This window comes from Azonexus fungiphilus (assembly GCF_003634965.1).
Lineage (GTDB): Bacteria > Pseudomonadota > Gammaproteobacteria > Burkholderiales > Rhodocyclaceae > Azonexus > Azonexus fungiphilus.
Genome location: NZ_RBXP01000011.1, coordinates 167,629 through 222,798, shown reverse-complemented (window position 1 = coordinate 222,798; position 55,170 = coordinate 167,629). Strand labels below are relative to the sequence as shown.

At 67.0% G+C, this 55,170-nt stretch carries 54 protein-coding genes (2 of these 54 cut by a window edge); 33 read left to right on the top strand and 21 right to left on the bottom strand.

All coding sequences use genetic code 11. The features are described 5' to 3' along the window. The 3 genes from DFR40_RS03890 to DFR40_RS03880 all read right to left on the bottom strand — a co-directional run. On the bottom strand, window positions 1-893 hold the 5' portion of the coding sequence (locus DFR40_RS03890) for an MBL fold metallo-hydrolase (protein ID WP_211329718.1). It extends 187 nt beyond the left edge of the window; 893 of the gene's 1,080 nt are visible here — the first part of the coding sequence; it begins with the start codon at window positions 891-893; its stop codon lies beyond the left edge, outside the window. 4 nt (window positions 894-897) lie between these two features. Beyond that, a complete protein-coding gene (locus DFR40_RS03885; RefSeq protein ID WP_121457161.1) occupies window positions 898-1,857 on the bottom strand; it encodes a DUF533 domain-containing protein in 960 nt (319 codons plus the stop codon). Window positions 1,858-1,947: 90 nt separating this feature from the next. Next, a complete protein-coding gene (locus DFR40_RS03880) occupies window positions 1,948-2,409 on the bottom strand; it encodes a PaaI family thioesterase (protein ID WP_121457160.1) in 462 nt (153 codons plus the stop codon). 186 nt (window positions 2,410-2,595) lie between these two features. Between DFR40_RS03880 and DFR40_RS03875 the strand changes: the two genes are divergently transcribed. Beyond that, entirely contained in the window at window positions 2,596-3,255 is a 660-nt protein-coding gene (locus DFR40_RS03875) for a c-type cytochrome (protein ID WP_121457159.1), read from the top strand. Between the two features lie 64 nt (window positions 3,256-3,319). Further along, window positions 3,320-4,648, top strand: a complete 1,329-nt coding sequence (locus tag DFR40_RS03870; protein ID WP_121457158.1) for a malonyl-CoA decarboxylase — start codon at window positions 3,320-3,322, stop codon at window positions 4,646-4,648. A gap of 13 nt (window positions 4,649-4,661) precedes the next feature. On the opposite strand, the gene DFR40_RS03865 is transcribed toward DFR40_RS03870, so the two are convergent. Then, entirely contained in the window at window positions 4,662-4,880 is a 219-nt protein-coding gene (locus DFR40_RS03865) for a Nif11-like leader peptide family natural product precursor (protein ID WP_121457157.1), read from the bottom strand. Between the two features lie 145 nt (window positions 4,881-5,025). On the opposite strand from DFR40_RS03865, the gene DFR40_RS03860 reads away from it, so the two are divergent. Further along, entirely contained in the window at window positions 5,026-5,634 is a 609-nt protein-coding gene (locus DFR40_RS03860) for a YitT family protein (protein WP_245985593.1), read from the top strand. Between the two features lie 7 nt (window positions 5,635-5,641). On the opposite strand, the gene DFR40_RS03855 is transcribed toward DFR40_RS03860, so the two are convergent. Next, a complete protein-coding gene (locus DFR40_RS03855; RefSeq protein WP_121457156.1) occupies window positions 5,642-5,971 on the bottom strand; it encodes a DUF2917 domain-containing protein in 330 nt (109 codons plus the stop codon). Between the two features lie 146 nt (window positions 5,972-6,117). Between DFR40_RS03855 and DFR40_RS03850 the strand changes: the two genes are divergently transcribed. Continuing rightward, window positions 6,118-7,566: an aminotransferase-like domain-containing protein gene (locus DFR40_RS03850; protein ID WP_121457155.1), complete on the top strand. Its 1,449-nt coding sequence runs from the start codon at window positions 6,118-6,120 to the stop codon at window positions 7,564-7,566. Window positions 7,567-7,643: 77 nt separating this feature from the next. Further along, a complete protein-coding gene (locus DFR40_RS03845) occupies window positions 7,644-9,521 on the top strand; it encodes a SurA N-terminal domain-containing protein (RefSeq protein ID WP_121457154.1) in 1,878 nt (625 codons plus the stop codon). A 52-nt stretch (window positions 9,522-9,573) separates the two neighbouring features. Here the strand turns inward: DFR40_RS03845 and DFR40_RS03840 are convergent, their stop codons facing one another. From DFR40_RS03840 to DFR40_RS03830, 3 genes are all read right to left on the bottom strand, one after another. After that, window positions 9,574-11,262 carry a SulP family inorganic anion transporter gene (locus DFR40_RS03840; protein ID WP_121457153.1) on the bottom strand — a complete coding sequence of 563 codons (1,689 nt, stop codon included), beginning with the start codon at window positions 11,260-11,262 and terminating at the stop codon, window positions 9,574-9,576. 91 nt (window positions 11,263-11,353) lie between these two features. Further along, on the bottom strand, window positions 11,354-12,151 hold the full coding sequence (gene fabI, locus DFR40_RS03835; protein ID WP_121457152.1) for an enoyl-ACP reductase FabI: 798 nt from the start codon (window positions 12,149-12,151) through the stop codon (window positions 11,354-11,356). 90 nt (window positions 12,152-12,241) lie between these two features. Then, window positions 12,242-13,885 carry an electron transfer flavoprotein-ubiquinone oxidoreductase gene (locus DFR40_RS03830; protein WP_121457151.1) on the bottom strand — a complete coding sequence of 548 codons (1,644 nt, stop codon included), beginning with the start codon at window positions 13,883-13,885 and terminating at the stop codon, window positions 12,242-12,244. Window positions 13,886-13,972: 87 nt separating this feature from the next. Between DFR40_RS03830 and DFR40_RS03825 the strand changes: the two genes are divergently transcribed. Next, on the top strand, window positions 13,973-14,377 hold the full coding sequence (locus DFR40_RS03825) for an acyl-CoA thioesterase (protein ID WP_121457150.1): 405 nt from the start codon (window positions 13,973-13,975) through the stop codon (window positions 14,375-14,377). Between the two features lie 37 nt (window positions 14,378-14,414). After that, entirely contained in the window at window positions 14,415-15,767 is a 1,353-nt protein-coding gene (dgt, locus tag DFR40_RS03820) for a dGTP triphosphohydrolase (RefSeq protein ID WP_121457149.1), read from the top strand. Here the strand turns inward: dgt and DFR40_RS03815 are convergent, their stop codons facing one another. Next, window positions 15,768-16,073 (bottom strand): hypothetical protein, encoded by a 306-nt coding sequence (locus DFR40_RS03815; protein ID WP_121457148.1) that lies wholly within the window; start codon window positions 16,071-16,073, stop codon window positions 15,768-15,770. Window positions 16,074-16,189: 116 nt separating this feature from the next. On the opposite strand from DFR40_RS03815, the gene DFR40_RS17455 reads away from it, so the two are divergent. The 8 genes from DFR40_RS17455 to DFR40_RS03775 all read left to right on the top strand — a co-directional run bounded on the left by DFR40_RS17455 (window position 16,190) and on the right by DFR40_RS03775 (window position 26,217). Next, on the top strand, window positions 16,190-17,506 hold the full coding sequence (locus DFR40_RS17455) for a methyl-accepting chemotaxis protein (RefSeq protein WP_121457147.1): 1,317 nt from the start codon (window positions 16,190-16,192) through the stop codon (window positions 17,504-17,506). A gap of 71 nt (window positions 17,507-17,577) precedes the next feature. Further along, window positions 17,578-18,183 carry a transcriptional repressor LexA gene (gene lexA / locus DFR40_RS03805; protein ID WP_028995681.1) on the top strand — a complete coding sequence of 202 codons (606 nt, stop codon included), beginning with the start codon at window positions 17,578-17,580 and terminating at the stop codon, window positions 18,181-18,183. Beyond that, entirely contained in the window at window positions 18,180-18,893 is a 714-nt protein-coding gene (gene imuA, locus DFR40_RS03800; RefSeq protein ID WP_121457146.1) for a translesion DNA synthesis-associated protein ImuA, read from the top strand. Before lexA ends, imuA begins: the two co-directional genes overlap by 4 nt. Then, entirely contained in the window at window positions 18,826-20,265 is a 1,440-nt protein-coding gene (locus DFR40_RS03795) for a Y-family DNA polymerase (protein WP_121457145.1), read from the top strand. Before imuA ends, DFR40_RS03795 begins: the two co-directional genes overlap by 68 nt. Window positions 20,266-20,406: 141 nt before the next feature. Then, a complete protein-coding gene (locus DFR40_RS03790) occupies window positions 20,407-21,126 on the top strand; it encodes a DUF4136 domain-containing protein (RefSeq protein WP_147431280.1) in 720 nt (239 codons plus the stop codon). Further along, window positions 21,123-22,274: a M48 family metallopeptidase gene (locus tag DFR40_RS03785; protein ID WP_121457143.1), complete on the top strand. Its 1,152-nt coding sequence runs from the start codon at window positions 21,123-21,125 to the stop codon at window positions 22,272-22,274. The genes DFR40_RS03790 and DFR40_RS03785 overlap by 4 nt, the downstream gene beginning before the upstream one ends. Continuing rightward, on the top strand, window positions 22,271-22,972 hold the full coding sequence (locus DFR40_RS03780) for a hypothetical protein (protein WP_121457142.1): 702 nt from the start codon (window positions 22,271-22,273) through the stop codon (window positions 22,970-22,972). The genes DFR40_RS03785 and DFR40_RS03780 overlap by 4 nt, the downstream gene beginning before the upstream one ends. A 95-nt stretch (window positions 22,973-23,067) precedes the next feature. Then, window positions 23,068-26,217 carry an error-prone DNA polymerase gene (locus DFR40_RS03775; RefSeq protein WP_211329717.1) on the top strand — a complete coding sequence of 1,050 codons (3,150 nt, stop codon included), beginning with the start codon at window positions 23,068-23,070 and terminating at the stop codon, window positions 26,215-26,217. On the opposite strand, the gene DFR40_RS03770 is transcribed toward DFR40_RS03775, so the two are convergent. Both DFR40_RS03770 and DFR40_RS03765 read right to left on the bottom strand, forming a co-directional pair. Further along, window positions 26,214-26,666 carry a MaoC family dehydratase gene (locus DFR40_RS03770; RefSeq protein ID WP_121457141.1) on the bottom strand — a complete coding sequence of 151 codons (453 nt, stop codon included), beginning with the start codon at window positions 26,664-26,666 and terminating at the stop codon, window positions 26,214-26,216. The genes DFR40_RS03775 and DFR40_RS03770 overlap by 4 nt on opposite strands. Before the next feature lie 41 nt (window positions 26,667-26,707). Next, entirely contained in the window at window positions 26,708-27,367 is a 660-nt protein-coding gene (locus DFR40_RS03765) for a DsbA family oxidoreductase (RefSeq protein WP_121457140.1), read from the bottom strand. A gap of 229 nt (window positions 27,368-27,596) precedes the next feature. On the opposite strand from DFR40_RS03765, the gene DFR40_RS03760 reads away from it, so the two are divergent. Then, the gene (locus DFR40_RS03760; RefSeq protein WP_121457139.1) at window positions 27,597-27,758 is read left to right on the top strand and encodes a DUF3149 domain-containing protein; all 162 of its coding nucleotides are present in this window, start codon (window positions 27,597-27,599) and stop codon (window positions 27,756-27,758) included. A gap of 50 nt (window positions 27,759-27,808) precedes the next feature. On the opposite strand, the gene DFR40_RS03755 is transcribed toward DFR40_RS03760, so the two are convergent. Continuing rightward, the gene (locus tag DFR40_RS03755; protein WP_170160150.1) at window positions 27,809-28,456 is read right to left on the bottom strand and encodes a pyridoxamine 5'-phosphate oxidase family protein; all 648 of its coding nucleotides are present in this window, start codon (window positions 28,454-28,456) and stop codon (window positions 27,809-27,811) included. An 85-nt stretch (window positions 28,457-28,541) separates the two neighbouring features. Between DFR40_RS03755 and pdxR the strand changes: the two genes are divergently transcribed. From pdxR to iscX, 13 genes are read left to right on the top strand one after another with little or no spacing between them, the layout of a single operon-like run. Continuing rightward, window positions 28,542-29,966, top strand: a complete 1,425-nt coding sequence (gene pdxR, locus DFR40_RS03750; RefSeq protein WP_121457137.1) for a MocR-like pyridoxine biosynthesis transcription factor PdxR — start codon at window positions 28,542-28,544, stop codon at window positions 29,964-29,966. Between the two features lie 46 nt (window positions 29,967-30,012). After that, complete coding sequence (locus tag DFR40_RS03745; RefSeq protein WP_147431279.1) at window positions 30,013-30,729, top strand: hypothetical protein; 717 nt, start codon at window positions 30,013-30,015, stop codon at window positions 30,727-30,729. A gap of 20 nt (window positions 30,730-30,749) precedes the next feature. Further along, on the top strand, window positions 30,750-31,622 hold the full coding sequence (bla, locus tag DFR40_RS03740) for a class A beta-lactamase (protein ID WP_121457135.1): 873 nt from the start codon (window positions 30,750-30,752) through the stop codon (window positions 31,620-31,622). Between the two features lie 56 nt (window positions 31,623-31,678). Further along, on the top strand, window positions 31,679-32,428 hold the full coding sequence (gene cysE, locus DFR40_RS03735; protein WP_121457134.1) for a serine O-acetyltransferase: 750 nt from the start codon (window positions 31,679-31,681) through the stop codon (window positions 32,426-32,428). Between the two features lie 57 nt (window positions 32,429-32,485). Further along, complete coding sequence (locus tag DFR40_RS03730) at window positions 32,486-32,989, top strand: Rrf2 family transcriptional regulator (protein ID WP_121457133.1); 504 nt, start codon at window positions 32,486-32,488, stop codon at window positions 32,987-32,989. An 11-nt stretch (window positions 32,990-33,000) separates the two neighbouring features. Next, window positions 33,001-34,158: a cysteine desulfurase family protein gene (locus tag DFR40_RS03725; protein ID WP_121457132.1), complete on the top strand. Its 1,158-nt coding sequence runs from the start codon at window positions 33,001-33,003 to the stop codon at window positions 34,156-34,158. Window positions 34,159-34,187: 29 nt separating this feature from the next. Beyond that, window positions 34,188-35,399, top strand: a complete 1,212-nt coding sequence (locus DFR40_RS03720; protein ID WP_121457465.1) for an IscS subfamily cysteine desulfurase — start codon at window positions 34,188-34,190, stop codon at window positions 35,397-35,399. A gap of 20 nt (window positions 35,400-35,419) precedes the next feature. Beyond that, a complete protein-coding gene (gene iscU, locus DFR40_RS03715) occupies window positions 35,420-35,803 on the top strand; it encodes a Fe-S cluster assembly scaffold IscU (protein ID WP_121457131.1) in 384 nt (127 codons plus the stop codon). A gap of 2 nt (window positions 35,804-35,805) precedes the next feature. Then, a complete protein-coding gene (gene iscA, locus DFR40_RS03710; protein ID WP_121457130.1) occupies window positions 35,806-36,129 on the top strand; it encodes an iron-sulfur cluster assembly protein IscA in 324 nt (107 codons plus the stop codon). Then, complete coding sequence (gene hscB / locus DFR40_RS03705) at window positions 36,129-36,656, top strand: Fe-S protein assembly co-chaperone HscB (RefSeq protein ID WP_121457129.1); 528 nt, start codon at window positions 36,129-36,131, stop codon at window positions 36,654-36,656. The genes iscA and hscB overlap by 1 nt, the downstream gene beginning before the upstream one ends. Before the next feature lie 11 nt (window positions 36,657-36,667). Beyond that, a complete protein-coding gene (hscA, locus tag DFR40_RS03700) occupies window positions 36,668-38,548 on the top strand; it encodes a Fe-S protein assembly chaperone HscA (RefSeq protein ID WP_121457128.1) in 1,881 nt (626 codons plus the stop codon). After that, window positions 38,545-38,889, top strand: a complete 345-nt coding sequence (fdx, locus tag DFR40_RS03695) for an ISC system 2Fe-2S type ferredoxin (RefSeq protein WP_121457127.1) — start codon at window positions 38,545-38,547, stop codon at window positions 38,887-38,889. Before hscA ends, fdx begins: the two co-directional genes overlap by 4 nt. Then, on the top strand, window positions 38,886-39,080 hold the full coding sequence (gene iscX / locus DFR40_RS03690) for a Fe-S cluster assembly protein IscX (RefSeq protein ID WP_121457126.1): 195 nt from the start codon (window positions 38,886-38,888) through the stop codon (window positions 39,078-39,080). The genes fdx and iscX overlap by 4 nt, the downstream gene beginning before the upstream one ends. Here iscX and DFR40_RS03685 read toward each other — a convergent pair whose 3' ends face one another. Beyond that, on the bottom strand, window positions 39,081-41,642 hold the full coding sequence (locus DFR40_RS03685) for a chemotaxis protein CheW (RefSeq protein ID WP_121457125.1): 2,562 nt from the start codon (window positions 41,640-41,642) through the stop codon (window positions 39,081-39,083). A 194-nt stretch (window positions 41,643-41,836) separates the two neighbouring features. Between DFR40_RS03685 and DFR40_RS03680 the strand changes: the two genes are divergently transcribed. Beyond that, window positions 41,837-43,111 (top strand): threonine/serine exporter family protein, encoded by a 1,275-nt coding sequence (locus DFR40_RS03680; RefSeq protein ID WP_121457124.1) that lies wholly within the window; start codon window positions 41,837-41,839, stop codon window positions 43,109-43,111. Here the strand turns inward: DFR40_RS03680 and serB are convergent. The 5 genes from serB to DFR40_RS03655 form a co-directional block, all read right to left on the bottom strand. Then, window positions 43,092-43,934 (bottom strand): phosphoserine phosphatase SerB, encoded by an 843-nt coding sequence (gene serB / locus DFR40_RS03675; protein ID WP_121457464.1) that lies wholly within the window; start codon window positions 43,932-43,934, stop codon window positions 43,092-43,094. The two genes, DFR40_RS03680 and serB, sit on opposite strands and share 20 nt — an antisense overlap. Before the next feature lie 10 nt (window positions 43,935-43,944). Continuing rightward, a complete protein-coding gene (locus DFR40_RS03670) occupies window positions 43,945-44,472 on the bottom strand; it encodes a 2-thiouracil desulfurase family protein (RefSeq protein WP_121457123.1) in 528 nt (175 codons plus the stop codon). 10 nt (window positions 44,473-44,482) lie between these two features. Further along, a complete protein-coding gene (locus tag DFR40_RS03665; protein WP_121457122.1) occupies window positions 44,483-45,550 on the bottom strand; it encodes a 3-deoxy-7-phosphoheptulonate synthase in 1,068 nt (355 codons plus the stop codon). Next, on the bottom strand, window positions 45,547-48,984 hold the full coding sequence (mfd, locus tag DFR40_RS03660) for a transcription-repair coupling factor (protein ID WP_121457121.1): 3,438 nt from the start codon (window positions 48,982-48,984) through the stop codon (window positions 45,547-45,549). The genes DFR40_RS03665 and mfd overlap by 4 nt, the downstream gene beginning before the upstream one ends. A gap of 63 nt (window positions 48,985-49,047) precedes the next feature. Beyond that, window positions 49,048-49,815 (bottom strand): hypothetical protein, encoded by a 768-nt coding sequence (locus DFR40_RS03655; RefSeq protein ID WP_121457120.1) that lies wholly within the window; start codon window positions 49,813-49,815, stop codon window positions 49,048-49,050. Between the two features lie 122 nt (window positions 49,816-49,937). On the opposite strand from DFR40_RS03655, the gene DFR40_RS03650 reads away from it, so the two are divergent. After that, window positions 49,938-50,120: a hypothetical protein gene (locus DFR40_RS03650; protein WP_121457119.1), complete on the top strand. Its 183-nt coding sequence runs from the start codon at window positions 49,938-49,940 to the stop codon at window positions 50,118-50,120. Here the strand turns inward: DFR40_RS03650 and DFR40_RS03645 are convergent. Beyond that, window positions 50,113-50,715 (bottom strand): hypothetical protein, encoded by a 603-nt coding sequence (locus tag DFR40_RS03645; protein ID WP_121457118.1) that lies wholly within the window; start codon window positions 50,713-50,715, stop codon window positions 50,113-50,115. The genes DFR40_RS03650 and DFR40_RS03645 overlap by 8 nt on opposite strands. 10 nt (window positions 50,716-50,725) lie before the next feature. Continuing rightward, window positions 50,726-51,982 carry an MgtC/SapB family protein gene (locus DFR40_RS03640; protein ID WP_121457117.1) on the bottom strand — a complete coding sequence of 419 codons (1,257 nt, stop codon included), beginning with the start codon at window positions 51,980-51,982 and terminating at the stop codon, window positions 50,726-50,728. A gap of 41 nt (window positions 51,983-52,023) precedes the next feature. Here DFR40_RS03640 and ispD point away from each other — a divergent pair, with 41 nt between their 5' ends. Continuing rightward, window positions 52,024-52,710 (top strand): 2-C-methyl-D-erythritol 4-phosphate cytidylyltransferase, encoded by a 687-nt coding sequence (gene ispD / locus DFR40_RS03635; protein ID WP_121457116.1) that lies wholly within the window; start codon window positions 52,024-52,026, stop codon window positions 52,708-52,710. Continuing rightward, entirely contained in the window at window positions 52,707-53,189 is a 483-nt protein-coding gene (ispF, locus tag DFR40_RS03630; protein WP_121457115.1) for a 2-C-methyl-D-erythritol 2,4-cyclodiphosphate synthase, read from the top strand. The genes ispD and ispF overlap by 4 nt, the downstream gene beginning before the upstream one ends. Window positions 53,190-53,246: 57 nt before the next feature. On the opposite strand, the gene DFR40_RS03625 is transcribed toward ispF, so the two are convergent. Continuing rightward, on the bottom strand, window positions 53,247-55,170 hold the 3' portion of the coding sequence (locus DFR40_RS03625) for a CHASE2 domain-containing protein (RefSeq protein WP_121457114.1). 224 nt of this gene lie beyond the right edge of the window; only the last 1,924 of its 2,148 coding nucleotides appear in the window; its start codon lies beyond the right edge, outside the window; its stop codon occupies window positions 53,247-53,249.

Here is a 55,170-nt window from a genome sequence, read left to right as displayed (position 1 = left end):
ACGGCTTCGTCCGGGTTGTTGTGCTGGCGGCGCATGAACTCGCGCGGCTCGTAGGCGCCGATCGGTACCGCCAGCAGGTCGACCGGGCCGAGCCGGCGACGGATCTCGCGGAAGTCCGACGAGTAGCCGGTGTCGCCGGTGTACAAAAATGTGCTTTTTTGACGGTCGACCGTGAAATCGAGGAAAAAACCGCCCCACAGCGTCGCGTTGGCGTCGAACAGGGTGCGTTTGCTCCAGTGCTGGGCCGGCGTCAGGTGCAGGCTGAGGCCGTCGAAATCGATCCGCTGCCACCAGTCGAGTTCGCGCACCCGGCCGATGCCGGCGGCGTCGAACCAGGCCTTGACGCCGAGCGGAACGATGAACTCCGGCGTGTCGCCGCGCGCGAGCAGGGCCCGCAGCGTCGGCTCGTCGAGGTGGTCGTAGTGGTTGTGCGAGATCAGCACCAGGTCGATGCGCGGCAGCCCGGCGACCTCGAGCGGCGGCGGCACCTTGCGTTCGGCGGCCAGCCACGGCGACGGGCCGGCGAAGGACGAGAGGTTGGGGTCGATCAGGATGTTGCGCCCGCCGGCCTGCAGCAGCAGGCTGGCGTGGCCGAGCCAGGTCAGCCGCGGCGGCCCCGCCGGATCGTCGAGGCGGGCGCGGTCGGGGACTGCCCGCCAGCGTTCGGCGAAGGCGGCGTAGCCGCCGGCCGGTTCGGCGGCGGGGCGGAAATCGCCGCGCCAGCGCCGGTAGATCACTTCGTACCAGGGCGCGCCCTCGACCCGGGCGGCCGGATCGCTGTTGACGAAGCCATCCGGCCGGTGATGTGCCTTGCCGGCGTCGTAATACGGATTGACCGTGCCGCAGCCGGCCAGCGCGCAAGCCAGCAGCAGGCCGGGGAGGCGGGCGCGCACCGGCTTACAGGCCGCCGCCGCGGACCAGGTTCATGACCTGGCCGGCGTCCAGCGTCTGCGCCCGCTGCTCGATCTGCGGCAGATACTGGCTTTGCAGTTGCTTGGCCGGCCCGAGCAGGCCCTGGAAGCTGTCCTGCAGGAGTTGCGTGCTCATCTGCCGGCCGCCGGCGTAATAGCGTTTGGCGACCTGGCCGAGGGCATAGGTGGTGGCGAACGAGAAGGCCATGCCGGTGGCGGCGCGGCCGATCTTGCCCGCGGTCTTGCCGGCCATCTTGCCGAGCAGGCCGCCGAGCAGCTTGCGGCCGAACTGTTCGAGGTACTGCGAGGTCAGGCCGACGCCGACGGTGGCGAGGAATTCCTTGATGTGGCCCTGGTCGAGATCGACCCCGTAAGCCTTGCCGATGCGCCAGACCATCTTCACCTGCAGCGGGATGATCGCCACCGAGGCCCAGGATTGCGGCAGCAGTTCGAGGGCACCGTTGAGGATCGCGTAGTTGAGGATGGTTTTGTCGAGTTCAGCCGCGTTGACCGTCACATTCGCCGCGGCCGCCGCCGGCATGGCTGCCGCGGCCGCCGCCGGCATGGCTGCCGCGGCGCTGGCCGCCAGCGTATCGGCCTGGGCGGCGAAGGCGCTGGCTTCGGCGTCGCCGTCGAGGCCGAGGCGGGTCTTGAGGTCGGCGAGGAAGCGTTGTTCGGCAGCGCTCTGGACGCCATCGGCGTCGCAGACGCAGACCGCCATCTCGTAGGCGAACTGGCGCTGGCCGAGTTCGCCCAGCGCCTGCACGGCGCCGTCCAGCGTCACCCGCTTGAACAGCACGTCCTGGTAGAGCTTCGGCAGTTCGGGCGCGGTCTCGCCGATCGAGTCGGCGAAGCGGCGGATGTGCTCGCGCTCGCGGTCGTCGTTGCTGCCGTCGGCGAAGGCGGCGAACAGGCTGATCGTCAGGATGGCGTTTTCCGGGGTCATGGCGATGTCTCGGTTGGTGGCAATCGCGCCATTCTGCCGATGGCCCCGGGGTTTTGACAGTAGCCGTCTGTAACGATCTGTTGCCGGTGTTCAGGCGGTGAAGCTGGGGGGCATCTGGGCGGCGACGATCTCGCCGCGCGCGGTGGCGACGCCTTCGGCATAGACGGTGGCTTCGACGATCACCTTGCGGCCGCGGATTTCCTTGACCTTGCCGCGGATCTCGAGTTCCGGGCCGAGCGGCGTCGGCTTCAGGTAATCGACATGCAGCGAGGCGGTGACGAAGCGGAACGGCGGTTCGCTGTCCATCGCCCGGTTTTCCTGGCGATACATCGCCGCCGCCGCGGTGCCGGTACCGTGGCAGTCGATCAGCGAGGCGAGCAGGCCGCCATAGACGAAGCCGGGGATCGCCGTATGTTCCGGGCGCGGGGTGAAGCGGGTGACGGTCTCGTCGCCGTCCCAGTCGGTCTTGATCTGGTGGCCGTGCGCGTTGAGCTTGCCGCAGCCGTAGCAATGGGCGACGTTTTCGGGGTAGTAATCCTGGAAGGCGGGCATCTGCGGTTCTCCGGTTGAAAATCAGCGGACGATGATAGGCCGCCGCCTTGCCGGCGGCGATTGCAGGGCCCGACAGGAAGCGTGCAAATCCCGCCAGGACGGCGAATCCGCCGTTTTGATCGAGATCAATCACGGCTGCGGGAGCGGCTGGCTATAATCCGCGCCTCCTGTCCGGAGTTCTGTTTAATGAATAAAATCAGTTGCTTGCTTGTGGTTATTGCCGGTTTTTCCGGGGCGCTGCGGGCCGAGATCGACGTCGATAAGGCCAAGGAAATCTACGGCCCCTGCGCTGCCTGCCACGGGCAGTTCGGCGCCGGCGGCAAGAAGGGCGAATACCCGCGCATTGCCGGCCAGCATGCGCGCTATACCTACGAGCAGCTGAAGAACTTCCAGAGCCAGCATCGCCTCAATCTGCCGATGTTCCCCTACACCAAGGAGCGCGAGTTGCCCGAGGAGGACATGAAGCTGGTCGCCGCCTGGCTGGAAACGGTCGAACTGCCGACCAGGATGCCGACCTTCAACGGCGACGAGGACGCGCTGACCCGGCTGAACATGGTCGAGAAGGTGATGATCGTGCCCCGGGCCGAGGGCGACGTCGCTGCCGGCGGCAAGGTCTACCAGGAACACTGCGGCGGCTGCCATGGCCGCCAGGGCAAGGGGCGGGGGATGTTCCCGATGCTGGTCGGCCAGTACACCAATTACCTGAAGAAGCAGATCGACGCCTATCGCCGCGGCGAGCGCCCGCACGAGGACGAGACGGCCAGCGAAGGCATCCTCTACCAGGTTTCCGAGGACGAGATCCGCAATGTCCTTGCCTACCTGACGACCCTGCAGAACGCCGATTGAACGGCCGCCGGGACTGACGCCGCAGACCTTCTCGGGCAGAATGCCGGAGAAGGAGGATGTGCCCATGACCAACGACAGCCTGGTCGGCAAGCTGCGTTCGCTGATTGCCACCGACAAGCCGCGCAGCAGCTTGTCCGCGCGCGGTCTCGAGCGTCTGCGCGGACAGTTGCGCGAATGCGCCGATGGAATCGGCGGCGACGTTTCGGCGCGCACGCGGGCGGCAAAGCTGGCGGAAACCTATCTCGGGCTCGACGACGGCGGTCGCCTGCAGTTCCTCAAGCTGATCGCCCTCGAGTTCGGCCCCGATCCGGCCCGTGTCGCCGCTGCCCATGCCGAGTACCAGGCCGCCGTCGGCACGCCCGGGCAGTGGAAGGCGGAAGCAGCCTTGCGCGGGGCGATGCGCTCGGCACGCATCCGCATCATGACGCAGTTCAACGCCATCCCGCAGGGCGTCAAGTTCCTCGTCGACCTGCGCGCCGACCTCCTGCGCTATCTCCAGGAAGACCGCGAACTGGCGGTCCTCGACCGTGAGCTGGAGTCGCGCCTGAATGCCTGGTTCGATGTCGGCTTCCTCGAGTTGCAGCGGCTGACCTGGAACTCGCCGGCGGCGCTGCTCGAAAAGCTGATCGAGTACGAGGCAGTGCATGAGATCCAGTCATGGACCGACCTCAAGAATCGCCTCGATTCCGACCGCCGGCTCTACGCCTTCTTCCATCCGCGCATGCCGGCGGAGCCGCTGATCTTCGTCGAAGTCGCGCTGACCGATCACCTGGCCGACAATGTCCAGGAGCTGCTCGACGTGCATGCGCCGCTGTTCGACCACCGCAAGGCCGACACCGCGATCTTCTATTCGATCTCGAGCACCCAGGTCGGCCTGCGCGGCGTTTCCTTCGGCAACTTCCTGCTCAAGCGCGTCATCGACGATCTCCGGCGCGATTTTCCCAAGCTCGACAAGTTTGCGACGCTGTCGCCGATTCCGGCATTGGCCAGCTGGCTGCGCCATCATCCGCAGGCCCTGGGCGAGGCCGGCATCGATTTTTCGCTGGCCCAGCTGGCCGACGGCACCTGGGCGCAGGACCGCGAGATTGCCCGCCAGCTGCGCGAGCCGCTGACGCGGCTGGCCGCACGCTACCTGGCGACGGCCAAGCGCGGCAATCAGGATGGCGGGCCGCCTTACGATCCGGTGGCGCGCTTCCATCTCGGCAACGGCGCCCGCATCGAGCGCCTGAACTATCTGGCCGACAATTCGGCCAAGGGTTTTGCCCAGTCGTTCGGCCTGATGGTCAATTACCGCTACGAACTCGACGACCTCGAAGGCAATCTCGAAGCCTTTGCCGGAAGTGGCCGGATCGCGATGTCGTCGGCGATCCGGCGGCAGGCCCGGCACGAATGAGCCGGATCGGCGCTCAGACGCGCAGCAGCGCCTTGATCAGCCGTTCGGACAACTGCTCCTCGGTGAACTGTGGTTCGTTGGGCGGGTAGAGCGAGTTTTCCTCGATCGTGAAACCGTGCTCCTGCGCCAGCGCGCGCAGTTCCTTGATTTTCTGGCAGGCGCGCAGTTGCTCGGCGAGCGCTGCGTCGTTGCGGGCTTTGTCGGAAAAGGCCTTGATCGGGACGATCGACATCGTGGTGACTCCTGGTCGGGTTGGGAAAATGTGGACGCCCGCCGGCTTGTCGGAGAGCTGACAAAGAAGCGCGGTGAACGGGCAGATTTCTGCCAGGAAGCAATTCCGGGGCCAAATCGGCCACAATGGCGGCCTGGAGGATGCCGTGAAGCAGGAACAAGTAACCCGACACAGTTTGTTTGAAGACGCCCAGGCGCTGCTGGTGGCGCCGATGTTCGTCGCCTTCGCGGTGTTGCTGTTCCAGCACGCCGGCCTGCTGACCGGCGGCACCGTCGGCCTGGCCTTCCTGGTTCATTACCTGCAGGGCTGGCCGATGGCCTGGGTGGTCTTCCTGGTCAACCTGCCGTTCTACGTTTTTTCCTGGCGGGCGATGGGCATGGTGTTCACGGTCAAGACCTTCATCTGTGTCGGTCTGCTCTCGCTATACACCGCCCTGTTGCCGGAAGTGATCGCGCTGCAGGCCGTCGACCGGCTGTTCGCGGCTGTGATGGGCGGTTTCCTGATCGGCGTCGGACTGCTGATGATCGTCCGCCACAAGGCCAGCCTCGGCGGTCTCGGGGTGCTCGCGCTGTACCTGCAGAACACCCGCGGCTGGTCGGCGGGCAAGGTGCAGATGGCGGCGGACGCGCTGATCCTGCTCGCCGGGCTGGTCATCCGCGATCCGCTGACGGTGGTGCTGTCTATCGTCGGCGCCTTGGCCCTGAATCTGGTGCTCGCGGCCAACCACAAGGCTGGCCGCTACCTCGCCACCTGAGTCCGGCTCAGGCGGTCAGGCGGCCGTTGGCAACCAGCTTGCCGGCCTGCGCCCGCAGCTTGTCAGCCAGCCAGGCCAGGGCACGCAGCAGGCGTTCGCTGGCGCTGCGCTCGAAGCGCAGGCGGGCGTCGCCGCCGACGCTTTCGATGACGATACGACCGTTGCCGCGGATGCGGTGGGTTTCGCCGCTGGCCAGAATGATGTCGCCGGCATCGCCGGTGACCGTCAGCCAGAGCACGCCCTTGGTACAGCGCACCGAAATTCCCGGTGCGTCCGACAGGCGCAACGGGCAGTGTTCCCGCAAGTAGAGTTCCCTGTTGCCCAGATCGATCTTCATCGCTGCATCTCCTTTCACAATGCAGGCACAGTTTAGGCGCGGCACGATCAATGATACAGTCACACAAAAACAAAATTGTGATCAACACAGTCCTGCCAATTTCTAACTGTGCTGCTTGAATTCGACGACCACTGTATCGGTGTGAAATGTCCGTAGAACCGCTTCGTTACGAGAAACTCGCCGGCGAACTGGCGACCATGATCAGCGGCGGCGTGCTCGCCCAGGGCGATCGCCTGCCGTCGGTACGGCAATTGGCCCAGGAGCGCCGGCTGTCGGTATCCACGGTGGTGCAGGCGCTGCGCCAGCTGGAGGGGCGTGGCCTGGTCGAGGCGCGGCCGCAGTCCGGCTATTTCGTCCGTCCGGCGGCGACCGTGCGCAGCGAGCCGCAGGCGCGCTCGACCCCGGATGCGCCGATGCCGGTGGATATTTCCGAGCGTCTGGTGCATGTCCTGCAGGCCGGCGCTCAGCCCGGTGTCGCGCCCTTGTCGGCGGCGTTGCCGGCCAACGAGCTGCTGCCGATCGCGGCTCTGCACCGGCTCTACAGCGGTGTCGCCCGGCGCCACCCGCAGCTGCTCGAAACCGGCAGCCATGTGCACATGGACCTGCCGCCGCTGGTCCGCCAACTGGTCCGGCGCTCGCTGTCCTGGGGGGCGCCCCTGCCGGCCGAGGAATTCGTCATTACCAACTCCTGCACCGAGGCGCTCAATCTCTGCCTGCGCGCAGTAACCCGGCCGGGCGATACGGTTGCCGTCGAGTCGCCGGCCTACTACCTGATGCTCCAGCTGCTCGAGACGCTCGGCCTGAAAGCGCTGGAGATTCCCTGCGATCCTCGCACCGGGATGTCGATCGAAGCGCTCGAACTGGCAACCCGCAACGGTGGTGTCGCGGCCTGCCTGCTCGTCGCCAACGGCAGCAATCCGCTCGGCAGCCTGATGCCCGACGACAAAAAACGCCGCCTGGCGGCGTTGACCGCCAGTCGCGGCATCCCGGTGATCGAGGATGACATCTACGGCGATCTCTATTTCGGCGATAGCCGCCCGTGGCCGGTCAAGGCCTTCGACAGCGCCGGCAACGTCATGCTCTGCGCCTCTTTCTCGAAGTGCCTGTCGCCTTCACTGCGCATCGGCTTCGTCGCCGCCGGCCGCCATCGCGCCGCCGTCGCGTTGCAGAAGACGATCACCAGCGGCGGTACCAATCCGCTGACCCAGATGGTGCTGGCCGAATACCTCGAATCCGGCGCCATCGACCGCCACCTGCGGCATTTGCGGCGGACCTACCGCAACCAGGTCGATGCGATGCGGGCCGCGGTGTCGCGCTATTTTCCGGCGTCGACCCGGATTGCCCAGCCGCAGGCCGGTTATGTGCTGTGGATCGAGCTGCCGGAGCACATCGACACCACCCAGATGCACGCCCGGGCGCTGCGTGAGGGGCTTTCCTACGTGCCGGGCGAGCTGTTTTCGCCGAGCGGGATGTACCGCAACTGTCTGCGCCTCAACTGCGGCAATCCGCACACGCCGGAAATCGACGACGCAATCCGCCGCCTCGGCCGCATTTTCGGCGGTGGCGAAGGCACGCCGCAGGCGGGCAGGGGATGAGCAACTACGGTATCATTGCCCCTTTTTGGGCAAGCCCCGGCTTGCCGTTCTGAACGCATCCGAAGGATTTTCTGCTCATGTTCGACGCAGTCCGCAACAACAAGAAGATCGTCCAGGTATTCCTGGTGCTGATCGCGCTTCCTTTCGCCTTCTTCGGCCTCGATTCCTACGTCAATGGCGGCGGCGCCGGTGCCGACGTCGCCAAGGTCGGCAACATCAAGATCAGTCAGCAGGAATTCCAGCAGTCGCTGCGCGAGCAGCAGGAGCGCCTGCGCGCCCAGCTCGGCCAGGTCGATCCGAAGATGCTCGACAATCCCGAGTTCCGCAAGGCCATCCTCAACGACCTGGTCGACCAGCGCCTGCTCGTGCTCGAAGCCGGCAAGCGCCGCCTGTTCGCCGGCAACGACGCGGTGGTCAATGCGATCGCCTCGATCGAGGCCTTCCAGCAGGATGGCAAGTTCTCGCAGGAGCGCTATGAAGCCGTGCTGCGTTCCCAGGGCATGTCGCCCGCCGGTTTCGAGGCGCAGGTGCGCCAGGACCTGACGCTGCAGCAGCTGGCCGGCACCATCGCCCGCACCGGCACGCTGTCGACCACCGTCAGCGAGCGCATCCTGGCTCTGCAGACCGAGCAGCGCGAAGTCCAGGAAGTCCTGCTGGCAACTGCCGATTACCTGGGCAAGGTCAAGCTTGCCGACGGTGCCGCCCGCAAGTTCTACGACGACAACAGCAAGCAGTTCGAAACCCCCGACCAGGCCCGCGTCGAATACGTGGTCCTGGCGCAGAATTCGGTCGAGGTCAAGGTCGCCGACAGCGAAATCAAGGCCTGGTACGACGGCCACAAGGATCGCTACCAGCAGCCGGAAGAGCGGCGCGCCAGCCACATCCTGATCGCCTCGGAAAAGCTCGGCAAGGACAAGGCCCGGGCCAAGGCCGAGGAAGTGCTGGCAGAAGTGCAGAAGAAGCCGGCCGCGTTCGGCGAGCTGGCCAGGAAGTATTCCGATGACCCGGGTTCGGCGGCGCAGGGCGGTGATCTCGGTTTCTTCGGCCGCGGCATGATGGTCAAGCCGTTCGAGGACGCCGCCTTCGGCATGAAGGAAGGCGAGACCTCGGGCATCGTCGAGTCCGATTTCGGCTTCCACATCATCCGCCTGGCAACCGTCCGTGCTGCCAAGGAAAAGCCGCTGGCCGAGGTGCGCGGCGAGATCGAGAGCGAACTCAAGGCAGCGGCGGCCGCGCGCAAGTTTGCCGAAGCTGCCGAAGCCTTCAGCAACCTGGTCTATGAGCAGTCCGACAGCCTCCAGCCGGCTGCCGACCAGTTCAAGCTGAAGATCGAGCAGAGCGGCTGGCTCGGCCGCCAGGCCAACCCGGCCAATGGTCCGCTCGGCAATGCCAAGCTGATCGAGGCGCTGTTCTCGGAAGAGTCAGTCAAGAGCAAGCGCAACACCGAGGCCGTCGAGATCGCCCCGAATACCCTGGTCTCGGCCCGCATCGTCGAGTACAAGCCGGCTGCACTGCAGCCTTTCGAGTCGCTGCAGCCGACGATCGAGAAGATGCTCGCCAGCCAGGAAGCCCAGAAACTGGCCAAGGCCGATGGCGAAGCCCGTCTGGCCGCGCTCAAGAGTGGTGACGACAAGCTTGCCTGGGGTGGCGTCAAGCGCGTCTCGCGGATGGATGCCCGCCAGCTGCCGCCGGCCGCGCTGCAGCCGGTGTTCCGGATGAATGCCGGCAAGCTGCCTGCCTATACCGGCGTCGAACTGCCGGGCAGCGGCTACGCGCTGTACCGCCTGAACAAGGTCGGTGCCGGCGACAAGCTCGACGACGTCCGCCGCCAGGGCCTGATCGGCCAGCTGCGCTCGCTGGCTGCCCAGGAGGAGCTGGAAATCTACCTGAGTGCCCTGCGTGCCCGCTACAAGGTTGAAATCAACGAGAAGGCGCTGACCGCCAGCGAACGCTAAGGCTGATGCATAGGCTTGAAAAGGGCGGGGTTGCGACCTCGCCTTTTTTTCGTCAACGGACCAGTGCGCGGTAGGCGTCGTTGACCGAGAGGAAGACTTCGCCGGACAGTTCGGCGAGCAGCGGGGTGCGCCCGAGGCGGTCGTGCACCGGTCCCTTGATCTCGGCCAGGTGCAGGCGGATGGCGCGGGCGCCGAGGTCGCGGTTGAGGTCGCCGAGGACTTCGGCGGCGGTTGCGTCGATGCGGTTTACTGCGCTCATGATCAGGACCACGTCACGGGTGGCCGGGGCTTTCTCGAGTTCGCCGGCGAGGCGTGCCTCGACAGCGCCGAGGTTGCCGAAGAACAGGCTTTCGTCGATGCGCAGGAAGAGGGCTTCGGGCAGGGTTTCGACGGCGTGGCGGTCGACGTTGCGGAAATGCTCGCTGCCCGGAATCCGGCCGATGACCGCGATGTGCGGCGTGCTCGCGCGATAGAGCAGGGTCGCCAGCGAGAACAGGATCCCCAGGCCGATGCCGGCCTCGATGCCGAGCAGGAAGACGCCGACGGCGGTACCGAGGGCGGCGATGCCGTCGGCACGGTCGTAATCCCAGGCCTGGCGCAGGGCGCGCAGGTCGATCATGCTCAACGCGGCAACGATGATGCTGGCCGCCAGCACGGCCAGCGGCAGGCGGGCGAACAGCGGCGCGGCACCGGCGACCACGGCGAGCATGGCGCAGGCCGAGACGATGCCGGCGAGCGGCGTTTGTGCGCCGGCGGCAACGTTGACCGCGGAGCGCGAGACACCGCCACCGACCGGCATGCCGCCGCTGCAGGCCGCGACCAGGTTGGCAGCGCCGAGGCCGACCAACTCGGCGTTGGCGTTAATCCTTTCGCGCCGCCGGATGGCCAGTGCCTGCGCCATCGAAATGTTCTGAACCATGCCGATCAGTGCCATCAGCACGATAGGCAAGGCCAGCTGGCGCCACTGGCCGGCATCGGGCAGCGGCAGCGCCAGCCCGGGCAGGCCGGCGGCGACCTGGCCGACGACGGCAACGCCGTGGCGCAGGTCGAGGTCCTGGGCGACGACCAGCGCAGTACCGGCAAGGACGACGAAAAGCGGCGCCAGGCGGACGATGAATGCCGTCGACGCCGGCTTCAGGCCGGTTTTCCCGAGCAGGCCGGTCAATCCCAGGCGGGCGAAGGCGAGTACGGCAATTGCCGCCACCCCGATCGCCGTGTCGACGCCGAGACGTCCGCCGGCGAGCAACGCGGCGATCACGCGCCAGGCGTCGCTGCCGGCCGGGTGCACGGCAAACAGGTACTTCAGCTGGCTGAGCACGATCAGCACTGCCGAACCGGCGATGAAGCCGGCGATCACCGGCCGGCTCAGCAATTGTGCCAGGAAGCCGAGGCGGAGCAGGCCGCAGGCCAGCAGCAGCAAGCCCGAACCGAGTGCCAGCGCGGCCGCCAGTGCCAGGTATTCGGGCGAGCCGGGTGCAGCGATCGGGGTCAGTACCGACCAGGTCATGATCGAGGTGATCGCCACCGGGCCGACTGCCTGAACCATGCTGCTGCCGAACAGCGCGTAGGCGATCGCCGGCAGGATGGCGACATACAGCCCGGCCTGCGGCGGCAATCCGGCGAGCAGCGCGTAGGCCAGGCTCTGCGGGATGACCAGGATGGTGACGATGATTCCGGCGAGCAGGTCGCTGGTCAGGTGGTGGCGCGGGTAGGGCGAGGCCCAGGATGGCAGCAGGCGCATCTCAGGGCGCCGCCGGGGCAATGAAAAACGCCGACCGGGCAAGGCCGGGTCGGCGTTTTGGGGTGTTTTTGCGGGTTGACCGCAAGATCGTTCAGGCCGGCAGCGGTTCGGCGTTGCCCAGGGCGACGGTGTTCATGCCGCCATCGACGTAGGTGATTTCGCCGGTGATGCCGCTGGCCAGGTCGGAGAGCATGAAGGCGGCGGCATTGCCGACTTCCTCTATGGTCACGTTACGGCGCAGCGGCGCGTTGTGCGAGTTGTAGGCGAGCAGCTTGCCGAAGTTGCCGATGCCGGAAGCGGCCAGGGTCTTGATCGGACCGGCCGAGATGGCGTTGGCGCGGATGCCTTCGGGGCCGAGGCAGAAAGCCAGGTAACGCGTGGCGGCCTCGAGGCTGGCCTTGGCCAGGCCCATGGTGTTGTAGTTCGGCATGGTCCGTTCGGCGCCCAGATAGGACAGCGCCAGCGCCGAGCTCTTGCGGCCGCGCATCATCGGCCGGGCGGCCTTGACCAGCGCCGGGTAGCTGTACGAGGAAATCTCGTGGGCGATGCGGAAGGCGTCGCGGGTGATGCCTTCGAGGAAGTCACCCTCGATCGCCTCGGTCGGCGCGTAGGCGATCGAATGCACCAGCCCGTCGAGGCCGTCCCAGCGCTTGCCGAGTTCGACGAAGAGGTTGGTGATCTGCTCGTCGCTGGTGACGTCGAGCGGAATGGTGATGTCGCTGTCGAATTCGGCGGCGAATTTCTTGATGCGGTCTTCGAAACGTTCGTTCTGATAGGTGAAAGCCAGCTGCGCACCTTCGCGATGGCAGGCCTTGGCGATGCCGTAAGCGATGGAATGCTTGGAGAGCAGACCGGTGATCAGAATCTTCTTGTCGGCGAGAAAGCCCATGTGTTTATTCTCCCTTAGGGGTTCAGGCGCGAGATTATAAACCGGTAAACCGCCGTTCGTGACGTCACCGCCGGCGGTTTACGGTGTTCGCTACATGTTCGGATAGGTCGGGCCTTCGCCGCCCTGCGGCGTCACCCAGGTGATGTTCTGCGTCGGGTCCTTGATGTCGCAGGTCTTGCAGTGCAAGCAGTTCTGCGCATTGATCTGCAGGCGCGGCTCACCGCCGGCGTCGTGCAGGATTTCGTAGACGCCGGCCGGGCAGTAGCGCTGCTCGGGCGCGTCGTAGGTCGCCAGGTTGATGGCGACGGGCACCGACGCATCCTTGAGCTGCAGGTGGCAGGGCTGGTCTTCCTCGTGATTGGTGCTGGACAGGAAGACCGAGGACAGGCGGTCGAAGCTGAGCACGCCGTCGGGCTTCGGGTAGTCGATGCGCGGGCAGTCGGCGGCCGGCTTCAGCTTGGCGTGGTCGGGGCTGCCGTGGCGCAGCGTCCATGGGGCCTTGCCGCGCAGCAGCACCTGGTCGATACCGAACATCAGCGAGCCGAGCCACAGGCCCTTGCTCATCCACGGCTTGAAATTGCGGGCGCGGTGCAGTTCGTCGTACAGCCAGCTCTCCCTGAAAGCTTGCGGATAAGCCGTCAGGCTGTCGCGCTGGCGACCGGCGCCGAGCGCCGCAAAGCAGGCTTCGGCGGCCAGCGACCCGGTCTTGATCGCGCAGTGCGAACCCTTGATGCGCGCGGCGTTGAGGAAGCCGGCATCGTCGCCGACCAGGACGCCGCCGGGAAACACCGTTTCCGGCAGCGACTGCAGGCCGCCGGCGGTGAGCGCGCGGGCGCCGTAGGCGATGCGCTTGCCGCCTTCGAGGAACTTGCGGATTTCCGGATGCGTCTTGTAGCGCTGGAATTCCTCGTAGGGCGAAAGATGCGGGTTGGCGTAGCCGAGACCGACAACGAAGCCGACCGCGATCTGGTTGTTCTCCAGGTGATAGAGGAAACCGCCGCCATAAGTGTCGGGCTGCATCGGCCAGCCGCCGCTGTGGACGACCAGTCCCGGCTGGTGCCTGGCCGGGTCGATTTCCCAGAGTTCCTTGAGGCCGATGCCGTAGGTTTGCGGGTCGGCATCGCGGTCGAGCGCGAAATGCGCGATCAGCTGCTTGCCGAGGTGGCCGCGGCAGCCTTCGGCAAAGAAGGTGTATTTGCCATGCAGTTCCATGCCCGGCTGGAAGTTCGGGCCTTCCGAACCGTCGTGCAGGCGGCCCATGTCACCGGTGGCGACACCTTTGACCGCGCCGTTCTCGTCGAACAGCACTTCGCTGCCGGCAAAGCCGGGATAGATCTCGACGCCGAGCGCCTCAGCCTGTTCGCCCAGCCAGCGGCAGACGTTGCCGAGCGAGATGACGTAATTGCCCTCGTTGTGGAAACAGCCGGGGAGCAGGGCGTTCGGTACCCGCGTCGCGCCGGTTTCCGAGAGGATAAGGAAGCGATCCTCGCTGACCGGGGCGTTGAGCGGCGCACCGGTCGTTTTCCAGTCGGGCAGCAGTTCGTCGAGGGCGCGTGGGTCCATCACCGCGCCGGAGAGGATGTGCGCGCCGATCTCGGCGCCTTTCTCGATCAGGCAGACGGCGATTTCCTGATTGCTTGCCGCCGCCAGTTGCTTCAGGCGAATGGCGGCGGCCAGGCCGGCGGGACCACCGCCGACGACGACCGCATCGAATTCCATGGCTTCGCGTTCCATGATGTCTCCTCCGTTTGTTGTTGCCGTTTTCTTCAATACGTTACAGTATGGTAAACCGTCACCAACCCTTTTTCAAACGATCGTTTGATGGACCATCGAAAAAAACTGCTGCACACCGCCCGCATGCCGATCCGCTGGGGCGACATGGATGCTTACGGGCACGTCAACAACACCGTCTATTTCCGCTACATGGAACAGGCACGCGTCGAGTGGCTGGAACAGGAGCAGGTCGTCGTCCGCCCCGGCGGCGACGGGCCGGTGATCATCAACACCGCATGCACCTTCCTGCGGCCGATGACCTATCCGGGAACCGTCGAGGTCCGCACCTACGTTGGTGCGGTCGGCCGCTCCAGCTGCCAGACCTACGTCGACCTGCTGGTCGATGGTGAGCTGTACGCCGAAGGTTCGGCCAAGGTTGTCTGGATGGACACCCGCACCGGCAAGTCGGTGCCTTTGCCGGATCACGTGCGGGCAGCGCTGGAAGCGGAGTAAACTCGGCGCCCATTGCAAAAGCACCGGCGGAACGCACATGGGCAAGAAGAAGATCTGGGAAAAACTGCTGTCGAGCGAGCGCCTGGGCGCCGGCAAGGCGCCGGGCACGGCCGAGCGCACGGCTTTCCAGCAGGATTACGACCGTATCGTGTTCACCTCGGCCTTTCGCCGGCTGAAGGACAAGACCCAGGTTTTCCCGCTGTCGAAGAGCGATTACGTGCGTACCCGCCTGACGCACAGTCTGGAGGCCAGCTGCGTCGGCCGCTCGCTGGGCGCCGTCGTCGGTCGCGAGATCATCGCCCGGCACGGGTTGAAGGACGTCGAGTCGGGCGACTTCGGGGCGATCGTCGCCGCCGCCTGCCTGGCCCACGACATCGGCAACCCGCCCTTCGGCCACGCCGGCGAGGATGCGATCCGCGAATGGTTCCGCAGCTCCGGGTTGCTCGAACGTCATGCCTTCAGCCCGGCGCAGCGCGCCGACTTCGAGAAATACGAGGGCAACGCCCAGGGCTTCCGCATCGTCTCGCGGCTGCAGAGCCCGGCCAACCCGGGCGGCCTGCAGCTGACCAGCGCGGTCCTGGCGACTTTCACCAAGTATCCGCGACCGTCCACGGTCGACGTCGATTTACCGGGAAAAAGCGGCAAGAAGTTCGGCTTCTTCCAGCACGATGCCGACAACTTCGCCCGCGTCGCCCGCTCGACCGGACTGGTCGAACGCCTTCCCGGCCAGGCCTGGCGCCGCCATCCACTGGCTTTCCTGGTCGAGGTCGCCGACGACACCTGCTACCTGATCGTCGACATGGAGGACGCTGCCCGGCTCGGTTTCGTGCCTTACCGCGATGCCGAGTGCCTGCTTGCCGATCTCGCCGGCAACACCATCAACGGCGGCCGCCTGGAGCGCCTGCACGATCCCAAGGAGCGCCTCGAGTATCTGCGCGCCAAGGCGATCGGCCGGCTGCTCGAAAGTGCCGCCGGGGTTTTCCTGGAGAACGAGGCGGCCATCCTCGACGGCAGTTTCGACGACGAGCTGCTCGCCGCCTCGCCGGTCGGCGTGCCGTTGCAGGCGGTGCTGAAGATGGCCAAGGAAACGATCTACACGGCGCGCCCGGCGCTCGAGATCGAGACCGCCGGCTTCGAGGTCCTCGGTGCCTTGCTCGGCTTGTTCACCAATGCCGTCGAGGCCGCCGCGCGGGTTCCCGGGACGCGGGTGACGACGCGCGAGCGGATGCTGCTCAAGTTGCTGCCGACGCAATTTCTTGGTCACGGCGGCCAGCCCGATGCCGATCCTTACGTGCGCCTGCTTCAGGTGGCCGATTTCGTTGCCGGGATGACCGACTCCTACGCCGTCGACATGTATCGCAAGCTCAAAGGCTACGACCTGCCGACCTGATCAGTCGAAGAGGGCGATGAATTCGCTGCGCGCACGCGCCAGTTCGGCGTGGCCGGCGGCGTCGCACAGCCGTTCGCTGGTCCGGTAGAAACGGTCGAAGGCGGCCAGCACGGCGGCCTTGTTCACCTTGTCGCGGGTGCTGGCCCGGCTTTCCGGCAGCGGTTGGTCGAGCGGCTTGAGCACGGCGTAACGGGGAATGACCTGCTGGCCGCCCTGGTCCGAGGAAGCGGTGAGCGGGCCGGTCTTGACGAAGATTTTCCCTGCGTATTCGAAGCGGTCGCCGATGGCGAGGTGCTGGAGTTTCATGGGCGGTCCTGTTGCGGTCGACGGTGGATGGTAGCCGATTTTCAGGACGACAAAAAACGCCGTTTGCTTATTAATTTTGGTAGTATTTCGCAAATTAATTAATTCGAGGATTTGGCATGTTCGGCAGCAAGTATCGGCAGCAGGTCAGCGAACTGGAAGCCGCTCTGAGCGAGTGCCGGGCGGTGCAGGCTGCGCTCGGGCAGTCGATGGCGGTGATCGAGTTGACGCCCGAGGGGATCGTCATCGACGCCAACGAGAATTTCTGCCGGACGATGGGCTACACGCTGGCCGAGCTCAAGGGGCAGCACCATCGCAGTCTGTGCGCTCCGGCATATGCCGCCGGACCTGAGTACGCGGCTTTCTGGGCGGCGTTGCGGCGCGGCGAATTCTCGCGCGGGACGATCAGCCGGCGTCACCGCGACGGCCGCGAGATCTGGCTGGAGGCGACCTACAACCCGGTCCGCGATGCCGCCGGGCAGGTGACCAGGGTGATCAAGTTCGCCACCGATGTCAGCCAGCAGGTGCTCGAAGCCGCCAGCCAGCGGGCGCTGGTCGAGGCGATCGAGCGTTCGATGGCGGTCATCGAGTTCCGCACCGACGGCACGATCCTGCGCGCCAACGACAATTTCTGCCGGACCATGGGCTACGCGGCGAGCGAAGTCGTCGGCCGGCATCACCGCATCTTCTGCGCCGACAGCCTGGCGCGCAGCCCGGAATATGCCCAGTTCTGGGCCCGCCTGGCGCGCGGCGAATTCTGTACCGGCCAGTACGCGCGGCTCGATCGCCAGGGGCGCGAGATCTGGCTCGAAGCCAGCTACAACCCGGTATTCGGGCCGGATGGCCAGGTTGTCAAGGTGGTCAAGTTCGCCACCGACATCAGCGAGCGCGTGCGCCGCAACCTGGCCGAGCGCGAAGGCGCCGAGACCGCCTACCAGGTGGCGCTGGCAACCCGCGAAATCTCGCAGTCCGGCGAAGGCATCATTCTCGATACCGTGGACAAGATGCAGCGCATCGCCGGCATCGTCGACGAATCGGCGGCGCTGGTCGCGGTCCTCGGCGAGCAGACGGCAGGCATTTCGTCGATCGTCGATACGATTCGCGAGATTGCCGACCAGACCAACCTGCTGGCCCTCAACGCGGCGATCGAGGCGGCGCGCGCCGGCGAGTCCGGGCGCGGCTTTGCCGTCGTCGCCGACGAGGTGCGCAAGCTGGCCGAGCGCACCGGCAAGTCGACCGGCGAGATCGGCACGATGATCCGCACCATCCAGCAGGAAACCGGCTCGGTGACGGCGAGCATGAACAACGGCCTGGCCGAGGTGCGCGCCGGCGTCGAACTGGCCAACAGCGCCGGCGCGGCGATCAAGCAGATGCGCGACGGGGCGACCCGGGTGGTCGACGTCGTCCAGGCGTTTTCCAGCACGATCCAGGATTGACCGACGCCGGGCTTGCCAATTTCCGGTAACTGTACAAAAATACAGGCATCGGAAACTGCCGGAGCCCCGTCATGAAACTCACCCCGCGTCAGCAGGAAATCCTCGATTTCATCAAGAACACCGTCGAGGTGCTCGGGGCGCCGCCGACCCGCGCCGAAATCGCCACCGCTTTCGGCTTCGCCTCGGCCAACGCTGCCGAAGACCACCTCAAGGCACTGGCCAAGAAGGGCGCGATCAACCTCGAACCCGGCTCGGCGCGCGGCATCCGCCTGGTCGAGCAACTCGGCCTGCCGCTGATCGGCAGCGTCGCCGCCGGCTCGCCCATCCTCGCCGTCGAGAACGTGCAGGGGCGTTACAACTTCGACGCCGGCCTGTTCAATCCGCGCGCCGATTTTCTGCTCAAGGTGCGCGGCCTGTCGATGATCGACGCCGGCATCTTCGACGGCGACCTGATCGCCGTGCATAAGACGAATCAGGCGCGCGACGGCGAGATCGTCGTCGCCCGCATCGACGAGGAAGTCACCGTCAAGCGCCTGGAACGCGGCAAGAACCAGATCCGCCTGATCGCCGAAAACCCGGATTTCGAGCCCATCGTGATCAACCCGGGCGAAGTTGAATTCGCCATCGAGGGTGTCGCTGTCGGGCTGATCCGCGGAGCCATTTCGAAACTCTCATGAGCGCGCAGCCGTCGCCGGTGAGTTTGGCGGCGGTCCTGGCGCGCGGCGACATCTGGCGCGGCGATGCCTTGCCCGGCCTGGCGGCCGGCACCATCGCCAGCGGTTACGCCGAACTCGACGCCGAACTGCCGGGCGGCGGCTGGCCGCGCGGCAATCTCACCGAAATCCTGGTTGACCGTGGCGGCATCGGCGAAATCAGCCTGCTGCTGCCGGCGCTGGCCCGCTTGTCGGGCGAGGGCGGTTGCCTGGCCCTGGTTGCACCGCCCTGGCTGCCGCATGCGCCGGCCTGGGCCGCGGCCGGCGTGGCGCCGGAGCGCCTGCTGGTGATCCGGCCGGGCAAGCAGTTGGCCTGGTGTGTCGAGCAATTGCTCAGATGCGGCGGCTTCGCCGGGCTGCTCGCCTGGCCGGACGCCAGCATCGATGCCCGGGCGCTGCGCCGCCTGCAGGTGGCGGCCGAAGGGCAGTCGGTTTTTGCCGTTTTGTGGCGGTCGACCGTGGACGCTGCAACCCCGTCGCCGGCACCTTTGCGTCTGACGCTGGCCGCCGGTGCCGACCGGCTGGCGCTGCGCATCCTCAAGCGGCGCGGCCGGCCGGCGTCGCGTCTGTTGCAGGTCGAGATCCCCCGACCGGGAAGGAAAACACGTGTTGTGGCTGGCCCTGCATTTTCCGCAGCTGACGCTGGAAGCACTGCCGCTGCGGCAGTCGCCTAGCGTCGTCACGGCGCGCGGCCGGGTTCTGGCCGCCGATCCTGTTGCCGCAGCGGCCGGCATTTTGCCCGGCCACAAGCTGTCGACCGCACTCGGCCTGCTGCCCGGGCTGCGCGCCTGCGAGCGCGATCCGGCACGCGAAGCCCGGGCGCTCGCCGATCTTGCCTGCTGGTCCGGGCGTTTCACGCCGACCGTCAGCCTGGCGCCGCCGGCCGGGCTGTTGCTCGAAATCGGCGGCTGTCGCCGGCTGTTCGGCGGTATCGAAGCGATTGTCGCGGCCGTGCTTGATGGCTGCCGGATACAGGGTTGGAGTGTGGACTGGGCGGTCGCACCGACGCCGCTCGGCGCCCGCTGGCTGGCGCGTGCCGGCGCGGCGGCCTGCTACGAGAGCCTGGCCGCGCTGCAGGCGGCGCTGGCCGATTTACCGTGTGCCGTACCCGACTGGCCGGCCGAGGTCGTCGCCCGGCTCGACGCTTTCGGCCTGCGTCGTCTCGGCGAACTGAGCGCACAGCCGGCCGGCGGCTTGCGCCGGCGGATCGGCAACGGCCCGGTCGACGACCTGCTGCGCGCCTGCGGCGAACTGCCCGATCCGCAGCGCGCCTTCGTCTTTCCCGAGCGTTTCGCCGCCGGGCTGGAACTGCCGTCGCGCGTCGAATTCGCCGAAGGTCTGGCCTTCGCCGCGCAGCGTCTGTTTGCCGCGCTGGCCGGCTGGCTGCAGGTGCGCCAGTCGCTGCTGCGCGTCGGCACGCTGCAGCTGACTCACGACGACGGCTCGAGCAGCGCGCTGCCGCTGCGTTTCGGCGAACCCTGCGCCGACGAAGGCCGCTTCATGCGCCTGTTGCGCGAGCATCTGAGTCGCCTGCAGTTGGTGGCGCCGGTCGAGGCACTCAGCCTGATGGCCGACGAGCTCGTCGCCCGGCCCGACGCCAGCGCTGGCCTGTTCGAGCAGGCGGTGCAGGGCGAGGGTGCGGCCGCCTGCATCGAACGCCTGCGCGCCCGGCTCGGCGACGACGCCGTGCGCAGCCTGGCGCTGCATGCCGACCACCGGCCGGAATGCGCCAGCCGTAGCGACGACCCGGCCGGCATTTTTGCCGCCAAAACCGCGTCGACCGCAACATTCGGCAAGCCGCGCCCGCTCTGGCTGCTGCCGGCACCGCAGCCGCTGGCCGAACGTGTCGACGGCCCGCACTGGCACGGTCCGCTGCAACTCGTCACCCGCGGCGAACGGCTGGAAAGCGGCTGGTGGGACAGCGGTGAGCAGTCTGCCGTCGGCGACCTGCGCCGCGACTACTTCGTCGCCCGTACCGGCGAAGGGCAGTGGGCGTGGATCTTTCGCGACGCGCAGGGCTGGTTCCTGCACGGCCTGTTCGCCTGAGTCCTGGATGTAACCTGCGCTCGATACTGTTTGTCATTTTGCTGAAAACCCTTGTGGCAGTGCTTTGTTGCACCGAGGCGTTGTTCTTTTGGAAATCTCAAGGGCATAATTATGACGTGGAACAATATTTCTGGAGTCGTAATGTCCCTTCTGATCCGGCGTTACCTTGTTGTCTTTTTTTTGTTTTCAGCCTTGCCCGCAGTGCTATCGCCCGCATTAGCGCAATCGAAAAATCGTGCTCCAGGGTTTTCCGATTTGGCCAAGGAGGCCAGCATTCTAGTGATGACGCCCGATGTTGAGCTTTATTCAATATCGGCCGGTGGCGTGATCGAGCCGAAAGCGGACTGGACGGAATCTGCCCAGCGACACCTCCAGGCTTCGCTACAGACGCGGATGACAGGTTCTCAACTGAAAGTCCAGTTTTTGCCCGAGGAGGATGGCGATGCGTTTGCCGAGATCAGCGCCCTGCATGCCGCAGTTGCTCAGTCGATAGCTCTGCATCACCTGTCTGGTGGAAACCTCAAGTTGCCAACCAAGAACGATCAAATGGACTGGTCACTGGGAGATGCTGTCACCCCGATTCGTCAGAAACACGGGGCAGATTATGCGTTGTTCGTATGGTTTCGTGACAGTTATGCCAGTAGTGAACGCAAGGCAGCAATGTTCGCAATGGCTTTGCTGGGTATCGGTATCAGCGGTGGAATACAGGTCGGCTATGCATCACTGGTTGATCTCAAAAACGGCCAGGTTCTCTGGTTCAACCGCTTGCTGCGGGGGACAGGGGACTTGCGCGAGCAGGCGCCGGCTACTGAAACCGTTAATGCCCTGTTAAATGATTTTCCTGCCGTGGCTGCACGATGAAGCGTCGTCAGTGGTTGCACATGGGTTGTGCCGTCTGCGCCAGTCTGGCGGCTGGCGGCTTACTGGCCCAAGGTGACCTTGATTATGCGCCGCCTGAGCGTCTGGCCCGCCCAGATGCAGCAAGCGATGAAGGCGGCCTTTGGGCAATGATGGACCGGGAAGAAAAAAACCTGCGTCGCAGTGGGCTTCTCCTGCGCGACGAACAACTCAACCGCTACATCCAGTCGCTGGCTTGCAGCCTAGCGGGCGAGCATTGCGGGGATATTCGCGTTTATCTTGTGCGCACTCCCCAGTTCAATGCCAGCATGGCACCTAACGGCTCCATGCAGATCTGGTCCGGTTTGCTGCTGAGGGTGGCCAACGAAGCCCAGTTGGCAGCTGTCATTGGACATGAGGTGGGGCATTACCTGCAGCGGCATTCGCTGGCGCGCTTGCGTGATATCCGTGACAAGGCCGCCTTGGGCCAGGTGCTTGGTCTATTCGGGATTGCCGGTCTGGTCGGCCAGGTGGCCCTGAACGCGACCGCATTTGCCTATCAGCGTGACCATGAGCGTGAAGCTGACAGGATCGGTGCTGTTCTGATGCATCGCGCTGGCTACAGCGTCGAAGAGTCAGCCAAGGTCTGGGATGGCATGCTCCAGGAAATGCGTGCTCGTGACGGGGATGGTGCCACGGTCAGTCCCTTGTTTGCCACACATCCACCCACACCCGAGCGGCGGGATTCCCTGTCCGCAATTGCCGCCCTGTTACCGGGTGGCAGCGCCGGCACGGAAAGCTATCTCACCCGGGTATCGCCCTTTCTCGATGACTGGTGTGAGGATGAAGTCAAGCGACATCAGTTTTCTGAGAGTGTTGCCTTGTTCAGTCGCCTGATGGTGGCCTCGCCGGTAGCTGGCTTGATGCAGTGTTATCGGGCGGAAGCCTACCGCTTGCGTGGTGCTGATGGCGATGACGAGCGGGCGCTTTCCGACTACCGACTGGCGACTCGGGATGGCGCTCCACTTGCCAAGGCTTACCGGGGTATCGGCTTGATCGAGCGCCAGCGTCATCGAAATTCGGAAGCGGCGCAGGCTTTTCGTCGGTATCTCGAACTTTCTCCCGGCGCGCCCGATGCCGGTTTGATTAGATCCTATCTGGAGTCAGCATGAAGTATCTCATTGTCATGGTAGCCGTCGTGGTGCTTGCCGGTTGCGGTAGCGTCCGCAAGGTGGAAACGGGCACCAACAAGGTTGGCGAACGCTTTTCCATGCAGCTTGAGGGGCCCTGGAACCATGTTGATTTTCCTGGCATAAAGCCGGGGCAGCTATGGACAATGGAGGGGATCACCGTCGACGAATTGATCATCTATGCCGGCATCAAGGATGGGCAGGTGATGCATCCTGATAATGCCGCACAAACGAAGAAACAGAACGTGGTGTTCCGTCGCGACATGCCGACTGAAAAAATCGTTTCGATGTTCGAAAGTGTGATGACCCGGGACGATTCGGTGTTCAAGTTGCTGCGCATCGAACCGAGCAGTTTTGCTGGCAGGAAAGGTTTCCTGTTCGAGTTCGAGCGGATTCGCCGGAACGATAACCTGCGCCAGTTGGGCTTCGGTTACGGTGCAGTCGATGATGGGGAGCTTTTTGCTCTGGTGTATGTTGCCCCGGCGTTGACTTTTTTCCCTCGGCATCAGGCTCGTGTTGAGGCGATCGCTCATTCGGCTCTGATCAGCCCGCCGGTTGGCGCCGCGGCACCGGTTGCCATATTGCCGCCGCCTGTACGAGTCAGCATTGGCATGCCTGGACAGCGTCTCCCTGCCGTATCGACTGCTGCTCGAGCGGTGGCGATTCCGGAGCCCAAGTAGCAGTTCATCTCGATTGGCTCGTCCCCCAAGGAGTCGTCGGGGCGGCGTGAGTGATCTAGAATAACTGGTTTTAAATACAGTTGTTCTGGTGTTCATTGCTGCATCAAGCTCACACCCTTCCCGACTACGCCGAGCTGCACTGCCTGTCCAACTTCAGCTTCCTGCGCGGTGCCTCGCACCCGGAGGAACTGGCGGCGCAGGCGGTGGCGCAGGGCTATGCGGCGCTGGCGCTGACCGACGAGTGCTCGCTGGCCGGCGTGGTGCGCGTGCATCAGGCGTTCCGGGCGCTGGAAAAATCGGCGGATTTGACGGTCGACCGTGAAAACGGGGCAAAAATGCCGCGCCTGTTGATCGGCAGCGAGATGCGCACGGTCGACGGCCTGAAACTGGTCTTTCTGGCGCAGAACCGGGAGGGTTACGGCAACCTGTCGGCGCTGATCACGCTTGCCCGGCGGCGGGCGGAGAAGGGCGCCTACACGCTGCAGCGCCATGACCTGAACGCCATCTCGCCGAACGGCGCGCTGCCCGACTGCCTGGTGCTATGGGTGCCCGAGGCGACGCCCTCGGTCGCCGACGGGCGCTGGCTGGCCGAACGTTTTCCCGGGCGTTGCTGGATCGCTGTCGAACTGCACGCCGGCCCGGACGACGCGGCCAGGCTCGCCGACCTGCAGGCGCTCGGCGCCGCCTGCGGCCTGCCGCTGGTGGCGGCCGGCGACGTGCACATGCATGTGCGGGCGCGGCGGCCGGTGCAGGATGTGCTGACCGCGCTGCGCCTGAAGACCTCGGTGTTCGACGCCGGCCACGCGCTGTTCCCGAACGGCGAGCGCCACCTGCGCTCGCGTCTGCGGCTGGCACGGCTGTATCCGCCCGAACTGCTGGCCGAGACACTGCGCATCGCGGAAAAATGCACGTTTTCGCTCGACGAGTTGCGCTACGAATACCCGGAGGAAATCGTCCCCGCCGGCCACACGCCGACCTCCTGGCTGCGCCACGAAACCGAGGCCGGGCTGCGCCGGCGCTATCCGGCGGGCGTGCCGGACGCGGTGCGCGAGCGCATCGAACACGAACTGCGACTGATTGCGGAGTTGAGCTACGAAGCCTATTTCCTGACCGTCTACGACATCGTCTGCTTCGCCCGCGGCGCCGGCATCCTCTGCCAGGGGCGCGGGTCGGCGGCGAACTCGACGGTCTGTTTCGCGCTCGGCGTCACCGAGGTCGACCCGGCGCGCTCGGCGATGCTGTTCGAGCGCTTCGTCTCCAAGGAGCGCGGCGAGCCGCCCGACATCGATGTCGATTTCGAGCACGAGCGGCGTGACGAGGTCATCGCCTACATCTACGAAAAATACGGCCGCGAGCGCACGGCGCTGGCCGCCGCCGTCATCACTTACCGGACCAAGGGCGCGCTGCGCGACGCCGGCCGCGCGCTCGGCTTCGACATCGCCCGCATCGACGCGCTGACCGCCTCGCTCGCCTGGTGGGACAAACGCGAGCAGATGCCGGAACGCTTCGCCGAGCAGGGGCTGGACCCGGCGTCGCCGCGCGTCGCCAAGTGGCTGTGGCTGGCCGAGCAGTTGCGCGGCTTTCCCCGCCACCTGACCCAGCACGTCGGCGGCTTCGTCATGTCGCGCGGGCCGCTGGCGCGGCTGGTACCGGTCGAGAATACGGCGATGGCCGAGCGCACGGTGATCCAGTGGGACAAGGATGACCTCGATGCGGTTGGGTTGATGAAGGTCGACGTGCTGGCGCTCGGCATGCTGTCGGCGCTGCGCCGGATGCTGGCGATTATTGGCGAATCTTGCGGTCGACCGCAGAATTTGAGCGAAATCCCCGAAGGCGACGCGGCGACCTACGACATGCTCGGCCGCGCCGACAGCATGGGCGTCTTCCAGGTCGAATCGCGGGCGCAGATGAGCATGCTGCCGCGCCTGAAACCGCGCAACTACTACGACCTGGTGATCGAGGTCTCGCTGGTGCGCCCCGGGCCGATCCAGGGCGACATGGTCCATCCCTACCTGAAACGGCGCCAGGGCAAGGAGCGTATCGAGCAGATCACGCCGGCCATCGACGCGGTGCTGGCGCGCACCTGCGGCGTGCCGATCTTCCAGGAACAGGTGATGCAACTGGCCATCGTCGCCGCCGGCTTCACGCCCGGCGAGGCCGACGAATTGCGGCGGGCGATGGCGGCCTGGCGGCGTAAAGGCAATCTCGCCCGCTACCAGGACAAGCTGCGCGCCGGCATGGCGCGCAACGGCGTGCCGGCCGCCTTCATCGAGCGTATCGTCGCCCAGATCCAGGGCTTCGGCGAATACGGCTTCCCCGAATCGCACGCCGCCAGCTTCGCGCTGCTGGTCTATGCCTCGGCCTGGATCAAGCGCCATCATCCGGCAGCCTTCCTCTGCGGCCTGCTCAACAGCCAGCCGATGGGCTTCTACTCGCCGTCGATGCTGATCCAGGACGCCCGCCGCCACGGCGTCAGCGTGCTGCCGGCCGATGTCACGGCCAGCGACTGGGACAGCCGTATCGACGAGGGTGGCGCGGTGCGCCTCGGCCTGCGCGAGATCAAGGGGCTGCGCCGTGAAATTGCCTTGAATATTGCGGTCGACCGTCAGATCCGGCCATTTTCCGATGTTGCCGACCTCGCCGCGCGCTGCGCCCTGGGCAGGCGCGAACTCGACCTGCTCGCCGCCGCCGATGCCTTGCGCAGCCTCGCCGGCCATCGCCGCCAGGCCGCCTGGCAGGTCGCCGACAGCGGCCGGCGGGCGGTGCAGGGCGACCTCTTCGCCGGCCTGCCGGCACCGGAAGCAGCGGTCGAGCTGGCGGCGCCGACGCTGGCCGACAACCTGGTCGCCGATTACCGCCAGCTCGGCCACAGCCTGCGCCCGCACCCGCTGACCCTGCTGCGCGAACATCTCGCAGCGCGGCGCTTCCTCAGTGCCGGTGAACTGGCGCAACGCGGCGACCGCGCGCTGGTCCGCGTTGCCGGCATCGTCACCGGCCGTCAGCGGCCGGGCACGGCGACCGGCATCGTCTTCGTCACGCTGGAGGATGAAACCGGCTGGACCAACGTCGTCGTCAAGCCGGCGCTGGTCGAGAAACAGCGGCGCGAACTGCTGAGCGCGCCGCTGCTCGGGGTCTATGGACAGCTGCAGGCGAGCGACGGCGTCGTCCATCTGGTCGCCCAGCGCCTGGTCGACCTGTCGGCCTGGCTGGGGCGGCTGGAGACCTCCAGCCGCGATTTCCACTAGGCCGCCGGCCGGCGCAGCAGCAGGTGGTTGACGATGAAGCCGAGGACCGCTTCGCCGCGCTGGTTGACCGCCTGGTAGCGGAAGCGGGCGATGCCGCGGTCGGGCTTGGATTTCGACGGGCGCAGTTCGAGCACTTCGATGCAGGTGTGCAGCGTGTCGCCCGGGCGTACCGGCGCCAGCCAGCGCAGCTCGTCGATGCCCGGCGAGCCGAGGCTGGATTCGGCCAGTTCGCCGCGCTGGATGAACAGCCGGAAACACAGCGCCAGCGTCTGGAAACCGCTGGCGATCAGGCCGCCGTAGGGCGAGCGTTCGGCGGCGCCGCTGTCGAGGTGGAAGGGCTGGGGATCGTAGCGCCAGGCGAAATCGATGATTTCGGCCTCGGTCAGCGTGATGCCGCCGGTGGTGAAGGTCTGGCCGGGGGTGAAGTCGTCGAGGAATTTTCCGTGCATCGTGTTTCGCTCCGCGGGCTGAAAAGGCTCGATGATAGCGCTCAGGCCAGCGCCTGTTCGATCGCCGTCACCAGCATCGCCGGGTCTTCGGCGCCGGGGACGACAATGCGCCGGTCAACGACGAAGGTCGGTACGGCGCGCACGCCCCAGTCGCGTGCTTCGCGCTCGAGTTTGCGCACTTGCTCGGCGTCGGTATCTGAAGCCAGGTAGGCGGCAACCGCGGCCCGGTCGTAGCCGCATGCGGCGGCAATGTCGGCGAGTATGGCCGGGTCGCCGACGTGCTCGCCGCGCTGGAACTGCCCGACGAAGATCCGTTCGACCAGCGCCCGTGCATCGCCACGCTGCTGGGCCCAGTGGATCAGCCGGTGCGCGGCGAGGGTGTTGGCGCGCAGCTGGATCGCCTCGAACCGGTAGTCGATGCCCCAGGCGGCTCCGGCTTCGCGGACGCGCTGGAAAAGCGCCTCGACGGCGGTGCTGCCACCGAATTTCTGCTCGAGGAAGGGGCGGTAGGGTTCGCCTTCGGGCGGCGTGTCCGGGTTCAGGAAGAAGGGCCGCCAGCGCGTCTCGACGACCAGTCCGGGGTGGCGGTCGCGCAGTGTTTCCAGGGCCCGGTCGAGGCGGCGCAGGCCGATGAAGCACCAGGGGCAGACGACGTCGGAAACGATTTCAAGCAGCAGGCGGGTCGGGGTGTCGGTGGTCATCGGAAGGGTCGCGGCGTGCCGGATTTGACAGGGGTGGCGGAGAGGTTCTGCCAGTTCTGACAGGTTGCCCCTTGTTTCGTTCCCCCGGCGTGGCGGCGGCGCGCCTGCCGGTCGCCGGGGAATCGCCATTCTACGGGGCTTGCCGGGCGGTGTGGGCAGCTGGGCATGCTTATTGCGCCGGCATGGGCGCTTGACCCGGCACTTTCCAACAATTCGAGGGAGAACAGCAATGGCGTGGAATCTACTTCTCACATCCGACATCGGCCTGCTCAGCTTGTTCACGATCCTGTTCATGATCGTGATGGCCATCTACATCGGCCGCTACGCAGCCAAGCAGGTGGACAAGGAAGCGCACAACCCGGGCCCGGGGGCCCGCCCGGGCGCCCACTGAGGGCGCTGGCGCAGGCAGATCGATCGCCGGCCGAGGCCGGCGATTTTCGTTTACGCGGCAAGTATTCCGGCCGGCAGGGCGGGTTCGGCGAAGCCCTCGCTGCCGGCTTCGGCTTGTCCCGGGGCGGCGCTCAGGCGCAAGGGCACGACGCCGGCCCAGACCGGGATGCCAAGGTCGTCGGCGGCGTCCTCGACGCCCCAGTTGCGGATCTTCGCCGCTGCTTCGTCAAGGCTCAGGCGCAGCACCGCCGTCCCGGCGACTTCGGCCGGACTGGCCGGGCGCACCAGCGCCGAGCGCCCCGGACTGACGTGGTCGACGAAGGCGGCAAGCACGGTTTTCTTCTCTTCCGGGTCGTCGACCGTGACAAAGCGCCCATAGACGACCACCGAGCGGAAATTCATCGAGTGGTGGAAGGCCGAGCGGGCAAGCACCAGTCCGTCGAGGTGGGCGATGCAGACCGAACAGTCGCTGCCGGTCAGCGTTCCGGTCAGCCGCGAATTGCTGGCGCCGTGGATGTACAGGTGACGACCGACGCGCCAGCAGGCGGTCGGCAGGCAATGCACGCTGCCGCCTTCGGCAAAGGCGATCTGGCAGATCAGCGCCGCATCGACGATGGCGGCAATGGTGGCGAAATCGTAATGGCCGCGCTGCGGCTTGCGACGGATCCGGGTTCTCGGGCTGGGCGGGCGGGCTGGCATGGGTTTCTCCTGAAAAAGTCCGCCCAGCATAGCTGGCCTGTGGCACCATCGATGGTGCCACAAAACCGGTTATTCATGGAGCCAGATGGCACTCGACCTCCTTCTCGACGAACTGCGCCGACCCGCTGCTGGCGAAGCACGCCAGCAGCGGCTGTACCGCCTGCTCAAGCAGGCCATCGTCGACGGCCGCCTCGGCGCCGGTCTGCGCCTGCCGGCCAGCCGGCGCCTGGCGGGCGATCTCGCGATGGCGCGCAACGGCGTGCTGTACGCCTATCAGCAACTGCTCGCCGAAGGGTTCCTGGTCGCCGACCGTGGCGGTACGCGCGTCGCCAGGCTGCCGGCGGCACCGACACTGCCGTTGTCGCTGCCGGCTGCCGGCGTCCTGTCGCAACGCGCTGCGGCGCTGTCGGCCAGCGCCCGCGGCGAGCCGACGCTGCCGTTCGCGCCCGGCGTTCCCGACCTCAACGCCTTTCCCTGGTCGCTCTGGTCGCGCCTGCTGCAGGAGGCCTGGCGGGCGGTCGGTGCCCGTCACCTGGCCTATGCCGAGGTCGGCGGCGAACCGGCGCTGCGCCAGGCTGTCGCCAATTTCCTCGGTGCCCGCCGAGGTGTCGCCTGCACGGCGGCGCAGGTCTTCATCCTGCCCGGTGCCCAGGCGGCGCTCGACGCCTGCGCCCGCCTGCTGGCCGATCCCGGCGACATTGCCTGGGTCGAGGCGCCGGGCTATCCGGTCGCCCGCAACACGCTGCTCGCCGCCGGGCTGACGGTGCAGTCGGTGCCGGTGGACGGGCAGGGCATGGCGGCACCGGATGCGCTGTGGCGGGAAAGGCCGCCGCGCCTGCTGCACCTGACGCCGTCGCACCAGTATCCGGGCGGCAGCGTGCTGGCGCTCGAACGGCGGCTGGCTTTCCTGGCCCGCCTGGTACCCGGAGAACACTGGCTGATCGAGGACGACTACGACAGCGAGTTCAACCACGCCCGGCCGCTGCCGGCGATCCAGGGGCTGCGTCCGGAAGCGCCGGTGGTCTACCTCGGCACCTTCAGCAAGCTGCTTTATCCCGGCCTGCGCATCGCCTACCTGGTGCTGCCGCGCTGGGCCGTCGACAGTTTCGGGCAGGCGCTCGGCGAACTTCATCGCGGCGGCCAGGCGGTCGAACAGCGGGCGCTGGCGCGCTTTCTCGACAGCGGCCGGCTGACCCGCCATCTGCGGGCGATGGCCCCGGTCTACCGGGCGCGCCAGCAGGTTTTGCGGGCGGCGCTGAACCGGCATTTCCCCGGCGCCAGCATCGCCGGCGGCGACGCCGGCCTGCATCTGGTGCTGCATCTGCCGGGGCGGGCGCCGGATACGGCGATCGTCGCCGCGGCAGCCGGGCAGGGCGTCGCGGCGAGTGCGCTCAGCCGCTACAGCAGCGACGGCGGCGACAACGGCCTGGTGCTCGGCTACGGCGCCGCGATCATTCCCGAACTGGTTCGTCGCCTGGCTGTTGCCACCGCTCGGGCGGAAGTGGCATGAGGTTTGCAGTACAGGCTGCAACTTCATTGCCCGAGAGCCAAGTGCCATGTTCGTTCAAGCCGTCAATCCGTGGTCCAGCGTCATTTCCCCGGTATCTTCGTCGTTCCGCAGCACGCCACCGGCGGCAAGCGCTGCCCCGGCGCCGGCAAATGCTGCCGGCACGGTGAGCATCTCGCAGTCGGCCCGCGACCGTCTGGCGGCCGAAGGCACGACGGCCGCGGCGACGCGCACGGCGAGCTTCGATACCAACCAGGGAACGGTCGACATCGATATCGAAGCCTATTTCCAGCCACCGGCCGGCGGGTTCACCGAACTGCCGCCGTTGCTGATGCCGTCGCCGGCCAACATCCAGGCGCTGAGCAACTACGTTTCGCAGAAGATGCCGGCCTTCCTCGCCGCCAACGGCATTCCGGCGGCGCCGGCGAGCGTCAGCTACGACCGCCAGGGACAGATCCAGCTGCCGGCCGACTATCCTTACGCCGAACAGTTCAAGGCGGCGCTGGCCAAGGAACCGGCGCTCGAGCGCAGCATGCAGAGCGCTGCCGCGCTGACCTCCCACTATGTCGAATTGCAGAAGGCGATGCCGTTCCACGAGGAATACGCCGCGGCCGGATCGTCCGCCGAAGCGGCGGCGGTGGTTGCCAAGTATGCCTGGCTGTTCGCTGAAAACCGTCCGGCCGCGCAGATCTCGCTGCAGTTTTCCGCCACCGGCAGCATGAGCCTGAACGCCGACGGCGCTGCCGTCGTCTGGCCGAGCGCCTGAGCGGCTGGCACAATGCGCGCATGTCGCGCCGCCACTTCCTGCATGCCCTTTCCGCCAGCGCCCTGATTGCCGCCGCGCCACGTGCGGCGCTGGCCACTGCCGATTTCGGCGCCCGCCTGGCTGCCCTCGAGGCAGCCGTCGGCGGTCGTCTCGGTGTTTTCATCATCGATACCGCCAGCGGCGCCAGCGTCGGCTACCGTGCCGACGAGCGCTTCATGCTGCTCAGTTCGTTCAAGGCGCTTGCCGGTGCCTGCGTGCTGCAGCGTGTCGACGCCGGGCGCGAGCGTCTTGATCGGCGCATCGTCTTCGACCGTTCGGTCCTGCTGCCGTGGTCGCCGGTGACCGAGAAATTTGCCGACGGTCGGGGCATGACCGTCGGCGAGCTGTGCGCGGCGACCATCGCCACCAGCGACAACGCTGCCGCCAACCTGATCCTCGACAGCCTCGGCGGACCGGCGGCGCTGACCGCCTTCCTGCGCGGCAGCGGCGACGACGTCAGCCGGCTCGACCGGCGCGAACCCGAGCTGAACCAGCCTGCTGCCGATCCCGCGTTCGACACGACGACACCCCGGGCGATGGCCGCGACGCTGCAGCGGCTGCTGCTTGGCGACGTGCTCTCGCCGGCGTCGCGCCGGCAGTTGCAGGACTGGCTGCTCGCCTGCGCCACCGGCGAGCGCCGGCTCAAGGCCGGCCTGCCGGTCGGCTGGCGAATCGGCGACAAGACCGGCAGCAGCCGCAGCGACGCCAACGATGTCGGCATCGTCTGGCCACCCGGTCGGCCGCCGCTGCTGGTCGCCGCCTACCTGAGCGGCAGCCCGGCCGAACCGGCGGCACGCGAGGCCTGTCTGGCCGCCGTCGGAAAAATCCTGGCCGATCTCGCGGCAAATAGCTGACAAATTCAGTCGAGTATTCTAGAATTCACCCCCTTTCAATAGGGAGATAGCAGCCCATGTTCCGGCACTTGCGTGAGGATATCCGCGCGGTCTTCGATCGCGACCCGGCAGCCCGCTCGTTCTGGGAAGTGCTGACCTGTTATCCGGGCATCCACGCGCTGATCCTGCACCGCATCGCCCACTGGCTGTGGGGCCACCGCCTGCGCTGGCTGGCGCGGTTCACCGCGCACCTGTCGCGCTTCTTCACCGGCATCGAGATTCATCCGGGCGCCAGCATCGGCCGCCGCTTCTTCATCGACCATGGCATGGGCGTCGTCATCGGCGAGACCGCCGAGATCGGCGACGACGTCACCCTCTACCATGGTGTCACCCTCGGCGGCACCTCGTGGAACAAGGGCAAGCGCCATCCGACGCTGGCCGATGGCGTGGTCGTCGGCGCCGGCGCCAAGGTGCTCGGTCCGATCGTCATCGCCGCCGGCGCCAAGGTCGGTTCGAATGCAGTGGTGACCAAGCCGGTACCGGCCGGGGCCACCGCGGTCGGCAATCCGGCCCGGATCATCGACGCGCAGACCCGTGAGCGCGAGGCGCAGGCCGAAAAGCTGGGCTTTTCCGCCTATGCCGTCGCCCGCGACCAGGACGATCCGCTGGCCAAGGCCATCCATGGCCTGCTCGATCACGCCACCGAAACCGACCGGCGCCTGGCTTCGCTGCTGAGCCTGCTCGAGGCGCAAGGCGTCAAGTGCGACAAGGCGGTGCAGGCAGCCGACGATTTCGACCCGAAATACCTGAGCAAAATAGTTGACTGATTTTGTCTGCTTTTATATAGTTGACCGCAACACTAGGTTATTGATCGGGAGACCGAAATGCGTTTGACCACCAAAGGACGTTTTGCCGTTACCGCGATGATGGATCTCGCCCTGCGCGGCGAGGAAGGGCCGGTTGCCCTGGCCGGCGTTGCCGAGCGGCAGAGCATCTCGCTGTCCTACCTCGAGCAGCTGTTCGGCAAGCTGCGCCGCTACAAGCTGGTCGATTCGGTGCGCGGTCCCGGCGGCGGCTACCGCATCGCCCGGCCGCTCGAGCGGGTCACCGTCGCCGACATCATCCGTGCCGTCGACGAGCATCTCGATGCGACCCAGTGCGGCGGCCAGGAAAACTGTCAGGACGAACACCGCTGCATGACCCACGATCTGTGGTCGACGCTCAACGCCAAGATGTTCGAATACCTTGCCTCGGTGACGCTGGCCGATCTGGTCGGCCGCGAAAAGGCCAAGAACGGCCTGCGCGGCGAGGCGGTCATTGCCGACCAGCGTCCGCTCGGCCCGCATCCGCGTCGCGCGGTCCGCGAGAAGGTGGCGGCGACCGTCTGAGACCCGCGCCCATGTTCCAGCCCGTCTACCTCGACCACAACGCCACGACGCCCCTCGCGCCGGCGGCGCTGGCGGCCATGCTGCCCTGGCTCGACGGCCTCTGCGGCAATGCCTCGAGCCGCCACGAGTACGGCCGGCGGGCGCGGCAGGCGGTGGACGAGGCGCGCCAGCGAGTGGCCGCAGCGGTCGGTGCGCATCCGACCGAGGTGCTGTTCACCAGCGGCGGCAGCGAAGCCAACAATCTCTTCATCAAGGGGGCTGCGGCCAGCCTGCGTCCGGGATTGGTCGGCGTCAGCGCCGTCGAGCACCCCTGCGTGCTCAAACCGGCGGCGCAGCTGCAGCGCCTTGGCTGGCAGCTGCACACGCTGACGGTCGACGCCGCCGGCCGGGTCGAAACCGACGATTACGCGGCGCTGCTGGCGCAGCGTCCGGGCCTGCTGTCGGTGATGCTGGCCAACAATGAAACCGGCGTCGTCCAGGACGTCGCCGCGCTGGCCGAGGCGGCACGCGGCAGCGGCGCCTGGTTCCACAGCGATGCGGTGCAGGCCTTCGGCAAGCTGCCGCTCGATTTTCGGGCGCTGAACGCTGCCGGCGTGCATGCGCTGACGCTGTCGGCGCACAAGATCGGCGGTCCCAAGGGCGCTGCGGCGCTGCTGGTCGACAAGCGGGTCGAGCTGCAGCCGCAGATCGCCGGCGGCGGTCACGAGCGCGGCCTGCGCTCGGGGACCGAGAATGTCGCGGCGATCGTCGCTTTCGGCGTTGCCGCGGAACTTGCGGCGGCCGGCGTTGCCGAAAGGGCGCAACGGATGCGGCAACTGAAAAATCGCCTGGAAAGCGGGTTGACCGTGATCGGTGCGCGGATTTTCGCGGTCGACGCGCCGCGCCTGCCGAATACCAGTTATTTTGCCTTTGCCGATATCGACGGCGAAACCCTGGTCGGCAAGCTCGATCGCGAGGGCTTTGCCGTGGCCAGCGGCGCTGCCTGCTCGAGCGCCAACCCGGAGCCGTCGCATGTGCTGCGGGCGATGGGTGTGGCGCCGGAGATCGCGCGTGGCGCGGTCCGGGTCAGCCTCGGCGAAGGCAACGACGAACACGAAGTCGAACAATTCATCAACGCCTTGCGGGCTACGGTCGGACGCCTGCAGGGACTGACGGCGATGACCGTCTGAAACCACCCGACGACCTAGCGAGAATGACGATGAAACTGCCCATTTACCTGGATTATTCGGCGACGACGCCGGTCGACCCGCGCGTTGCCGAAAAAATGATTCCCTTCCTGTTCGAGAACTTCGGGAATCCGGCCTCGCGTTCGCACAGCTTCGGCTGGGTTGCCGAAGCCGCCGTCGAGGAAGCGCGCGAGCAGGTTGCCGCGCTGGTCGGCGCCGACCCCAAGGAAATCGTCTGGACCTCCGGTGCCACCGAGTCGAACAACCTAGCGATCAAGGGTGCGGCCAATTTCTACGCCGGCACCAAGGGCAAGCACATCATCACCGTCAAGACCGAACACAAGGCGGTCCTCGACACGGTGCGCGAGATGGAGCGCCAGGGTTTCGAGGCGACCTACCTCGACGTCCAGGAAAACGGCCTGCTCGACCTGGAAGTGTTCAAGGCGGCGATCCGCCCGGATACCGTGCTCGCCTCGGTGATGTTCGTCAATAACGAAGTCGGCGTCATCCAGCCGATCGCCGAACTCGGCGAAATCTGCCGCGAGAAGGGCGTCATCTTCCACGTCGATGCGGCGCAGGCAACCGGTAAGGTCGATATCGACCTGAGCAAGCTCAAGGTTGACCTGATGAGCTTCTCGGCGCACAAGACCTACGGCCCGAAGGGCATCGGCGCCCTCTACGTGCGTCGCAAGCCGCGCATCCGCCTGGAAGCGCAGATGCACGGCGGCGGTCACGAGCGCGGTTTCCGCTCCGGCACGCTGGCCACGCACCAGATCGTCGGCATGGGCGAGGCCTTCCGCATTGCACGCGAGGAAATGATCGAAGAGAACAATCGAGTCAAGGCCTTGCGTGACAAACTTCTGAAAGGACTTCAAGATATTGAAGCGACTTTCGTCAATGGTGACCTCGAGCATCGCGTCGCCCACAACCTCAACATCAGCTTCGCCTACGTCGAAGGCGAGTCGATGATCATGGCGATCAAGGATCTTGCCGTGTCGTCCGGTTCGGCCTGTACCTCGGCCAGCCTGGAGCCGTCCTACGTGCTGCGGGCGCTGGGGCGCGACGACGAACTGGCGCACAGCTCGATCCGCTTCTCCATCGGCCGCTTCACCACCGAGGAAGAAATCGACTACGCCGTCAAGCTGTTGCACGCGAAGATTCAGAAACTGCGCGACCTTTCCCCACTGTGGGACATGTACAAGGAAGGTATCGACCTGAACACGGTTCAGTGGGCGGCCCACTAAGGATATAACGGAGAAATAACATGAGCTATAGCGTAAAAGTCATTGATCATTATGAGAATCCTCGCAACGTCGGTTCGCTCGACAAGGACGACAGCAATGTCGGTACCGGCATGGTCGGCGCGCCGGCCTGCGGCGACGTGATGAAGCTGCAGATCAAGGTCAACAAGGCCGGCGTGATCGAGGATGCCAAGTTCAAGACCTACGGCTGCGGCTCGGCGATCGCCTCGTCGTCGCTGGTGACCGAGTGGGTCAAGGGCAAGACGGTCGACCAGGCCCTCGAGATCAAAAATACCGAGATCGCCGAGGAACTGGCGCTGCCGCCGGTTAAAATCCACTGCTCGATCCTGGCCGAGGACGCCATCAAGGCGGCCGTGGCCGACTACAAGAAGAAGCACGGAGAATAAGCATGGCCATCACCTTGAGCGACAAGGCGGCAAAGCACGTCGCCAATTTCCTGCAGAAGCGCGGCAAGGGCATCGGCCTGCGCCTCGGCGTGCGCACCAGCGGCTGTTCCGGCATGGCGTACAAGCTGGAATTCGTCGATGAGGTGAATACCGAGGATCTGGTCTTCGAAAGCGCTGGCGTCAAGGTCTTCGTCGACGCCAAGAGCCTGCCTTACCTCGACGGGATGGAACTCGACTACGCCCGCGAGGGCTTGAACGAAGGGTTCAAGTTCAACAACCCGAACGTCAAGGACCAGTGCGGCTGCGGCGAGTCCTTCAACGTTTGATGGATCTCGCTGCCGATTTCTTCTCGCTGTTCGGCTTGCCGCGGACTTTCCGGCTCAGCCTGTCCGAGCTCGACTCGCGTTACCGCGACGTGCAGGCGCAGGTACATCCGGATCGCTTCGCCAACGCCACCGAGGCCGAGCGTCGCCTGTCGATGCAGTGGGCGACGCGCGCCAACGAGGCCTATCTGACGCTGAAGAAGCCGCTCGAGCGGGCCCGATACCTGCTCGAGCTCGCCGGCCACGACCTGCAGGCCGAGAGCAACACCGCAATGCCGGCCGATTTCCTGATGGAACAGATGGAATGGCGCGAAGCGGTGATGGAGGCGCGGGCCGGCGGCGATCACCACGAACTGGAGCATCTCTACCAGCGCCTGCGCAGCGACATCGCCGGGCGTCACGACGAGATCGCCGCACTCCTCGACGATGCGCAGGATTACGCGCTGGCCACCGATCGCGTGCGCCGGCTGATGTTCCTGGAAAAACTGCTGTACGAAATCGACGACGCGCTGGCGTCGCTGGATGACTGAAAGAAACAACAATGGCCTTGTTCCAGATCGCCGAACCCGGCGAATCCGCAGCCCCGCACGAGCACAAGCTGGCCGTCGGCATCGACCTCGGCACGACCAACTCGCTGGTCGCCACGGTGCGTTCCGGGATTGCCGTCTGCCTCAACGATGAACAGGGGCGGCCGCTGCTGCCCTCGGTCGTCCATTACAACGCCGACGGCAGCACGGTCGTCGGCTACGACGCGCGCAAGGACCAGGCCGTCGATCCGAAGAACACCATCGTCTCGGTCAAGCGTTTCATGGGCCGGGGCAAGCAGGACATCGCCCATCTCGAGAGCATGGCCTACGATTTCGTCGATGCGCCGGGCATGGTCAAGCTTCGCACCCAGGCCGGCATCAAGAGTCCGGTCGAGGTCTCGGCGGAAATCCTGAAGACGCTGAAGGCGAGGGCGGAAGCCGGCCTCGGCGGCGAACTGGTCGGGGCCGTGATCACCGTGCCGGCCTATTTCGACGACGCCCAGCGCCAGGCCACCAAGGACGCCGCCCGACTGGCCGGGCTGAACGTGCTGCGCCTGCTCAACGAACCGACCGCGGCGGCGATCGCCTATGGGCTCGACAACGGCGCCGAGGGGGTCTATGCGGTCTATGACCTTGGCGGCGGCACTTTCGACATCTCCATCCTCAAGCTGACCAAGGGCGTTTTCGAGGTCATGGCCACCGGCGGCGATTCGGCGCTCGGTGGCGACGATTTCGACCACCGCATCTTCTGCTGGGTGATCGAGCAGGGCAAGCTGCAGCCGCTCTCGCCCGAGGACGGCCGCCTGCTGATGATGCGCTGCCGCGAGGCCAAGGAATTCCTGACCAAGAATCCGGAAGCGCCGATCACCGCTCGCCTGTCCACCGGCGAGATGGTCGATCTCAAGCTCGATGTCGCGACCTTTGCCGAAATCACCCGGACCCTGGTCTCGAAGACGCTGCAACCGGTCAAGAAGGCGCTGCGCGACGCCGGCCTGCGTGCCGACGAGATCAAGGGCGTGGTCATGGTCGGCGGCGCGACGCGGATGCCGCAGATCCAGAAGGCGGTCGGCGACTTCTTCCGCCAGGAACCGCTGACCAACCTCGATCCGGACAAGGTCGTCGCCCTCGGCGCAGCGACGCAGGCCAACCTGCTGGCCGGCAACAAGACCGGCAAGGACGACTGGCTGCTGCTCGACGTCATTCCGCTGTCGCTCGGCCTGGAAACCATGGGCGGGCTGACCGAGAAGGTGATCCCGCGCAATTCGACGATCCCGACCGCGCGCGCCCAGGAATTCACCACCTTCAAGGACGGCCAGACGGCGATGGCCATCCACGTCGTCCAGGGCGAACGCGAGATGATCGCCGACTGCCGTTCGCTGGCCCGCTTCGAGCTACGCGGCATCCCGCCGATGGTCGCTGGCGCGGCGCGCATCCGCGTCACCTTCCAGGTGGACGCCGACGGCCTGTTGTCGGTCACCGCCCGCGAGCAGACCACCGGCGTCGAGTCGAGCATCACCGTCAAGCCGTCCTACGGCCTGTCCGACGACGAGATCGCCGGCATGCTCCAGGATTCGCTGGCCCACGCCAAGGACGACGCGATGGCGCGTGCGCTGCGCGAAGCCCAGGTCGAGGCCGAGCGCATGATCGAGGCGACCGAGGCGGCACTGGCCGAGGACCCGCATCTGCTCAACGAAGCGGAAACCGCCAAGATCCGCAATGCGATCGCCAAGCTGCAGGAAGCGGCGGCCGGCGACAACCGCCGCATCATCAACATCGCGATGGACGACCTCGGCTTCGAGACCCAGGAATTTGCCCATCGCCGCATGGATCAAAGCATCAAGAAAGTGCTGTCCGGCCGCAAGGTCGAGGAAATCGGCACGGGAGACGAACAATGACCCAGATCATCGTATTGCCGCATGTCGAGTTGTGTCCGGAGGGCGCCGTGATCGAGGCGGAAGCCGGCAAGTCGATCTGCGAGAACCTGCTCGCCAACGACATCGAACTCGATCACGCCTGCGAGATGTCCTGCGCCTGCACCACCTGCCACGTCATCGTGCGCGAGGGCGCGGCTTCGCTGGAAGAAGCGAGCGAGACCGAGGAAGACCTGCTGGACAAGGCCTGGGGCCTGGAGCCGAACTCGCGCCTGGGTTGCCAGGCAATCGTACGGTCGACCCCGCTGGTCGTCGAAATTCCGAAATACAGCATCAACATGGCGAAGGAGGGGCACCGCAAATGAAGTGGACCGACATCAACGACATCGCCATCGAACTTGCCGACAGCCAGCCGGATACCGACCCGCTCAAGGTCAATTTCGTCGACCTGCGCAACTGGGTGATGGCGCTGCCCGGCTTCGACGACGATCCCAACCGCTGCGGCGAGAAGATCCTCGAAGCCATCCAGCAGGCCTGGATCGACGAAGTCGCCTGATCAGGCGTCGACCGCCGCAGCCAGGCCGCTGCCGCGCAGCTGTTCGCTCATGCTGGCCACCGAGAGCAGCACCAGCATCGGCTGGCCGCTGCCGGGCGGCGTCTTGACCACCGAGGCCAGCACCGAGGCGATGCCGACATAGATGTTCGACAGGTCGTCGATATCGCCCTCGGCGACTTCCATGATCTCGCCCAGGCGGTCGACCAGGATGCCGAAGGCCTTGCCGTCGTCGCCGCGCACCACCACCACCTGCTGACGCACGCTGCTGCCTTCGCCCGGCTCGGGCAGGCCGAGCGCCGCGTGCAGATTGTAGATCGGCAGTGTCTCGTTGCGGTAGATCATCGCCCCGTACACCTGGCGCGGCGCGTTGGCCAGGCTGGTCGCGCCGTGCAGTTCGATTGCCTCGATCACGGCAGCAACCGGCAGGCCGAGCCAGTGGGCGCCGAGGTGGAAGGTGGCGATTTCGCGGATGGCGACCTCGCCGCTGCCGCCGCTGCGGCGCATTGCCACCTCGCCGGCCGGCTCGGCCGGGCGGGCATTGGCGTCGTAGGCGCCGAGCGGGATGAAAACCAGCGCGGTGACGGCGTTGCGATAGGCGTCGTCGCTCCCCTTGAATTCGCGGTAGCCGCCGGACGGGCTGGCGCCGACCGCCATCACCTGGCCGTCGAGGGCGATCAGCCGGGCGCAGCCGTCGGCCGCCGGGTGCAGCAGTTCCGGCGCCAGCGCCAGCTGCGCGCCCGGGCGGTAGCGGTCGTCGCTGGCTGCGATCACCCGGGCCTGATCATCGACGAACAACGCGAAGCTGCCATGCACCGGACTGCCGTCGGCCTCGTGCGGGAGCGCGTCGTTGAGCATGGCCGCGAACTGCGGGGCGCTGTCGAAGACGATGGCGATGCCGCCGACCACGCGGGCGTCGTCCGGCGCGCGTACGGCGGCCAGGTAGACGTAGGTCGGCCGCTCGCCGTAGAGCCCACTCGGCACGAATTCGGAGACCGCGTACGACTGGCTGTCGCCGAGGCCGAGGCAGGCCTCGACCCAGGGTTCGGCGAGGCGCTGCCCGACCATCCCGGCGGCGGCCGGATTGCTCGCGGCCAGGACCTCGCCGGCGTTGTCGAAGACCAGGATGTTGTCGTACACCGTGTACAGGCTGTTGATGTAGCCGATCACCTGTTCCAGCCCGCCGCGACGGTTCTTCGCCGCGGGCTCGGCGAGCAGCTGGCGGATGGTCGCGTCGAGCGCCCACCAGCGGCAGTCGTTGGCCCGCTCGTAGAGGTTGCGGTCCATGATGTCGATCGCCAGCGCCGCGAAGAAGCGGCTGTCGGCGAGCAGCGACGAGAGCACCGTCGATTGCAGGTTGCCGATCGAGCGCGAGAAGACCTCGCGCATGCTCATCCCGACGCGGCTGATTTCGCGCAGCAAAATCTTCGAAAAAGCGCTGTTGACCGCCAGCGAGGTCGTGCCCTGGCGGACCGTGCCGTTCCACACGGCGCGGCTGAGGTCGCGCTGGATCGCTTCGGCCTGCTCGGGGATCGCCCGCAGTTCGGCGGAAAAGGCGCGGCCGCCGGACATCACCGAGGCGAGCAGGGCCGGTTCCGGGATGTCGAGCGGGTCGTCGTCGTGGATGTCGAAGGCCTGGTCCACCGGCATCAGCACCAGGCCGCGCCAGCCGGGCCCGCGATAGCCCTGGTAGCCCTTGGTGTCGCTGGCGTAGGCGAGGTAGCTGCGGCCGGCGAAGCGCAGTCGCTGCAGTGCGCCGGCCACGACGCCGAGTTCGGCGCCGATCGGCACCTGCCACGGGTCGCTGCTGGCGATGACGCAGCCGCCGGCATCGAGCAGCACCATCACGCCCGGATCGTCGGCGGTGGTGAGGCCGCGGAAAATGCGCTGCATCTCGTCGGCGAAGCGGAAGCAGAGGGCAAGCACGGCGAGCGTCTCGCCGCGTTCGGACTTGATCCGGTAGGCGTAGATCAGCGAGCGCGGCCGCTCGGGAAACAAGCCGGAATGGACGTAGGCCTCGACGTAAGGCGCCGTGGTCGTCACCGCCTGGTGTACCCAGGCGTCGTGGATCACCGGGTTGGCGCCGTCCGGGGCCAGGCGGGCGAGGATGCGGCCGCCGCAATCGAGCAGCACGACGTCCTCGTACACCGAGTACTTGCGCACGTATTCGCGGAAGCGTTGCTGCAGCGTCCAGGGCTCGCCGGGGTCGCCGGCGAAGCGGCGGATCGCCTCGTCGGTGCTGAGAAAGCCGATGTCGGCGGTACGCTCGAACAGGTTGCGGACGAGGATGTCGATGACTACCTGCGAGCGTGCCTTCATTTCCTGTTCGCGCTTGGCCAGCGTCTGCTCGGCAAGGTTGTTGAGCAGTTCGCCGGTGAGGCTGGCGAAGGCCTCGCGCGTCTGGCCGATTTCGGCGGTGGTGCCGGAGAGCTGGCCGAGCAGGTTGAGGTTGTCCCAGACGGCCTGCAGCGACTGCAGCATTTCGCGGTATTCCTCGATCAGCGGCATGTGCGGCAGCAACTGGCGGACGCCGTCCTTGACTTCGATTCCCTTGTACTTCGCCACGCGGCTCTCCTGCGGATTCCTGACATTGTTACGCGAAGCAAGCGACATGCCCGAGGGTCGCTTACGGTCAACCGCCGTTTGGGGCCGATTTCCGGCACGGCAACGGGGATTTTTCCGGTGCATGCACCGTCGCGGTGCATCAGTCGCTGCAACTGCTACACGCCGGACGCACCGCCGTGGGACAATGCCGGACCATGAATCTGCCGAACCTGTCCGAATCCCCGTCGAGCGCCGATCAGACCCTGCCGCGCCTCGGTTTGTTCCTGCGCGACCTCGGCCGGGCGCTGCATCTGAGCGGCGCCCCGGCGCAGGAGCTGGAGCGCCGCCTGAACGAAGTCGGCAGCCGCCTCGGTGTCCGCGTCGAAGGGTTCGCGGTGCTCACCTTCCTGGCGCTGACGCTGGTCGATGCCAGCGGCAAGCGCCGCGTCGAGATGCTGCGCCTGCCGCCCTACGACTACAACATGGCCCGCCTGATCGAACTCGAGGCGCTGTGCGCCGAGATCGACGGCAGCGCCCGGCTGGCCGACTACGAGCAGCGTCTGGCGGCGGCGCTGGCCTTGCCGCCACCGTGGTCGGGCGCCGCCTTCATCGCCATGGGCTTCCTGCTCTCGGCGGCGGTCGCGCTGCTGCTGCGCGGCGGCTGGATGGAAATGCTCTGCGGTGGCCTGGTCGGCACCGCCTTCGTCGCCGGCGTCCTCGGCTGCGCCCGCATTCCGCGCCTCGGGCCGGCCGTGCCGGTGATCCTGTGCACGCTGGCGGCGCTGCTGGCGCAGGCGCTGGCCTGGTTCTTCCCGCAGCAGAGTCCGTTCGTCTCGGCGGTTGCCGGGGTCGTCTTTTTACTGCCCGGCTTCATGTTGACCGTGGCCATGTCGGAACTGGCGACGCAGAACTACCTGGCCGGCAGCGGTCGCCTGACCGGCGCCTTCCTGCTGCTGTTCCTGATGGGCGCCGGGCTGGCGATCGGCACGCAGATCGCGCAGACGCTCTATCCGGTCGAACCCCTGGGGGTCGTGACGCCACTGCCGACCTGGGTCATCTGGCCGGCCGTCGCCGTGCTCGGCATCTCGCTGCTGGCGGTGCTGCAGGCGCCGTGGTCGGCGGCGCTGGTCTCGGCCGGCGCCTGTCTGCTCGCCTGGGCCGTCTATTCGCTGGTCGGCGCAGCCATGGGCAACGTCGTCGGTGCCTTCTGCGGCGCCTTCGCCGTCGCCGCCGCCGGCCATCTCTATCACTCGCTGAGCGGCCGGCCCTCGGTACTCGTGCAGATCCCCGGGCTGATCACGCTGGTCCCCGGCAGCATGGGCTTTCGCGGCCTGCACGCGCTGATGGCGCAGGACAGCGCCGCAGGCATCGCGCTGATCACCGAAATGCTGCTCACCGGCGCCGTGCTCGCGGTCGGCCTGCTGCTCGCCGACAACCTGCTGCCGCCGTTGTTGCCGCGCCAGGCGCCGGTCAGCGTTCGAACAGATTGAGCAGGGCGTCGAGGCCGCCGAAATTGATCGCCACGTCGGCCTTGGCGCGGGTTGCCGGCTTGGCGTGGAAAGCCACCGAGAGGCCGGACTCGGCCATCATCAACAGGTCGTTGGCGCCGTCGCCGACGGCGATCACCTGATCCTTGCGCAAGCCCAGCTCGTCGCGCAGGCGGGCCAGGTGATGTGCCTTGGCGGCGGCATCGACGATGTCGCCGACGACCCGGCCAGTCAGCTTGCCGCCGGCAATTTCCAGTTCGTTCGAGGTGGCGAAGTCGAAACCCAGTTCGATGCGCAGCCGCTCGGTGAAATAGGTGAAGCCGCCGGACAGGATGGCCGTGCGCAAGCCGGCGTTCTGCACGCCTTCGAGCAGTTCGCGGGCGCCGTCGGAGAGCAGCAGGCGTTCGCCGAAGACGCGCGCCAGCACGCGGGCGTCGAGCCCGGCCATCAGCGCCAGGCGGCGGCGCAGGCTTTCGCGGTAGTCGATCTCGCCGCGCATCGCCGCCTCGGTGACTTCCGAGACCTCGTGCTTCTTGCCGGCGAAGTCGGCGAGTTCGTCGATGCATTCGATGGTGATCAGCGTCGAATCCATGTCGAAGCAGATCAGGCCGAAATCCGACAGCTTGCGTCCCGGCTCGACGAAGGCCCAGTCGAGCTTCTCGGCCTCGATCAGGGGCGCCAGCGCGGCGAATTCCGGTGTCCGGCTGGCGTTGCGCAGGCGCACCACCTGCGGCGGCAGGGGTTCCACGGTCGACGCCCCGGTAGCGGTCAAAATGCGGTCAAGCAGGAAGGTGGGCAGCGCGCCGCCCTGGATGATCAGGTTCATGGTCTGGTTTTCAGTGGGCACCGGCACTCGCGGCCGGCAGGGCATGGTAGAAGGCGGCGGCTTCGGCGATCCGCTGTTCGTTGAAGACGCGGATGCCGGCAGCCTCGAGCAGGGCGGCGGTGACGCCGGCACCGGCGATGTGCCGGCCGGCGAAGCTGCCGTCGTAAATCTGCCGCGAACCGCAGGACGGGCTGCGCTCCTTGAGGATCGCCAGGCGGATGCCGTGGCGCCGGGCCGCGGCCAGGGCGGCTTCGGCGCCGGCGATGAAGGCCGCGTTCAGGTTGCGGCCGTGGCCGTCCACAACCTCAGCCGCGCCGGCCAGTACGGCGCTGCCGCCGCCGGCACCGCGAATCTCGGCGGCCGGGCGCGGCACCGGCAGGCCGCCGGCGGTTTCCGGGCAGAACGGCAGCAGCAGGCCGGCCCGCTGCCAGTCGGCCAGTTGCCGGCTGGGGCAGGGCACCGCCTGCGCGTCGTAGCGCACCGCCTGGCCGAGCAGGCAGGCGCTGACCAGGATCGCGGGAGTCGCCGGGGCCGGCATCGCCGGTCGGTCAGAGGCGTTCCGGCAACACGTCGCGCAGCATGATGGCGGCGTCGCGCAGCATCTTCTCGGTGGTCTCCCAGCCGACGCAGCCGTCGGTGACCGAGCAGCCGTACTTGAGTTGCGAGAGGTCGGCGGGGATCGGCTGGTTGCCGGGCTCGATGTTCGATTCGATCATCACGCCGAGGATCGACTTGTTGCCGGCGCGGATCTGGTTGACCACGTCGGCCATGACCAGCGGCTGCAGTTCCGGTTTTTTCGAGCTGTTGGCGTGCGAGCAGTCGACGACGATGTTGGTCGGCAGCTTGGCCTTGACCATCGCCTGCTCGGCGACGGCGACCGAGACGGTGTCGTAGTTCGGGCCGCTGTCGCCGCCGCGCAGCACGACGTGGCCGTGCGGGTTGCCCTTGGTGCGGACGATGGCGACGCGGCCGTCGTTGTTCAGGCCAAGGAAGGAGTGCGGGCGCGAGGCCGAGAGGATGGCGTTGGTGGCCACCGTCAGGTCGCCGCTGGTCGCGTTCTTGAAGCCGACCGGCGTGGACAGCCCGGACGACATCTCGCGGTGCGTCTGCGATTCGGTGGTACGGGCGCCGATCGCCGTCCACGTGATCAGGTCGCCGTAGTACTGCGGGCCGTAGGGGTCGAGCGCCTCAGTGCCGGCGGGCAGGCCGAGCTCGTTGACCTGGCGCAGGAAGTCGCGCGCCTTCTCCATGCCGACATTGACCTGGAAGGAATCGTCCATGAAGGGATCGTTGATGTAGCCCTTCCAGCCGACCGTGGTGCGCGGCTTTTCGAAGTAGACGCGCATGATGATCTGCAGCGTGTCGCCGACTTCCTCGGCCAGCGCCTTCAGGCGGCGGGCGTAGTCCATGCCGGCAACCGGATCGTGGATCGAGCACGGGCCGACGACGACGAAGAGGCGGTGATCCTTGCGGTCGAGGATGTTGCGCAGCAGGTCGCGGCCTGCGCTGACGGTGGCCTCGGCTTTTGCGGTCAACGGCAGTTTCTGGTGGATTTCCGCCGGCGTCGGCATCGCGTCGAAGGCGGAAACGTTGATGTTCTCGAGGATCTGGGTCATTTGGTCAGCTCGCGTATCATGTCCTTGACCGCCGCAACCTTGTCCTGCAAGGCCGGGCAGTGGCGCAAAAGTGAAATCTTATCCTGTCCGGCCAGCTTATAGCTGCGGTTCTTCTGGATCAAATTGATGATCCTGATCGGCTCGATAGGCGGATTCTTCGAGAACTCCGGGGCGAACTGGATCGTCACCTGGTCGTTGCCGGCGTCGAGCTTCTGTACCAGCAGCGGTTTGACCAGGAGGCGCAGCCGGTGCGTGGCGACCAGCGCCTGCGCCTGCAGCGGCAATTCGCCGAAGCGGTCGACCAGTTCTTCCTGCAGCGCGTCGATCTCGTCGTCGCTCTCGCAGTTGGCCAGGCGCTTGTACAGCGTCAGCCGCTCGTGCACGTCGGGGCAGTAGGCGTCGGGCAGCAGCGCCGGGGTGCGCAGGTTGATCTCGCCGCTGACGCCGATCGGCTGCGTCAGGTCGGCGGTTTCCAGCACCTTGCCCTGTTTCAGGTGGGCGACGGCGCGGTTGAGCATCTCGCTGAACATGGTGAAGCCGACTTCCTGCATCTCGCCCGACTGGTTGTCGCCGAGCACCTCGCCGGCACCGCGGATTTCCAGGTCGTGCATGGCGAGGAAGAAGCCGGAACCGAGTTCCTCCATCATCTGGATCGCTTCCAGGCGCTGCCTGGCCTGCTTGGTCATCGCCTTCTCGTCCTGCACCAGCAGGTAGGCGTAGGCCTGGTGGTGCGAACGGCCGACCCGGCCGCGCAACTGGTGGAGCTGGGCGAGGCCGAATTTCTCCGAGCGGTTGATCAGGATGGTGTTGGCGTGCGGGTTGTCGATGCCGGTCTCGATGATTGTCGTGCACAGCAGCAGGTTGGCGCGCTGGCCGGTGAAGTCGCGCATCACCTTTTCCAGCTCGCGTTCGTTCATCTGGCCGTGGCCGATGACGATGCGCGCTTCCGGCACCAGCTTTTCCAGCTTCTCGCGCATGTTCTCGATGGTGTCGACCTCGTTGTGCAGGAAATACACCTGGCCGCCGCGCTTCAATTCGCGCAGCACCGCTTCGCGGATGATGCCGTCGGAGAAGCGGGATACGAAGGTCTTGATCGCCAGGCGCTTCTGCGGCGCGGTGGCAATCACCGAGAAATCGCGCAGGCCTTCCATCGACAGCGCCAGCGTGCGCGGGATCGGCGTCGCGGTCAGCGTCAGCACGTCGACCTCGGCGCGCATCGCCTTCAGCGTTTCCTTCTGGCGTACGCCGAAGCGGTGTTCCTCGTCGATGATGACCAGGCCCAGACGGTTGAATTTCACGTCCTTGCCGATCAGCTTGTGCGTGCCGATGATGATGTCGATCTTGCCTTCGGCCAGGTCCTGCAGCGCCTGCGCGGTTTCCTTGGCGGTCTTGAAGCGGGAGATTTCGGCGACCTTGACCGGCCAGTCGGCGAAACGGTCGACGAAGGTCTGGTAATGCTGTTCGCAGAGCAGGGTGGTCGGGCAGAGCACGGCCACCTGCTTGCCGCCGGCCACCGCGCAGAAGGCGGCGCGCAGGGCGACCTCGGTCTTGCCGAAGCCGACGTCGCCGCAGACCAGCCGGTCCATCGGCTTGCCCGACTTCATGTCGGCGATGACGGCGGCGATGGCCTGCGCCTGGTCGGCGGTTTCCTCGAAGCCGAAGCCGTCGGCGAAGGCTTCGTAGTCGTTTTCCGAAAAATCGAAGGCGTGGCCCTGACGGGCGGCGCGCGCGGCGTACAGCGCGAGCAGTTCGGCGGCGGTGTCGCGCGCCTGCTCGGCGGCCTTGCGTTTGGCTTTTTCCCACTGACCTGAACCGAGCGTGTGCAGCGGTGCGGCGTCCGGCTCGGCGCCGGAATAGCGCGAAATCACGTGCAGTTGCGCCACCGGCACGAAGAGCTTGGCGTCGTTGGCGTAGTGCAGTTCGAGGAATTCCTGCTCGCCGAGGCCTAGATCCATCCGCACCAGGCCGCGATAGCGGCCGATGCCGTGGCTTTCGTGCACCACCGGGTCGCCGACCTTGAGTTCGGTCAGGTCCTTCAGCCAGTTGTCGAAGCTTGCCTTGCGCGCCGCTTCGCGCCGGGTGCGGCGCGGGCTGCCGGCGAACAGCTCGGTCTCGCTGACGAAGGCGACCTGGTCGAGGGCAAAGCCCTGCTGTAGCGGCGCGATACCCAGCGCCAGCCGCTCGCTGCCCGTGGCGAAGGCGGCAAAATCGGCGCAGGCGGCGGGCTTGAGGCCGTGCTCGGCGAACATCGCGGCCAGCGTTTCGCGGCGGCCGGCGGTCTCGGCAAGCAGCAGCACGCGCCCGGGCCAGGCGGCGAGCCAGTTCTTCAGCGCGCCGAGCGGTTCTTCGCTGCGACGGTCGACGGCGATATTGGGCAATTTTCCGGCGCCGGCATTTTTTCCTTCCAGGGCCAGTCGACCGTAAGATTTTGCCGCCGTGAAAAAGGCTTCGTCGGTCAGGAACAGTTCTTCCGGCGCCAGCAGCGGCCGCGCCTTGTCGCCCTGCAGCAGGTTGTAGCGCGAGCGGGTGTCGTTCCAGAAGGCGGCGATCGCGGCCGGCGCGTCGCCGTGGGTGACGAAGATCGCGTCCTTGGGCAGGTAGTCGAACAGCGTCGCCGTCGCGTCGAAGAACAGCGGCAGGTAGTACTCGATGCCGGCGCTGGCGATGCCGGTCGAGATGTCCTTGTAGATGCCGGACTTGGCCGGGTCGCCCTCGAAACGCTCGCGGAAGGCCTGGCGGAAGTGGGTGCGACCCTTGTCGTCGAGCGGGAACTCGCGCGCCGGCAGCAGGCGCACTTCCGGCACCGGGTAGACGGTGCGCTGGGTGTCGACGTCGAAGGTCTTGATGCTCTCGACCTCGTCGTCGAACAGGTCGAGCCGGTAGGGCAGTTGCGAGCCCATCGGGAAGAGGTCGATCAGGCCGCCGCGGATCGAGTATTCGCCGGGCGACACCACCTGGGTGACGTTGGCGTAGCCGGCCAACGTGACCTGGGCGCGGAATTTCTCGGCGTCGAGCGTCTGGCCCTTCTTGAACTCGAAGGTGTAGGCGGCCATGAATTCCGGCGGCGCCAGCCGGTTGACCGCGGTTGCCGCCGGCACCAGCAGGATCTGCACCTCGCCCTGCAATGCCGCCCATAGTGTGGCCAGGCGTTCGGAGACGAGGTCCTGATGCGGCGAGAAATGGTCGTAGGGCAGGGTTTCCCAGTCCGGCAGCAAGCGCACCTTGAGCTGCGGCGCGAACCACGGGATTTCTTCGAGCAGGCGCTGCGCGTCGGCGGCGCTGGCGGTGACCACGGCCAGCGTCCGGCCGGGGTTGGCGGCGGCCAGTTCGGCCAGCGTCAGCGCGTCGGCAGCGCCGGCGAGCGGTTCGAGATCGACACGCTGCCCGGGGCGGGGCAGAGCGGGAAGCTGAAGCAGGGAAGGAGCAGCGGACACGGCGGCAGGGGCGGACGACGGGGCGACGATTATAGCCGCTGGCGCGCCCGCCTTCGCCGTCGCTTAGCGGAGCAGCCCGATCTCGCCGGCGGTGGCCGTGCCGATCACCGCCTGGCGCAGGCTGGCCGGGATTTCCGAACGCTCGCCATCGACCGGGATGCGGCCGCCCATGATCTCGGCCAGGCGTTGCGGCAGCAGGGGATTCCGCTGCGGCTCGGCGTAACCGGCGGGAAAGACCGGCTGCAGGCTGCGCGGATCGTACTTGTCGGTGGCACCGAAGGTATGCAGCAACTCGTGGGCGATCACCACGGCGTTCTGGCGATGCTGGCGGCGACTGGCGTAGGCGTGGATGACGCCGAGCTGGCCCTTGCTCAGGCCAACCGAGTGCGGTACCTGGCCGATGCGCTCGGGATCGTGGTAGAGCACGAACAGGCGGACCTGCGGCGCCGGCCCGGCGATCGCGTCGTGCTCGCCGGCCCACCAGCGCAGCTTCAGGCTCCACAGCATGTTGTCGAGGGCGCTGCCGCCCTGCGGCGCCGGCGGCGGCAGTTCGCGCAGCGGCCTGGCGACGCGGATGACCACCGGCTGCAGCACCGTCTTGCCGTAGCCGCCGATTTGCTGGTCGATCCATTCGGCGATTTCGCCGAAGCTTTCGTTGTCCAGCGTCGACAGGTAGGCGGCGGTGGCCGGCGAATCGTCGGCGGCGATCGGATAGAGCGCGACATGCACGGTGCGCTCCCAGGCGACCAGCCGGGTTTCGGCGCGCCAGGCGGCGAGGGCGACGCTGGCCAGGACGAGCAGCAGGATCAGGATGCGGAATTTGCGGAACATGATGGAATCGGGGAAAAGGGGAGAGCGTCGGCGAAGAAGGGCGGGGCTGCACAGCGCGACGTTGTCATTATATGATTGCGTCCTGTTGCGGCAGTCAATGTCTTTTCGGGTATTCCTGACTCATGTCCTTGTTCCAAGAAAAACGCACGGGTGAAGACCGGCGCGCCACCGAAGGCGAAGCCGAAGCGCGCCGGGTCGAGCGGCGCAGCGGCGAGCGCCGGCAGATCGAGATGGCCGAGATTTCCTTCATCGAGTGGGCCAGCCAGTTCGCCAGCTACAAGAAGCAGAGCGGCGGCATCAAGTAGCCGCCAGCCAGCGGCCGAACCATGCGACGGCGGCGCTTCCCGCCGTCTCGCCGGGCGCCAGCCGCTGAGCGGCGTGCGGGCAGCCGAGATGGGCGGCGGCGCGCTGCCAGCCGGGCTCGCCGGCATCGACATCGGTCAGCATCAGTAGCGGCGCCGCCAGCATGCGCAGCGCTTCCAGTCCGGCCCGGTCGAGCGGGCCGCCATGCACCGCCAGCGCCCGCACCTGGGCATCGCGCCGGGCCGCTGCGCGCAGCGCCGCCGGGGTTGCCTCGCCACTGGCGAAGATGACCAGCGGCAGCCTTTCCATGTCGCCGTCGCGCTCGGCCAGCGCCAGCACGTCGAGCAGCCGGGCGCCGAGCCGGGCGACGTCCTGGGCGGCGTCGGCGTAGTGCATCTCGCGCTCGCTGAGCAGCTCGATCGCCAGCACCGCGTAGCCGGCCTGGCGGAAAATCAGGGTATTCGGGTCGTCGACCGCGACACGATGCGCTTTCGGCAGCAGCACCAGGCCGCGCGGCGAATCGGGCAGGGCCTCGGGCAGCGCGAACTGGCCGAGCAGGTGGCCGGCCGGCGTGTGCAGGACGAGCGCCCGGTTCATCGCCCGGCGCTCACACCAGCAGCAGGCCGGCGCCCATGCCGAGGCCGATGGCGAACAGGCCGGGCAGCGCCTGGCGGGCCAGGGCACGACCGCCGATGCTGACGACCAGGCCGATCTTGAAGATCAGGTTGGCGATCAGCGCCAGCGTTACCGCGGTGACCGCGTCGGCGAACTGGACCCGCTCGAGGTTGAACATGCGCAAGGTGGACAGCACGCTGGCGTCGGCGTCGGTCAGCCCGGAAACCAGGGCGACGATGTAAAGGCCGCTGTTGCCGGCGACATCCTGGAGCCAGGCGGCGGCGAGCAGGACGACGGCGTAGAGGACGCCGAAGGAAAGCGCCGTCTTCAGCTCGGTCGGGTTGCGCACTTCCGGCATCGGCAGGTCGCCGGCGGCGTTGAGGATCTTCCACCCCCAGGCGGCCATGGCCACGCCGGGCACGATGCCGCAGACGAAGACGACGGCGATCGGGCCGATCAGTCCGGGTGCGACCAGGCCGGCGATGATGCCGAGGCGGATCATGACCATGACGTTGGCGATCAGGATGACGATCGCCGACATGCGCACCAGGTGGCCGTGCTCGGCGGCGTGGCGGGAGAACATCATGGTGGTTGCGGTCGACGAGGCCAGGCCGCCAAAAATGCCGAGCACCGCCGCGCCGTGGCGGGCGCCGATGATGCGCAGGGCGAGGTAGCCGGCCAGCGCCAGGCCCGAGATCAGCACCACCATCCACCACACCTGGCGCGGGTTGATCGCGCCGTAGGGCCCGAAATCGTCGGCCGGCAGGATCGGCAGGATGACCAGCGAGAGCACCGCGAACTGCAGCATCGAGTTGATGTCCTTGGCGGTCATCCGCTCGCTGAACTGCTTCAGTTCGGCCTTGAAGTAGAGCAGCACGGTGGTGGCGATGGCCAGCATCACCGCCACCGTCGCGTAGCCGTACCAGACGGCGGCGCCAAGGCCGTAGGTGACGATGATTGCCGCCTCCGAGGTGAAGCCGCGGTATTTCTCTTCCTGCTGGGTCGAGAAGTTCGAGGCGACCATCGCCGCGGCCAGCACCACCAGGCCGACTGCCAGCAGCCACGGACCGCCGCCGGTTTCGCCAAGCATCGCGAACAGGCAGCCGAGCATCGCCACCAGCGAGAAGGTGCGCAGGCCGGCGGCAGCGTCCGGGCGACGCTCGCGTTCCATGCCGATCAACAGGCCGATGCCCAGCGCGGTGGCGAATGCCTCGACCGGAACGGCCAGTTCGGGGACGACGAAACTCATGCCTTGCCTCTCTTATCGCGGTTCTTCGTTAAAATTAAGCCATGCCCAGACATTACGCAATCGTCCCCGCCGCCGGCAGCGGCTCGCGCTTCGGCGCCGAGATGCCGAAACAGTACCTCGACCTGCTCGGCCGACCGCTGATTTTCCACACCCTGGCGGCGTTGACCGCACACCCGGCGATCGAGCGCGTGTGGGTGGTGCTGGCCCCGGACGATCCGTGGTGGCCGCGTTACGACTGGTCGGCGCTCGGTGCCAAGCTGGAGACCGTGCGCTGCGGCGGTGCCACCCGCGCCGAGAGCGTCGGCAACGGCCTGCGCGCGGCAGCGACGGTGGCCGCCGACGACGACTGGATCCTGGTCCATGACGCGGCGCGTCCCTGCCTCAGCCGGGCGATGCTCGACGCGCTGTGCGCCGAACTGGCCGACGACCCGGTCGGCGGCATCCTTGCGGTGCCGGTCGCCGATACCCTGAAGCGCGCCGACGCCGGCCAGCGCGTCGCCGCCACCGAGCCGCGCGACGGCCTGTGGCAGGCGCAGACGCCGCAGATGTTCCGTTACGGTCGACTGCTCGCCGCGCTCGAAAACCACAATGCCGTCACCGACGAAGCCGGCGCCATCGAGGCGCTCGGGCTGGCGCCGAAGCTGGTGCGCGGCGATTCGACCAACCTGAAAGTCACTTTTCCGGCCGACCTGGCGCTGGCCGCAATGATCCTGAGAGGGCGCAAATGAACATCCGAGTCGGGCAGGGCTACGACGTACACAAACTGGTCGCCGGCCGCAAACTGATCCTCGGCGGCGTCGAGATCGACCATCCGACCGGGCTGCTCGGCCATTCCGACGCCGACGCGCTGCTCCATGCGATCACCGACGCGCTGCTCGGCGCCGTCGCGCTGGGTGACATCGGCCGGCATTTTCCCGATACCGACCCGCGCTACCAAGGCGCCGACAGCCGCGTCCTGTTGCGCGCCGCGGTCGCGCTGCTCGCCGACAAGGGCTGGCGGCCGGTCAATGTCGACGCCACGCTGATCGCCCAGCAACCGAAACTGGCGCCGCACGCGCCGGCGATGGTCGCCAACGTCGCCGCCGACCTCGGCATTGGCGCCGACTGCGTCAACATCAAGGGCAAGACCAACGAGAAGCTCGGCTACCTCGGCCGCGAAGAGGCGATCGAGGCGCAGGCGGTAGTGCTCGTCGTACGCGCCGGCTGAGCCGGCGAATCTGACGGTCGACGGCGCAAAAAGCGGTTTTTTCAGCCGCCGTGGCGGCTATTTCGCGCTCAGCACGATCAGGTCGCCGCGCTCGCCGGCCTGCAGGCGGCGCCAATGCATGGCGACCAGGCCATCCTCCGGCCAGGCCGCGTGCAGTTCGGCGAAGCGTTCGGTGGCGAGATCGGCATCATCGCTGAGCGACTGCCAGGCCGCCGCGTAGACCTCGACCGGGGCTCGCCGCTCGGCGTCGGCCGGCGTCAGCGCCTCGAAGATCGCCAGCGGCTGCGTCTTGCCCTTGAACAGGACCCGGCCGACCGGCCGCACCGCTTGCGGCGGCAGGTCGTCGAGGATCGCCTGCGAGACGCAGACGCGGGTGCCCAGGTGCTTGTTCGCCGATTCCAGCCGGGCAGCGGTGTTCACCGGGTCGCCGAGGGCGCGGTAGTCGAAGATCGTCTTGCCGCCGAAATTGCCGACGATGACCTCGCCGCGATGCACGCCGATGCGCGTGTCGCCGAAGGCGATTCCGGCCTGGCGCTGGCGTTGCGCGTAGGCGCAGGCGAAAGCGTCCATCTCGAGGGCGCAGGCGAAGGCGCGGGCAGCATGGTCGGGCTGGGCGAGCGGTGCCGAGAACATGATCGCGACCGCGTCGCCGACGATGCGGTCGAGCGTCCCCTCGTGGCGGAAGGCGATCGCGATCATCCCGTCGAGGTAGTCGTTGAGCAGCGCCACCGCGCGGCCGGGGTCGATGCCTTCCATCAGCCCGGTAAATCCGGCCAGGTCGGTGAAGATGAAGCTGCAGTCCCGCCGCTCGCCGCCGATGGCGAGATCGGCTTCGTTGGCGAGCAGGTGGGCGACCCGGTTGGGCGAGACGTAGCGGGCGAAGGCACCGCGGATGCGTCGTTGTTCGCGTTCGCTGACGAAGTGGTGGGCGAGGCTGCAGACGATGAAGGCAAACAGGGTGGCTGCCTGCGCCGGCAAGGGGTCGAGCAGCAGGCCGGCGCGGGCGAAGGCCAGCCAGGAGGCGAGGGCGCCCGCCAGGACCAGGGTCAGGGCCAGCCCGGCAGCGGCCAAGGCCCGCCAGCGCAGCGCCAGGAAACCGGCGAGCAGGCAGGTGGCAGCGGCGAGCAGCAGTTCGGCGGCGCGTGACCAGCCCGGCCGCTCGAGAAAATCGCCGGCGAGAATCTGCGCCAGAGCCTCGGCGTGGATCGCCACGCCCGGACGCAGGCCGAAGGGGGTGAAGCGCAGGTCCAGCAGGCCCTGCGCCGAACTGCCGACAAGCACGATGTGGCCGGCCAGCGCGGCACTCTCGGCAGCATCGGCGAGGACGCGCCAGGCTGGCAGTGCGGGGGCAGCCGGCCGTTCGCTGTAATGCAGCCACAGTTCACCTTGCGGTGTCGTCGGAATGGTCAGCGCGCCGATCCGGATCTCGCCGAGGCCGCCGCGGTCGCGGTGACCGGTCAGCTGCTGCTGGTGGCCGGCGCTGCGCAGGATGATCGCCGGCGCGGCCTGCGCCACGCGCAGGCTCTCGCTGACCAGCGTCGGCAGGATGCGCTCGCCGAGGCGCAGGACCAGCGGTACCCGGCGGACGACACCGTCACGGTCGGGCACGAAACTGAGCGCACCGTTGCCCGGGGCAAGCGCTTCGAATTGCGGCAGCGATGGCACGGCGCCACTGAAAGCCGGCACCCAGGCACGCTGGTCTTCGCCGAGATTGACGATGGCCGCCCGGGTCGCCGGCTGGCGGGGGCCGGGCGCGCTGGTCAGCGCAAAGCCGAGGACTGCCGGGCTCGCCGCCAGCTGGCCGGCGAAGACCGCATCGTGATCGGGCAGCGCCAGCAGTTGCCGGCGCTGTTCGTCGTTTACCTGCCACTGCCGGGCGAGCGCCGCCGGCGAGGTGCGGTCGGCCTCGGCAAAAATCACGTCGAAAGTGATCGCGGCGACTCCGGCCGCGGTCAGCCGGGCACTCAGCTCGGCCAGGCGG

What these genes read in the sequence shown, in the direction of transcription:
- DFR40_RS03885 (WP_121457161.1), bottom strand. Translation starts at nt 1,857, where the DNA reads ATGACCCCGGAAAACGCCATCCTGACGATCAGCCTGTTCGCCGCCTTC.
- DFR40_RS03880 (WP_121457160.1), bottom strand. Translation starts at nt 2,409, where the DNA reads ATGCCCGCCTTCCAGGATTACTACCCCGAAAACGTCGCCCATTGCTAC.
- DFR40_RS03875 (WP_121457159.1), top strand. Translation starts at nt 2,596, where the DNA reads ATGAATAAAATCAGTTGCTTGCTTGTGGTTATTGCCGGTTTTTCCGGG.
- DFR40_RS03870 (WP_121457158.1), top strand. Translation starts at nt 3,320, where the DNA reads ATGACCAACGACAGCCTGGTCGGCAAGCTGCGTTCGCTGATTGCCACC.
- DFR40_RS03865 (WP_121457157.1), bottom strand. Translation starts at nt 4,880, where the DNA reads ATGTCGATCGTCCCGATCAAGGCCTTTTCCGACAAAGCCCGCAACGAC.
- DFR40_RS03855 (WP_121457156.1), bottom strand. Translation starts at nt 5,971, where the DNA reads ATGAAGATCGATCTGGGCAACAGGGAACTCTACTTGCGGGAACACTGC.
- DFR40_RS03850 (WP_121457155.1), top strand. Translation starts at nt 6,118, where the DNA reads ATGTCCGTAGAACCGCTTCGTTACGAGAAACTCGCCGGCGAACTGGCG.
- DFR40_RS03845 (WP_121457154.1), top strand. Translation starts at nt 7,644, where the DNA reads ATGTTCGACGCAGTCCGCAACAACAAGAAGATCGTCCAGGTATTCCTG.
- DFR40_RS03840 (WP_121457153.1), bottom strand. Translation starts at nt 11,262, where the DNA reads ATGCGCCTGCTGCCATCCTGGGCCTCGCCCTACCCGCGCCACCACCTG.
- fabI (WP_121457152.1), bottom strand. Translation starts at nt 12,151, where the DNA reads ATGGGCTTTCTCGCCGACAAGAAGATTCTGATCACCGGTCTGCTCTCC.
- DFR40_RS03830 (WP_121457151.1), bottom strand. Translation starts at nt 13,885, where the DNA reads ATGGAACGCGAAGCCATGGAATTCGATGCGGTCGTCGTCGGCGGTGGT.
- DFR40_RS03825 (WP_121457150.1), top strand. Translation starts at nt 13,973, where the DNA reads ATGGACCATCGAAAAAAACTGCTGCACACCGCCCGCATGCCGATCCGC.
- dgt (WP_121457149.1), top strand. Translation starts at nt 14,415, where the DNA reads ATGGGCAAGAAGAAGATCTGGGAAAAACTGCTGTCGAGCGAGCGCCTG.
- DFR40_RS03815 (WP_121457148.1), bottom strand. Translation starts at nt 16,073, where the DNA reads ATGAAACTCCAGCACCTCGCCATCGGCGACCGCTTCGAATACGCAGGG.
- DFR40_RS17455 (WP_121457147.1), top strand. Translation starts at nt 16,190, where the DNA reads ATGTTCGGCAGCAAGTATCGGCAGCAGGTCAGCGAACTGGAAGCCGCT.
- lexA (WP_028995681.1), top strand. Translation starts at nt 17,578, where the DNA reads ATGAAACTCACCCCGCGTCAGCAGGAAATCCTCGATTTCATCAAGAAC.
- imuA (WP_121457146.1), top strand. Translation starts at nt 18,180, where the DNA reads ATGAGCGCGCAGCCGTCGCCGGTGAGTTTGGCGGCGGTCCTGGCGCGC.
- DFR40_RS03790 (WP_147431280.1), top strand. Translation starts at nt 20,407, where the DNA reads ATGTCCCTTCTGATCCGGCGTTACCTTGTTGTCTTTTTTTTGTTTTCA.
- DFR40_RS03785 (WP_121457143.1), top strand. Translation starts at nt 21,123, where the DNA reads ATGAAGCGTCGTCAGTGGTTGCACATGGGTTGTGCCGTCTGCGCCAGT.
- DFR40_RS03780 (WP_121457142.1), top strand. Translation starts at nt 22,271, where the DNA reads ATGAAGTATCTCATTGTCATGGTAGCCGTCGTGGTGCTTGCCGGTTGC.
- DFR40_RS03770 (WP_121457141.1), bottom strand. Translation starts at nt 26,666, where the DNA reads ATGCACGGAAAATTCCTCGACGACTTCACCCCCGGCCAGACCTTCACC.
- DFR40_RS03765 (WP_121457140.1), bottom strand. Translation starts at nt 27,367, where the DNA reads ATGACCACCGACACCCCGACCCGCCTGCTGCTTGAAATCGTTTCCGAC.
- DFR40_RS03760 (WP_121457139.1), top strand. Translation starts at nt 27,597, where the DNA reads ATGGCGTGGAATCTACTTCTCACATCCGACATCGGCCTGCTCAGCTTG.
- DFR40_RS03755 (WP_170160150.1), bottom strand. Translation starts at nt 28,456, where the DNA reads ATGCCAGCCCGCCCGCCCAGCCCGAGAACCCGGATCCGTCGCAAGCCG.
- pdxR (WP_121457137.1), top strand. Translation starts at nt 28,542, where the DNA reads ATGGCACTCGACCTCCTTCTCGACGAACTGCGCCGACCCGCTGCTGGC.
- DFR40_RS03745 (WP_147431279.1), top strand. Translation starts at nt 30,013, where the DNA reads ATGTTCGTTCAAGCCGTCAATCCGTGGTCCAGCGTCATTTCCCCGGTA.
- bla (WP_121457135.1), top strand. Translation starts at nt 30,750, where the DNA reads ATGTCGCGCCGCCACTTCCTGCATGCCCTTTCCGCCAGCGCCCTGATT.
- cysE (WP_121457134.1), top strand. Translation starts at nt 31,679, where the DNA reads ATGTTCCGGCACTTGCGTGAGGATATCCGCGCGGTCTTCGATCGCGAC.
- DFR40_RS03730 (WP_121457133.1), top strand. Translation starts at nt 32,486, where the DNA reads ATGCGTTTGACCACCAAAGGACGTTTTGCCGTTACCGCGATGATGGAT.
- DFR40_RS03725 (WP_121457132.1), top strand. Translation starts at nt 33,001, where the DNA reads ATGTTCCAGCCCGTCTACCTCGACCACAACGCCACGACGCCCCTCGCG.
- DFR40_RS03720 (WP_121457465.1), top strand. Translation starts at nt 34,188, where the DNA reads ATGAAACTGCCCATTTACCTGGATTATTCGGCGACGACGCCGGTCGAC.
- iscU (WP_121457131.1), top strand. Translation starts at nt 35,420, where the DNA reads ATGAGCTATAGCGTAAAAGTCATTGATCATTATGAGAATCCTCGCAAC.
- iscA (WP_121457130.1), top strand. Translation starts at nt 35,806, where the DNA reads ATGGCCATCACCTTGAGCGACAAGGCGGCAAAGCACGTCGCCAATTTC.
- hscB (WP_121457129.1), top strand. Translation starts at nt 36,129, where the DNA reads ATGGATCTCGCTGCCGATTTCTTCTCGCTGTTCGGCTTGCCGCGGACT.
- hscA (WP_121457128.1), top strand. Translation starts at nt 36,668, where the DNA reads ATGGCCTTGTTCCAGATCGCCGAACCCGGCGAATCCGCAGCCCCGCAC.
- fdx (WP_121457127.1), top strand. Translation starts at nt 38,545, where the DNA reads ATGACCCAGATCATCGTATTGCCGCATGTCGAGTTGTGTCCGGAGGGC.
- iscX (WP_121457126.1), top strand. Translation starts at nt 38,886, where the DNA reads ATGAAGTGGACCGACATCAACGACATCGCCATCGAACTTGCCGACAGC.
- DFR40_RS03680 (WP_121457124.1), top strand. Translation starts at nt 41,837, where the DNA reads ATGAATCTGCCGAACCTGTCCGAATCCCCGTCGAGCGCCGATCAGACC.
- serB (WP_121457464.1), bottom strand. Translation starts at nt 43,934, where the DNA reads ATGAACCTGATCATCCAGGGCGGCGCGCTGCCCACCTTCCTGCTTGAC.
- DFR40_RS03670 (WP_121457123.1), bottom strand. Translation starts at nt 44,472, where the DNA reads ATGCCGGCCCCGGCGACTCCCGCGATCCTGGTCAGCGCCTGCCTGCTC.
- DFR40_RS03665 (WP_121457122.1), bottom strand. Translation starts at nt 45,550, where the DNA reads ATGACCCAGATCCTCGAGAACATCAACGTTTCCGCCTTCGACGCGATG.
- DFR40_RS03655 (WP_121457120.1), bottom strand. Translation starts at nt 49,815, where the DNA reads ATGTTCCGCAAATTCCGCATCCTGATCCTGCTGCTCGTCCTGGCCAGC.
- DFR40_RS03650 (WP_121457119.1), top strand. Translation starts at nt 49,938, where the DNA reads ATGTCCTTGTTCCAAGAAAAACGCACGGGTGAAGACCGGCGCGCCACC.
- DFR40_RS03645 (WP_121457118.1), bottom strand. Translation starts at nt 50,715, where the DNA reads ATGAACCGGGCGCTCGTCCTGCACACGCCGGCCGGCCACCTGCTCGGC.
- DFR40_RS03640 (WP_121457117.1), bottom strand. Translation starts at nt 51,982, where the DNA reads ATGAGTTTCGTCGTCCCCGAACTGGCCGTTCCGGTCGAGGCATTCGCC.
- ispD (WP_121457116.1), top strand. Translation starts at nt 52,024, where the DNA reads ATGCCCAGACATTACGCAATCGTCCCCGCCGCCGGCAGCGGCTCGCGC.
- ispF (WP_121457115.1), top strand. Translation starts at nt 52,707, where the DNA reads ATGAACATCCGAGTCGGGCAGGGCTACGACGTACACAAACTGGTCGCC.